Origin of the sequence: Streptomyces atratus (assembly GCF_040655115.1) — a bacterium.
GTDB lineage: Bacteria > Actinomycetota > Actinomycetes > Streptomycetales > Streptomycetaceae > Streptomyces > Streptomyces atratus_D.
The window spans coordinates 1-55,830 of record NZ_JBFAJH010000033.1 but is presented as its reverse complement, the minus strand read 5'-3'; the positions used below and the strand labels follow the sequence as shown (position 1 = coordinate 55,830).

Here is a 55,830-nt window from a genome sequence, read left to right as displayed (position 1 = left end):
GACCTGACCGGTTCCGCGAAATGCTCGACGGCTTCCATCTCGTCGACGAACACTTCCGCACCGCCCCGGCGGAGGCCAACGCCCCTCTTCTGCTCGGTCTGCTGGGCGTCTGGTACGGAGAGTTCTTCGACGCCCAGTCGCATGCCGTGCTGCCGTACAGCCACTATCTGTCCAAGTTCACCGCCTACTTGCAGCAGCTGGACATGGAGTCCAACGGCAAGTCCGTTGACCGGAACGGCAATCCGGTCGAGTGGCAGACCGGGCCGGTCGTCTGGGGCACGCCCGGTACCAACGGGCAGCACGCCTACTACCAGTTGATCCACCAGGGCACCAAGGTCATCCCGGCCGACTTCATCGGCTTCGCCGAGCCGGTCGCCGACCTGCTGCCCGGGCTCGTCGCCCAGCACGATCTGCTGATGGCCAACTTCTTCGCCCAGACCCAGGCGCTGGCCTTCGGCAGGACGCCGGACGAGGTCCGCGCGGAGGGCGTCGCCGAGGAGCTGGTGCCGCACAAGACGTTCCGGGGCAACCACCCCACGACGACGATCCTCGCGGACAGGCTGACGCCGTCCGTGCTCGGCCAGCTCATCGCACTGTACGAGCACAAGGTCTTCGTCCAGGGCGCCGTCTGGAACATCGACTCCTTCGACCAGTGGGGCGTCGAGCTCGGCAAGGTTCTCGCCAAGAAGATCGAGCCGGTGCTGACCGAGGGCACAGGGGGCGAGCAGCTGGACAGCTCGACCGCCGCCCTCGTCGCCGCGTACCGCACGCGGCGGGGCCGCTGATCCGATGACCACGGCGGAGGGGACGGTGCGGCTCCGGCCGCCGAACAACACGCTGGACCCGAGGGCCGTCGGCTGGTGGCGGGCCCAGTGGCTGCTGCTGACCGCGGCGCCGGTGGCCGTCCTGGCCGTGCTGGGCGCGTTCATCGTGCCCGCCCGGTTCTGGCTGCTGCTGCCCGCCGCGGTCCTCGCGGTCCTCGGTGCGGCCTGCGCCGTCCTCTTCCCCCGCTGGTGGTACCGCACCCACCGCTGGGAGGTCACCGACGAGGCGGTGTACATCAGGACCGGCGTGATCCGGCAGGAGTGGCGGATCGCGCCGATGTCACGGATCCAGACCGTCGACACCGTGCGCGGCCCGCTCGAGCAGCTCTACAGGCTGGCCTCGGTCACCGTGACCACCGCCTCTTCCAAGGGCGCCCTGAAGATCGAGGGTCTCGACCACGAGCTGGCCGCCGAACTGGCCGAGCGGCTGACCCGGATCACCCAGGACACACCCGGGGACGCCACATGAGTGAGGTCGCGGACGGCACGGGCACCGAGCGGCTCGACCCACCGGTCGGCACATCGGACCGGGACGGTACGGATCCCGGGGCGGCCGCCGGAGCCGACTGGCGGCAGCTCGACCGGCGTACGGTCCTTGTCACCGCGCTGGTCTCGGCCGGCGTGGCAGCCGGAGCCGCCGTGCCCACCACGCTCGGTCTGGCCGGACGACTCGGCTTCGCGGCCGCCGTCGCCTGGGTGCTGACAGGCGCGCTCGTAATGATCGGCTGTGGTGCGGGCGGCGACTACGTACGCTGGCGCCGCACCCGCTACCGCATCGGCGCCGAACGCGTCGAGCTCCACACCGGGCTGGTGCTGCTCAAGAAGCGCTCACTGGCCCGCGAGCGCATCCGCAGCGTCGACCTCACCGCCCACCTCTTGCTGCGGATCCTCGGCCTCGTCACCGTCCGGATCGGCACCGGCGAGCACACCGGCAACGAGGCCACCCTGGAGCTCGACCCGGTCCGCAGGAGCGAGGGCGAACGGCTCCGCCACGAACTGCTGACCCGCGCGGCCACCGGCACACCCGGTATCCACCGCGAGGGCGAGCTCGTCGCACTCGACCCGCGCTGGATCCGCTACGCACCGGTCTCGTTCGTCACCCCCGCCCTCGGCGGTGCTGCGGCCGGAGCGGTGTTGCAGGTCAGCGACTGGTTCGGCGAACAGGGCCAGGTGCTCCACTGGATCGGTGACCGGTTCCGGGACACCTCGCCGCTCACGTCGACCGTGATCCTCGCCGTCACCGTGGCGGTCGCCGGGGTCTTCGGCGCGCTCGGCCTCTGGGTCGAGATGTGGTGGAGCTACCGGCTGGAGCGTGAACCCGGCGGCACCTTGCGGATCCGGCGCGGTCTCCTCACCTCCCGGTCCGTCACCATCGAGGAGCGTCGGCTGCGCGGCGTCGACGTCGTCGAGCCGCTCGGCATCCGGCTGTTCGGTGCCGCCCGGGTGGACGCGATCACCACCGGCCTGGCCAAGGACGACGAGGAGCAGCACGGCGACCACAACACCCTCCTGCCCGCCGCGCCCCGCAGCGTCGCCGACGCCGTGGCCGCCGAGGCACTGCGCGAGACCACGGCCCCGACCGGTGCCCCACTGATCCCGCACCCCCTCGCGGCCCGTGGCAGACGGCTGCGCCGGGCGGTCCGGGCCGTCCTGGCGCCCGTGCTGATCCTTGTTGTCCTGGGCGTGCTGCTGACGCCCGGCCTGTTCTGGGCTGCCCTGGGCTGCGCCGTGGTGGGGCTGCCGGGCGGCGTGTTCCTGGCCCATGACGCGTACCGCGGCCTGGGACACGCCCTCAGCGGTGACTATCTGGTGACCCGCTCCGGCACCGTACGACGGTCCACCGCCGCACTGGAGCGGGCCGGTGTGATCGGCTGGACGGTCAGGCAGTCGTACTTCCAGCGGCGGGCGGGGCTGCTGAGCGTGACCGCCACGACGGCGGCCGGAGCGGGCGCCTACACGGTGTACGACGCCGGTGCGAGTGAGGGCCTCGGCTTCGCCTCCGAGGCCGTCCCCGGCCTGCTGGAGCCCTTCCTGGAGCGCGTGCCGCCGAACGCCTGAGCCCGCTTCGGTGTCGGGCGGAGCTGACGTCATGCGCCCGCGGCCCCTTCCGGCCGTGGACGCCCCGGCACTCGACGCTCGCCCTCGGCCAGGGTCCGGTCGTCCCTGGTGATCGCGCCCTCGTCGGAGAACCTCACGCCGCCCTGAGCCACGGTGCTCTCCCGCCGGGATCGAGCGCGGCGGTGCTGCACGGCACACGGACGTCCCTCGTGGCACGCGGTTCCGGCTCGGCGGATCACCCCGTCGGGCGGCGAACAGCAGACAGGCCCGGTCCGCTCCAGAGGAGCGGACCGGGCCTGTTGTCGGCCGCGCCGACGACCACTCAGGAAGAGGCCGGTGGATACAGCGCGCGCGGCAGCTGCGAAGCCGCCGCCGAGTCCAGCAGCCACAGCGTGCGGCTGCGTCCGTACGCGCCCGCAGCCGGGGCCTGGATCTCCCCGGCGCCCGACAGCGCTATGGCCGCGGCCTCCGCCTTGTCCTTGCCGGCCGCGAGCAGCCACACCTCGCGCGCCGCCCGGATCGCGGGCAGTGTCAGCGAGATGCGGGTGGGCGGCGGTTTGGGAGCGCCGTGCACACCGACGACGGTGCGTTCGGTCTCCCGGACCGCGGGCAGCTCCGGGAAGAGCGACGCGACATGTGTGTCCGGGCCCACGCCCAGCATCAGCACATCGAACGTCGGCACCGGGCCGTGGTCCTCCGGACGGGCCGCGGCGGCCAGTTCGGCGGCGTACGTGGCCGCGGCGGCATCGGCGTCGTTGCCGCAGGGACCGTCCGAAGCGGGCATCGCATGGACCCGTGACGGGTCCAGCGGCACCGAGTCCAGCAGGGCCTCACGGGCCTGCGTGACATTGCGCTCCGGATCGCCGTCCGGCAGGAACCGCTCGTCGCCCCACCACAGGTCGATCCGCGGCCAGTCGATCGCGTCCCGGGCGGGCGCGGCGGCGAGCGCGGCCAGCAGGCCGTTGCCGTTGCGCCCACCGGTGAGGACCACCGAGGCGGATCCGCGCGCGGCCTGGGCGTCCACGATCTTCGTGATCAGCCGGGCCGCGGCGGCCTGCGCCATCAGCTCCTTGTCGCGGTGCACGACAAGTTGAGGGGTACTCACTTCGTTGCCGCCTTCTTCGCCGCGGTCTTCTTCGCGGCGGTCGGGGCGGCGGCGGGCTCGGCCGCCTTCGGTTCGGCGGGCTTGGGCTCCGCCGCGCCGGCCAGGTTCTCCACGCCGAACTTCACCGTGGCCTCGTAGGTGTTGTCCGGGTCCAGACGGCGCAGTTCCTCGGCGAGCAGCTCGGCGGTCTCCCGCCGCTTGAGCGCCACCGCACGGTCCGGTTGTCCCTCCATGGAGAGCGTGGCCAGCGAACCGTCCGGGCGGTCCAGGACGATGGCCCCGTCCTTGGTCTCCATCCGTACGGCCGTCAGGCCGGGACCGCCGGACAGCGTGCGCTGCACCGGCACGTCGAGCCGGTCCGCGAGCCACATGGCGAGCAGCTCGCAGCTCGGGTTCTCCGACTCGCCCTCGACCGTCGCCGACAGCACCTCGGCGGGCTTCTGGTCGAGCGCGGCCGCCAGCATCGAGCGCCACGGGGTGATGCGCGTCCAGGACAGATCCGTGTCGCCCGGGGTGTACGACCGGGCGCGCACCGCGAGTTCGGCGCTCGGCGCCTCCGCCGAGTAGGCGTCCGTGATCCGGCGCTGGGCGAGCGCGCCCAGCGGGTCCTTCGCCGGGTCGGACGGCGCGTCCTCGGGCCACCACAGCACGACCGGGGCGTCCGGCAGCAGCAGCGGCAGGACCACCGACTGGGCGTGGTTGGCCAGTTCACCGTGGAGGCGCAGGACGATGGTCTCGCCGGAGCCCGAGTCGGAACCGACCCGTACCTCGGCGTCGAGCCGTGCGTCGCGCCGGCTGCGCGGCGAGCGGCTGACCCGCTTGATCACCGCGATGATCCGCGAGGGGTGCTCGCGGGAGGAGTCGCTCGCCGCCTTGAGGGCGTCGTACGCGTTCTCCTCGTCGGTGACGATGACCAGGGTCAGCACCATGCCGATGGCCGGCGTACCGACGGCACGCCGAGCCGACACCAGCGCCTGGTTGATCTTGCTGGAAGTGGTTTCCGTGAGATCGATCTTCATGGCCGACGCCAGCTCCGTCCGTCTCGTGCGAGCATCTCGTCCGCCTCGGCCGGTCCCCAGGTGCCTGCCGGGTACTGCGCGGGCTTGCCGTGCTTGTCCCAGTACTGCTCGATCGGGTCGAGGATGTTCCAGGAGAGCTCGACCTCCTGGTGGCGGGGGAAGAGGTTGGCGTCGCCCAGCAGCACATCGAGGATGAGCCGCTCGTACGCCTCCGGGCTGGACTCGGTGAAGGACTCGCCGTAGGCGAAGTCCATCGTGACGTCCCGGACCTCCATGGAGGTGCCGGGCACCTTGGAGCCGAACCGCACGGTCACGCCCTCGTCCGGCTGGACCCGGATGACCAGCGCGTTGCCGCCCAGTTCCTCCGTGGCCCCCGACTCGAACGGCAGGTACGGGGCGCGCTTGAAGACGACCGCGATCTCCGTGACCCGGCGGCCGAGCCGCTTTCCGGTACGGAGGTAGAACGGCACGCCCGCCCAGCGGCGGTTGTTGATCGTCAGCTTGATCGCGGCGAAGGTGTCGGTCTTCGACTTGGGGTCGATGCCGTCCTCCTCCAGATAGCCGAGGACCTCTTCGCCGCCCTGCCAGGCGTGGGCGTACTGGCCGCGCACGGTGTGCTTGCCCAGGTCGTCCGGGAGTTCGACCGCCGTGAGCACCTTGAGCTTCTCGGCGACCAGGGCCTTCGGGTGGAAGGAGCCGGGCTCCTCCATCGCGGTCAGCGCCAGCAGCTGCAGCAGGTGGTTCTGGATGACGTCACGGGCAGCGCCGATGCCGTCGTAGTAACCGGCCCGGCCGCCGATGCCGATGTCCTCGGCCATCGTGATCTGGACATGGTCGACGTAGCTCCGGTTCCAGATCGGCTCGAACATCGTGTTGGCGAACCGCAGCGCCAGGATGTTCTGGACCGTCTCCTTGCCCAGGTAGTGGTCGATCCGGAAGACCTCGTTGGGCGGGAACACGTCGTGCACGAGCTGGTTGAGCTCCTGCGCACTGGTGAGGTCGTGACCGAACGGCTTCTCGATGACGGCGCGCCGCCAGGAACCTTCCTTCTGGTCCGCCAGCCCGTGCTTCTTCAGCTGCTGGACGACCTTCGGGAAGAACTTCGGCGGCACGGACAGGTAGAAGGCGAAGTTGCCGCCCGTTCCCTGTTCCTTGTCGAGCTCCTGGATGGTGGCCTTCAGGGTTTCGAAGGCCTCGTCGTCGTCGAAGGTGCCCTGGACGAACCGCATCCCCTGGATGAGTTGGTGCCAGACCTCCTCACGGAACGGCGTACGGGCGTGCTGCTTGACGGCGTCGTGGACCTCTTGGGCGAAGTCCTCGTCCTGCCACTCGCGGCGCGCGAAGCCGATGAGCGAGAAGCCCGGTGGCAGCAAGCCGCGGTTGGCCAGGTCGTAGACAGCGGGCATCAGCTTTTTACGGGACAAATCGCCCGTGACGCCGAAGATGACCAGGCCCGACGGCCCCGCGATACGCGGGAGCCGGCGGTCCTGGGCGTCACGGAGCGGATTGGCTCCGGGAACACCAGACAAAGTAGTCAGCCCTCCGAAGGGGCGAGGCGCTTGAGTTCCGCCTCGGTGGAGTTGAGCAGGTCGATCCAGGACGCCTCGAACTTCTCGACGCCCTCGTCCTCGAGGAGCTGCACGACGTCGTCGTAGGAGATCCCGAGCTTCGCGACGGCGTCGAGCTCGGCCTTCGCCTGCTCGTAGGTGCCGGCGATGGTGTTGCCGGTGACCTGCCCGTGGTCGGCCGTGGCCTCCAGGGTCGCCTCGGGCATGGTGTTCACCGTGCCGGGGGCCACCAGGTCGACGACGTACAGCGTGTCCTTGTACGCGGGGTCCTTGACACCGGTGGAGGCCCACAGCGGACGCTGCTTGTTGGCCTGCGCCTTGTCCAGAGCCGCCCAGCGGTCGGAGGAGAAGACCGCCTCGTACGCCTCGTACGCCAGCCGGGCGTTGGCGAGCGCCGCCTTGCCCTTCAGCGCCTTGGCCTCGTCGGTGCCGATCGCGTCGAGTCGCTTGTCGATCTCCGAGTCCACACGGGACACGAAGAACGAAGCCACCGAGTGGATCCTGGAGAGGTCCAGGCCCGCGGCCTTTGCCTTCTCCAGGCCCGCCAGGTAGGCGTCCATGACCTCGCGGTAGCGCTCCAGCGAGAAGATCAGCGTGACATTGACGCTGATGCCCTTGCCGATGACCTCGGTGATCGCCGGCAGACCGGCCTTCGTCGCCGGGATCTTGATGAGCGTGTTCGGCCGGTCGACCAGCCAGGCCAGTTGCTTGGCCTCGGCGATCGTGGCGTGCGTGCGGTGGGCCAGACGCGGGTCGACCTCGATGGAGACCCGGCCGTCCCGGCCGTCCGTGGCGTCGAAGACCGGGCGCAGGATGTCGGCGGCGTCGCGGACGTCCGCCGTCGTGATCATGCGGATGGCCTCGTCGACCGTGACCTTGCGGGTCGCCAGGTCGGTGAGCTGCTGCTCGTAACCGTCTCCGTGCGAGATCGCCTTCTGGAAGATGGACGGGTTGGTGGTGACGCCCACGACGTGCTGCTGGTCGATCAGCTCGGCGAGGTTGCCGGACGTGATCCGCTTGCGCGACAGGTCATCGAGCCAGATCGCCACGCCTTCGTCGGAAAGGCGCTTGAGTGCGTCTGTCATGAGAATTGCATCTCCTACTGGTCGTATAACGGCGTCAGCGCGCGGAGGCGGCGAGAGATTCCCGCGCTGCGGCGGCAACGTGCTCACCGGTGAAACCGAACTCGCGGAAGAGGACCTTGGCGTCGGCCGAGGCACCGAAGTGCTCCAGCGAGACGATCCGGCCGGCGTCTCCGACGTACCGGTGCCAGGTCAGGCCGATGCCCGCCTCGACGGCGACACGGGCCTTCACGGACGGCGGCAGCACGCCGTCCTTGTACGCCTGGTCCTGCTCCTCGAACCACTCGACCGACGGCATCGAGACCACCCGGGTCGGGACGCCGGCCGCCTGCAGCTCCTCGCGCGCCTCGACGGCGAGGTGGACCTCGGAACCCGTGCCGATCAGGAGGACCTGCGGCGCCGTGTTCTGCCCGTCGGGCCCTTCGGCCTCGAACAGCACGTAACCGCCCTTGGCCGCGTCCTCGTTGACCTCGTACGTCGGCACGCCCTGACGGGTCAGCGCCAGGCCGTGCGGGGCGCCCTTGCCGAACACCTTGGTGTGGCGGCGCAGGATCTCGCGCCAGGCGATGGAGGTCTCGTTGGCATCGGCCGGGCGGACGATGTTCAGGCCCGGGATGGCGCGCAGCGAGGCCAGGTGCTCCACCGGCTGGTGGGTCGGGCCGTCCTCGCCGAGACCGATCGAGTCGTGCGTCCACACGTACGTCACCGGCAGGTGCATCAGCGCGGACAGTCGCACGGCGTTGCGCATGTAGTCGGAGAACACCAGGAAGGTGCCGCCGTAGATGCGGGTGTTGCCGTGCAGTGCGATGCCGTTCATGGCCGCGGCCATGGCGTGCTCGCGGATACCGAAGTGGATCGTGCGGCCGTACGGGTCCGCGCCCGGCAGCGGGTTGCCCGCCGGGAGGAACGACGACGTCTTGTCGATCGTGGTGTTGTTCGAGCCCGCGAGGTCGGCGGAGCCGCCCCACAGCTCGGGGACGATCTCGCCGAGCGCCTGGAGCACCTTGCCGGAGGCGGCGCGGGTGGCGACGCCCTTGCCCGGCTCGAAGACCGGAAGGTTGTCCTCCCAGCCCTCGGGCAGCTCGCCCGCGGAGATCCGGTCGAACTCGGCGGCGCGCTCCGGGTTGGCGGTGCGCCACGCGGCGAACGCCTTCTCCCACTCGCCCTTGGCCTCGCGGCCGCGGTCCAGCGCCTCGCGGGTGTGCGCGATGACCTCGTCCGAGACCTCGAAGGTCTTCTCCGGGTCGAAGCCCAGGACCTTCTTGGTCGCCGCGACCTCGTCGTCACCGAGCGCCGAGCCGTGCGAGGCCTCGGTGTTCTGGGCGTGCGGGGCCGGCCAGGCGATGATCGAGCGGGCCGCGATGAACGAGGGGCGCTCGGTCTCGGCCTTGGCCGCCCGCAGTGCCTTGTACAGACCCGCGGGGTCCAGGTCGCCGTTCGGCAGCTGCTCGACACGCTGGACGTGCCAGCCGTACGCCTCGTACCGCTTCAGGGTGTCCTCGGAGACCGCGGTCTCCGTGTCGCCCTCGATGGAGATGTGGTTGTCGTCCCACAGCAGGACCAGGTTGCCGAGCTTCTGGTGCCCGGCCAGCGAGGAGGCCTCCGCGGAGATGCCCTCCTGGAGGCAGCCGTCACCGGCGATGACCCAGACCATGTGGTCGAACGGGGAGGTGCCGGGGGCCGCCTCCGGGTCGAACAGGCCGCGCTCGTAGCGGGCGGCCATGGCCATGCCCACGGCGTTGGCGACACCCTGGCCCAGCGGGCCCGTCGTCGTCTCGACACCGGTGGTGTGGCCGTACTCCGGGTGACCCGGGGTCTTCGAGCCCCAGGTGCGGAACGCCTTGAGGTCATCGAGCTCCAGGCCGTACCCGGCCAGGTAGAGCTGGATGTACAGGGTCAGGCTCGTGTGACCCGCCGAGAGCACGAACCGGTCGCGACCGGTCCAGTCCGCGTCGGCGGGGTCGTGCCGCATCACCTTCTGGAAGAGCGTGTACGCGGCGGGAGCGAGGCTCATCGCCGTACCCGGGTGGCCGTTTCCGACCTTCTGTACGGCGTCAGCGGCAAGGACGCGGACAGTGTCCACGGCCCGCTGGTCCAATTCGGTCCACTGGAGGTCTGTGGTGGTCGGCTTGGTGCTCACCCTGAGTCAGGGCTCCTCTCCACTGTTGTAAACCGGTGGCTGGTGACCGCACCGGGCGTTGTCGAGCCTACCCCCGACGCAACACGCATTTTCCGGGTGCTTTCCAGGGTGCAGGCGACCCGCGGAGTTCGCCTCCCGTATGAGCGCAGCGGCTCACTTCCGAGCTACTCCGATGAGCACCACTCCTTACTTATGCGCTGTTCGGACAGGGTGCTTCGGCGCCACTCCAACACGACGCCACCCCCGCGAAGAACGGCCTGTCCCCAACGTCTACAGTGGTCTGGTTCGCGCAAGTCTTTACTGGGCCTTCATGTCCGGAGCTTGCTGGGATTTCTCTGTCAGGGGTGTGCGTGACGGCCGTCGAGTCCCGACCCGCAGGGGTCGCCTTGACTCCGAGCCCAGGGGGCCATCGCCCGTTCGGGGCCCGTATCAAGGCATTCGTGGCACTGACCAAGCCGCGGATCATCGAGCTGTTGCTGATCACCACTGTTCCGGTGATGTTCCTGGCCGCTCAGGGTGTGCCCGACCTGTGGCTCGTACTCACTACCACCATCGGCGGATATCTCTCCGCGGGTGGCGCCAACGCGCTCAACATGTACATCGACCGTGACATCGACGCGTTGATGGACCGTACGTCGCAGCGTCCGCTGGTCACCGGCATGGTGAGCCCGCGCGAGTGCCTCGCCTTCGGTATCGCCCTCGCGGTGATCTCGACGGTCTGGTTCGGGCTGCTGGTCAACTGGCTGTCGGCGGCGCTGTCGCTCGGCGCGCTGCTCTTCTATGTCGTCGTCTACACGATGCTGCTGAAGCGGCGTACCTCGCAGAACATCGTCTGGGGCGGCATCGCGGGCTGCATGCCGGTCCTCATCGGCTGGTCCGCCGTGACCGACTCGATGTCCTGGGCCGCGGTCATCCTCTTCGCCGTCATCTTCTTCTGGACGCCGCCGCACTACTGGCCGCTGTCGATGAAGGTCAAGGACGACTACGCCCGTGTCGGCGTACCGATGCTCCCGGTCATCGCGTCCAACCGCGTGGTGGCCCGCCAGATCGTCGTCTACAGCTGGGTGATGGTGGCGGTGTCGCTGCTGCTGACCCCGCTCGGCTACACCGGCTGGTTCTACACGGCCGTGGCGCTGCTGACCGGCGGGTTCTGGCTCTGGGAGGCGCACGGCCTGCAGAACCGGGCGAAGGCCGGGGTGTCCGGCGCCAAGCTCAAGGAAATGCGACTGTTCCACTGGTCCATCACCTATGTGTCGCTGCTGTTCGTCGCCGTCGCGGTCGACCCGTTCCTGCGCTGACACCGTTTCGCTCCTGCCGACGGGCGGGGTACGTGGCCCATGCCACGTACCCCGCCCGTCGCCAGTTGATCTACTCATCGGTAGCATCCGTTGCATGGCAGACACGGCAGAAACCCAGCAGGTTGACGACAGCAGGCAGGCCGCCCGCGCGGAGCGCAGGGCAGCCAGGCTCGCCAAGCAGATCGGCGCCTTCGCCAAGGCGCACGGCGGCGCCGAGGGACAGCTCGCCTACATCGGACAGATGGGCACCCGCATCGTGCTGGTCGGCGAGGACGGTGGCTGGGGCGACCTGGTCGCACCCTCGTACGCGGTCGCCGAGAGTGCCACCGCGAAGGCCGGGATCACGATGCACGAGTCCTTCGACGGCGAGTTCGCCGCCAAGGTCCGCACCGGCCCGTACGAGTGGACGCGGATGGCTGGGATCCAGGTCGGCGGCCCTTCCAACAGAGGCTGAGCCGCCCGGGACGTCTCCGGGCGCATCCCGGACGCATCCCGCGGGCGCAGGAGCGACACCTGACACCGGGTTCACCCGTTGGGACGGATACACCCATGTCGTCCCAGGAGGCTCCGGATGTCCGGCACACTGCTCGTGGCGGACCTGGTCGACCAGCACTGCCACGGGGGTGCTCCGCACCGAACTGGGCCTCGGCACCTTCGAGGCACAGCTGGCCACGGTGGCGGGGCGGCCCGCGCCCGGCGCCACCTTCTTCGACACCTGGACCGGCTTCGCCGTGCGCCGCTGGTGTCCTCCGCTGCTGGGTCTCGACCCCCACTGCCCACCGGCCGGCTATCCGGCCCGCCGCCGGGAACCGGGCGTCGCGGAGACCGGTCGGCGGCTGCTGCGCACCACTGGCGTCTCTGTCTCGTCGACACCGCCGGGAGCTTCCTCACCAACCTCGCAGCGGCCGTGCACACCGCGGCCGCCTCCGCCTCCGCCGTCGCCTTCACTTCCGTCGCCGCCGCACGCCATGGCCTGGAATCCGATCCGGGACCGCCAGGACCGGGCGAGGTGCGCGGCGCTGCCGGACGGTGGCCGGGCGGGAGGCGGGACGCCGAGCGGCGCGCACCGGCGCGGGCGGCCCTCGTACACCGTGTGCGGCCCCCGACGACCCGGTGCTGCTGCGGCATCTGCTGTGGACCGCGATCGCCTGCGGGCGGCCGCTGCAACTGCAGCTGCGCTCCACCGACCCCCGGCGGATGGCCGGATTCGCCGCCGCGACGGCCCGGCTCGGCAGCGATCTCGTACTGCTGCACAGTTATCCGTACCACCGGCACGCCACACAGCTGGCGAGCGTCCATCCGCATGTGTACGCCGACGCGGGCGCCATGTGTACGCCGACGTGGGCGCCGCCCTCGCCCGTACCGGCGCCCGTACCGGCGCGCGTGCCGAGACCGTCCGATCAGAGGCCACCCGACAGGCTCTCAGCCGGCGGCTGCGGGCTCCGGGGTCTCCGCGGCGGGGCTGGGCACCGGGGCGGTCGCCACCGGGCGCTCGCGCAGCGAGAGCACCACCCGCACGACGGCGATCCACACCAGGCACGAACCGAGCATGTGCAGCCCGACCAGGATCTCCGGGGTGTCTGTGAAGTACTGCACGTACCCGATCACACCCTGCGACATCACCACCAGGAAGAGATCACGGGTGCGGTGCAGCGGACCGACCGGCGCGTCGACGGCCTTCAGTACGAACCAGAGCGCGACCGTCAGTGCCACCACGACCCAGGCCAGGTCGGCGTGGAGCTGCGCGATCATCTTCCAGTCGAGCGGGATGCGGTGGACGTCGCTGGAGTCGCCCGCATGCCGTCCGGCACCCGTCACGACCGTGCCGACGGCGATCAGCAGGCCGGCCGCGGCCGCCAGCAGCCAGGTCAGCTGCGAGACCGCCTTGCCGACCAGCGGACGCGGCTCCGCGTCGCCCTCCCGAACCCGCTGCCAGGTCACGACGGCGACCGTGAGCAGCGCGGTGGAGAGCAGGAAGTGCGCCGCGACGGTGTACGGGTTGAGGCCGACCAGGACGACGATGCCGCCGAGCACGGCGTTGCCCATGACCACCCAGAACTGCGCCCAGCCGAGCCGGGTGAGGCTGCGCCGCCACGGCTTCGCGGAGCGGGCCGCGATGATCGCCCAGCCGACCGCCGCGCACAGCACGTACGTGAGCATCCGGTTGCCGAACTCGATGGCGCCGTGGAAGCCCATCGCGCTCGTCGCCGTCAGGGACTCTTCGGTGCACTTGGGCCAGGTCGGGCAGCCGAGACCGGAGCCGGTCAGCCGAACCGCACCGCCGGTGACCACGATGATCACGGCCATCACGACGGCCGACATCGCCGCACGACGGACCGTCCGGGGGGACGGAGTCCAGCGTTCGGCGATGAAGGGAAGCGGGTTCCGCGCGGCTTGAGCGACTTCGGCTCGGGTCAGCTTGGGCACCGCACCATCGTAAGCGGCAGCTTGTGCAAGCTTTCACGAGGGGGGACGAGTTACCCCGAACCGTCCCGCCGCAAGCCTGTGCCGCCGGTCATTCCCAGCGGAAGAACTTCGCCGCCGCGCCCAGCCCGAGCACCGCCCAGACCGCGAGGATCCCGAGATCGCCCCACGGCATCGAGGCACCGTGCTGGAGCACGTCCCGCAGCCCGTCGGACAGGGCCGCGATCGGCAGCAGACCCAGCACGGACTGCGCCGCGTCCGGGAACTTGTCCAACGGCACGATGACCCCGCCGCCGACCAGAAGCAGCAGGAAGACCAGGTTGGCGGCGGCGAGCGTCGCCTCCGCCTTCAGCGTCCCGGACATCAGCAGGCCGAGCCCGGAGAACGCGGCGGTGCCGAGCACGAGCAGCAGCAGGACGGCGAGCGGGTTGCCGTGCGGCGACCAGCCCAGTGCGAACGCGATCACCGTCAGCAGTACGACCTGCAGCACCTCGGTGACCAGTACCGCGAGGGTCTTCGCGGTCATCAGCCCCCAGCGGGGCAGCGGTGAGGCACCGAGGCGCTTGAGCACGCCGTACCGCCGCTCGAAGCCGGTCGCGATGGCCTGGCCGGTGAAGGCGGTGGACATCACGGCGAGCGCGAGAATGCCCGGCGCCAGGAAGTCGACGGACCTGCCCGCGCCGGTGTCCACGATGTCGACGGCGCTGAACAGCACCAGCAGCAGCGTCGGAATGATCACCGTCAGGAGCAGCTGCTCGCCGTTGCGCAGCAGCATCCGCGTCTCCAGCGCGGTCTGCGCACCGATCATGCGGGGCAGCGGGGCGGCACCGGGCCGCGGGGCGTACGTACCGGCGCTCATGCGCGCAGCTCCTTGCCGGTCAGTTCCAGGAAGACGTCCTCCAGGGTGTGACGCTCGACGGAGATGCCGTCGGGCATCACGCCGTGCTGCGCGCACCAGGAGGTGACGGTGGCCAGCAGCTGTGGGTCGACCTCGCCGGTGATGCGGTACGTGCCGGCGGTGGGCTCGGCCGCCTGCGTGCCGTCGGGCAGCGCCTTCAGCAGCGAGCCGAGGTCGAGACCGGGGCGGCCGGTGAAGCGCAGGGTGTTCTCGGCGCCGCCGCGGCACAGCAGCTCCGGGCTGCCCTGGGCGATGACCCGGCCCGCGTCGATGATGGCGACATCGTCGGCGAGCGCCTCGGCCTCGTCCATGAAGTGGGTGGTGAGGACGACCGACACGCCGTCGGCGCGCAGCTCCCGTACGAGATCCCAGGTGGAGCGGCGGGCCTGCGGGTCGAGACCCGCGGTCGGCTCGTCCAGGAACACCAGCTCGGGGCGGCCGACCACGGCCATCGCCAGGGCCAGGCGCTGCTGCTGGCCGCCGGAGAGCCGGCGGTACGTCGTACGGCCGCAGCTGCCGAGGCCGAGACGCTCGATCAGCGCATCGACGTCGAGCGGATGGGTGTGCAGTTTCGCCATGTGTCGGAGCATCTCGTCGGCGCGCGCTCCGGAGTAGACGCCACCCGACTGCAGCATCACGCCGATCCGGGGGCGGAGCTCCGCGGCGTCGGCGATCGGGTCGAGGCCGAGGACGCGTACGGTCCCGGCGTCGGGGCGGCGGTAGCCCTCGCAGGTCTCGATCGTGGTGGTCTTGCCGGCGCCGTTCGGGCCGAGGACAGCGGTGACCGCACCGGTGCGTACGTCCAGGTCGAGGCCGTTTACCGCGGTCTTGGTGCCGTACCGCTTCACCAGGCCACGGATCTGCACGACCGGCTCGTTCTTCATGGCGGGTAAGTCTAGGCAGGGGCCTGGGCGTCGAGTCCCGGGGGGCCGGATTAGGTAACCCTTAGTGACGAACTCCACCGTTGATCGTTTCGGACCGTGGTTGTCAGGGCCGGAGGAATTACGCAACAATGGCGTTGTGAAATACCAGGGCGAGGCTCCGCAGGAGGAACTCGCGACCGGCGAGCGCTCGACGCGCAACCGGGTCGCGCGCTCCATCCTGGACCACGGCCCGTCCACCGTCGCCGACCTGGCGAAGCGCCTCGGGCTGACCCAGGCCGCTGTCCGCCGCCATCTCGACGCCCTCGTCTCCGACAATGTCGTCGAGGCCCGCGAACAGCGGGTGTACGGGGCGCGGACCCGCGGTCGTCCGGCCAAGGTGTTCGCCCTGACCGACTGTGGCCGGGACGCCTTCGACCAGTCCTACGACAAGCTTGCCGCCGACGCTCTTCGCTGGATCGCCGAGACCGCGGGCGACGAAGCGGTCGCCGCCTTCGCTCGTGCCAGGACCGCCGCCCAGTCGGAGGTCTACCGCGCGGCGATCGAGGCCGTGGACCCCGAGGCGCGCACCGAGGCGCTGGCCAAGGCCTTGTCCGCCGACGGGTACGCTGCTACGGCGCGCAGCGCGCCGGGCCCCCAGCGGGGCGAGCAGCTGTGCCAGCACCACTGCCCGGTCGCTCATGTCGCCGAGCAGTTCCCGCAGCTGTGCGAGGCGGAGACGGAGATCTTCTCCAGCCTGCTCGGGACCCATGTGCAGCGTCTGGCCACCATCGCCCACGGCGACGGGGTGTGCACGACGTTCGTACCGCGCGGCGGACCCCCAACCGCACAGACCACCACATCAGCATCTGCAAGCACGGCCGGGAGGAACCCCGCATGACGCTCCCCACGGAGATTGCCCACCCTGAGCTCGAGGGTCTGGGTACGTACGAATTCGGCTGGGCCGACTCCGACGCGGCCGGCGCGGCGGCCAAGCGCGGCCTCTCCGAGGCCGTCGTACGTGACATCTCGGCGAAGAAGAACGAGCCCGAGTGGATGCTGAAGCTCCGCCTCAAGGGCCTGCGGCTGTTCGACAAGAAGCCCCTGCCCAACTGGGGCTCGGATCTGTCGGGCATCGACTTCGACAACATCAAGTACTTCGTGCGGTCCACCGAGAAGCAGGCGGAGTCCTGGGAGGACCTGCCCGAGGACATCAAGAACACGTACGACAAGCTCGGCATCCCGGAGGCGGAGAAGCAGCGCCTGGTCGCCGGTGTCGCCGCGCAGTACGAGTCCGAGGTCGTCTACCACCAGATCCGTGAGGACCTGGAGGAGCAGGGCGTCATCTTCCTCGACACGGACACCGCGCTGAAGGAGCACCCGGAGCTCTTCAAGGAGTACTTCGGCACCGTCATCCCGGTCGGCGACAACAAGTTCGCCTCGCTGAACTCGGCCGTGTGGTCCGGTGGCTCGTTCATCTACGTGCCGAAGGGTGTCCACGTCGACATCCCGCTGCAGGCCTACTTCCGTATCAACACGGAGAACATGGGCCAGTTCGAGCGGACGCTGATCGTCGTCGACGAGGACGCCTACGTCCACTACGTCGAGGGCTGCACCGCGCCGATCTACTCCTCCGACTCGCTGCACTCCGCGGTCGTCGAGATCATCGTGAAGAAGGGCGGCCGCTGCCGCTACACGACGATCCAGAACTGGTCGAACAACGTCTACAACCTGGTCACCAAGCGCGCCGTGGCGTACGAGGGCGCGACCATGGAGTGGGTCGACGGCAACATCGGCTCCAAGGTCACCATGAAGTACCCGGCTGTCTACCTGATGGGCGAGCACGCCAAGGGCGAGACGCTCTCCATCGCCTTCGCGGGCGAGGGCCAGCACCAGGACGCCGGATCCAAGATGGTCCACATGGCGCCGAACACCTCCTCCAACATCGTCTCCAAGTCGGTGGCGCGAGGCGGCGGCCGTACCTCGTACCGCGGTCTGGTCGAGATCGGCGAGGGTGCCGCGGGCTCCAAGTCCAACGTGCTGTGCGACGCGCTCCTGGTCGACACGATCTCCCGCTCCGACACCTACCCGTACGTGGACGTCCGCGAGGACGATGTGTCCATGGGTCACGAGGCCACCGTCTCCAAGGTCTCCGAGGACCAGCTCTTCTACCTGATGAGCCGCGGTCTGACCGAGTTCGAGGCCATGGCCATGATCGTGCGCGGCTTCGTCGAGCCGATCGCGCGCGAGCTGCCCATGGAGTACGCGCTTGAGCTCAACCGGCTGATCGAGCTGCAGATGGAGGGCTCGGTCGGCTAACACGGCCTAGCGCGGCCTGACGGCCGAATCCCCCGACTTTTGACAGAGAAAGCGAGCACTACGACAGCCATGGCTGAGGCTCAGAACATTCCGGCGGGGTCCACCACCACCGGGTCCATCGCGGTGGCCGCCGAGTCGACCGTCGCCACGCGCATGAGCGCGCCCCCGTCCTTCGACGTCGCGGACTTCCCGGTCCCGCACGGCCGCGAGGAGGAGTGGCGGTTCACGCCGCTGGAGCGGCTGCGCGGACTGCACGACGGCACGGCCGTCGCGACCGGTGGCGCCGTCAAGGTCGAGTTCGACGTCCCCGAGGGCGTCACCGTCGAGACCGTCGGCCGCGACGACGCGCGGCTCGGCACGGCGGGCATCCCGGTGGACCGCGTCGCCGCCCAGGCGTACTCGTCCTTCGAGAAGGCCTCGGTCATCACGGTCGCCAAGGAGGCCGTGCTCACCGAGCCGATCCGGATCGCCGTGCACGGCGAGGGCGGCGTGGCCTACGCCCACCAGGTCATCGAGCTGGGAGCCTTCGCCGAGGCCGTGGTCGTCCTCGACCACACCGGTGACGCGGTCGTCGCGGGCAACGTCGACTACGTCCTCGGTGACGGTGCGAAGCTGACCGTCGTCTCCGTCCAGGACTGGGACGACACCGCCGTCCACGCCGCCCAGCACAACGCGCTGATCGGCAGGGACGCCACCTTCAAGTCGATCGTCGTCACCTTCGGCGGCGACCTGGTCCGCCTCCACCCGCGGGTCGCCTACGCGGGCACCGGTGGCGAGGCGGAGCTCTTCGGTCTGTACTTCACCGACAAGGGACAGCACCAGGAGCACCGCCTCTTCGTCGACCACAACACTCCGCACTGCAAGTCCAACGCCGTCTACAAGGGCGCGCTGCAGGGCCAGGACGCGCACGCGGTGTGGATCGGTGACGTCCTCATCCAGGCCAAGGCCGAGGGCACCGACACGTACGAGATGAACCGCAACCTGGTTCTCACGGATGGTGCGCGGGTCGACTCCGTGCCGAACCTGGAGATCGAGACCGGCGAGATCGTCGGCGCCGGTCACGCCTCGGCCACCGGCCGCTTCGACGACGAGCAGCTCTTCTACCTGATGTCCCGCGGCATCCCGGCCGAGGATGCCCGCCGGCTCGTCGTGCGCGGCTTCTTCGCCGAGCTGGTCCAGCAGATCGGTCTGCCGGACGTCGAAGCCCGTCTGCTCCACAAGATCGAGGCCGAGCTGAAGGCATCCGTCTGATGGCCTTCGTCAAAGTCTGTGCGCTGAGCGAGCTGGAAGAGGACACCCCGAAGCGGGTGGAACTCGACGGAACGCCGGTCTCTCTCGTCCGCGTCGAGGGCGAGGTGTTCGCTATCAACGACATCTGCTCGCACGCGAACGTCTCACTGTCCGAGGGAGAGGTCGAGGACTGCATGATCGAGTGCTGGCTGCACGGCTCCAGCTTCGACCTGCGCACCGGCAAGCCGTCCGGCCTTCCCGCGACGCGCCCCGTCCCCGTATACCCCGTCAAGATCGAAGGGGACGATGTGCTCGTCTCCGTCACCCAGGAGTCCTGAGTCACCCATGGCAACGCTTGAAATCCGCGACCTGCACGTCTCCGTCGAGGCCGACAACGCCACGAAGGAGATCCTCAAGGGCGTCGACCTGATCGTGAAGCAGGGCGAGACCCACGCCATCATGGGCCCCAACGGGTCCGGCAAGTCGACCCTCGCGTACTCCCTCGCGGGTCACCCCAAGTACACGATCACCAGCGGCACGGTGACCCTGGACGGCGAGGACGTCCTGGCGATGACCGTCGACGAGCGTGCCCGCGCCGGCCTCTTCCTGGCCATGCAGTACCCGGTCGAGGTCCCCGGTGTCTCGGTCTCCAACTTCCTGCGCACCTCCGCCACCGCCGTCCGCGGCGAGGCGCCCAAGCTGCGTACCTGGGTGAAGGAGGTCAAGGAGACGATGGCCGACCTCCAGATGGACCCCGCGTTCGCCGAGCGCAACGTCAACGAGGGCTTCTCCGGCGGTGAGAAGAAGCGCCACGAGATCCTTCAGCTGGAGCTCCTCAAGCCGAAGGTCGCGATCCTCGACGAGACCGATTCCGGCCTGGACGTCGACGCCCTGCGCGTCGTCTCCGAGGGCGTCAACCGGGTCCGCGAGACCGGCGAGGTCGGCACGCTGCTGATCACGCACTACACGCGGATCCTCCGTTACATCAAGCCCGACTTCGTGCACGTCTTCGCCAACGGCCGTATTGCAGAGTCCGGCGGCGCCGAGCTCGCCGACAAGCTGGAGAACGAGGGCTACGAGGCATATGTGAAGGGTGGCGCTTCCGCGTGACACAGCTGCCGGGCCTCCTCGACACCGAGGCGATCCGCAAGGACTTCCCTCTGCTGGATCGGACGGTCCACGACGGGAAGAAGATCGTTTACCTGGACAGTGCGGCGACTTCGCAGAAGCCGCGCCAGGTTCTCGACGCGCTCAGCGAGTACTACGAGCGGCACAACGCCAACGTCCACCGCGGGGTGTACACGATCGCGGAGGAGGCCACGGCGCTGTACGAAGGCGCCCGCGACAAGGTCGCCGCCTTCATCAACGCGCCGAGCCGCAACGAGGTGATCTTCACCAAGAACGCCTCGGAGTCGCTCAACCTCGTGGCCAACATGCTCGGCTGGGCCGACGAGCCCTACCGGGTGGACCACGAGACCGAGATCGTCACCACGGAGATGGAGCATCACTCCAACATCGTGCCGTGGCAGCTGCTCGCGCAGCGCACCGGTGCGAAGCTGAAGTGGTTCGGCATCACCGACGACGGCCGCCTCGACCTGTCCGACATAGACGAGATCATCACGGAGAAGACGAAGATCGTCTCCTTCACGCTGGTCTCCAACATCATGGGCACGATCAACCCGGTCGAGAAGATCATCCGCCGAGCCCAGCAGGTCGGTGCGCTGGTCTGTATCGACGCCTCGCAGGCCGCACCGCACATGGTGCTCGACGTGCAGGCGCTGCAGGCCGACTTCGTGGCCTTCACCGGCCACAAGATGGTCGGCCCGACGGGCATCGGCGTGCTCTGGGGACGGCAGGAGCTCCTGGAGGACCTGCCGCCGTTCCTCGGTGGCGGCGAGATGATCGAGACCGTGTCGATGCACTCGTCGACATACGCCCCCGCGCCGCACAAGTTCGAGGCGGGTACGCCCCCGATCGCGCAGGCCGTGGGCCTCGGCGCGGCCGTGGACTACCTCTCGGCGATCGGCATGGAGAAGATCTTCCGCCACGAGCACGCGATCACCGAGTACGCGGTGAAGCGCCTCCTGGAGGTTCCGGACCTGAAGATCATCGGTCCGTCCACCGCGGAGGACCGCGGTGCGACGATCTCCTTCACGCTCGGCGACATCCACCCGCACGACGTGGGCCAGGTCCTCGACGAGCAGGGCATCGCGGTCCGGGTCGGACACCACTGCGCACGGCCGGTCTGCCTGCGGTACGGAATTCCTGCGACGACGCGGGCGTCGTTCTATCTGTACTCCACGCCCGCGGAGGTCGACGCCCTGGTGGACGGTCTGGAGCACGTACGGAACTTCTTCGGCTGAGGGTTGACTGGTGAAGCTTGATTCGATGTACCAGGAAGTGATCCTGGACCACTACAAGCACCCCCACGGGCGCGGCCTGCGGGACGGCGACGCCGAGGTGCACCACGTCAACCCGACGTGCGGAGACGAGATCACGCTCCGGGTGAAGTACGACGGCGAGACCATCGCCGATGTGTCGTACGAGGGTCAGGGCTGCTCCATCAGTCAGGCCAGCGCCTCCGTGCTGAACGAGCTGCTGGTCGGCAAGGAGCTGGGCGAGGCGCAGAAGATCCAGGAGGCCTTCCTGGAGCTGATGCAGTCGAAGGGCCAGCTCGAGCCGGACGACGCGATGGAGGAGGTGCTGGAGGACGCGGTCGCGTTCGCCGGTGTCTCGAAGTACCCGGCCCGGGTCAAGTGCGCGCTGCTGAGTTGGATGGCGTGGAAGGACGCGACGGCGAAGGCGCTGTCCGAAGGGAAGACGGCATGAGCGAGAACGAGACTCTTACCACCAAGCCGGCCTCCGAGGAGGAGGTCCGCGAGGCGCTGTACGACGTCGTCGACCCCGAGCTGGGGATCGACGTCGTCAACCTGGGCCTGATCTACGGCATCCACATCGACGACGCCAACATCGCCACCCTCGACATGACCCTGACGTCCGCGGCCTGCCCGCTGACCGATGTCATCGAGGACCAGGCGAAGTCCGCGACCGACGGCATCGTCAACGAGCTGCGGATCAACTGGGTCTGGATGCCGCCGTGGGGCCCGGACAAGATCACGGACGACGGGCGCGAGCAGCTGCGCGCGCTCGGCTTCAACGTCTGATCCTCTGCGCTTCCGAACGGCCCCCGGCGCAAGCCGGGGGCCGTTCGGCGTTGTTCGTCCGCCGGGCTGGAGCAGTATCGGTCATACGTGGCCGCCTTGCGTCGCCTGATCATAGAGATCGGTGTGCTGGGTGATCAGGACCGCGTTTCATCCGTTCGAACGTCCCTGATGAGTTGCCTTGCAAGCTTTCAGTTCGCAGTTGTTGACGCGTTGAGGGCATGTTCGAATCTGGGCCGCTGCCAGGTGGCCCCGGTAGAGCTTCCGGCTTGTTTGACAGCATCGCTGACGGCATCGCAGCCGGACACCGATGGCTCCACGAGTCATCTCGTGGGGCCATCGGCGTTTGGACTGGTTCTCCGTCAGCAGCGCACGCACGAGCGCGGCTTAGCGATTCGGTGTGGCGAACGACCATGACCGCCGGGCGGACTGGCGGTCATGGCTGTTTCCTTTTACTCCATCGTCGTCGACGCCCACGATCTGCCGTCGCAGGCCCGGTTCTGGTGCCGAGTGCTCGACTGGACGGTGCTCTTCGAGTCCGACGACGAAATCGTCATCGGCGCCGACAAGGACGCCGTGCCCGGCATCACCTTCGTTCCCGTACCGCAGGAGAAGACGGTCAAGAACCGGCTGCACATCGATCTCGCCCCCGACGACCAGGCCGTGGAGGTCGCGCGGATCATCGGCCTCGGGGCCACCCGGCTGGACGTCGGTCAGCCCGCCGATGTGGGCTGGGTGGTGCTGGCGGACCCCGAGGGGAACGAGTTCTGCGTGCTGAGCCCGAAGAACTCGCTCATCGACTGAGCGGCGCCTGTCCCCGAACCCGGGTCGGGCCCGTGTGCACGGGCCCGACCCGCGCTCACGGGCCGAACTGCGAGGGCACGGCAGCGGCTTCGGCGAGCACCGGCCCCAGGTTCTCGTTGCGCATCCGCCGGTCCACGTACAGCAGCCCGGTCACCAGCTGCGGGAACGTCGCCGAGACGAGCTGGCCGACCAGCTGGCCCAGCAGCATCGCCACCATGTAGCCGCTCATGGCGACAATGACCGCCGTCGGACTCGGGTCGGGGCCCAGACTCTCCATACCGATCATGCCGGGGAACATGCCCAGGATCGAGAACGGCATCTGGATGATGTAGCTCGCCACGGCCGCCATGACCGAGGCCAGCAGCGAGATGCCGAAGATCCGCCACCAGTCACCGTGCACCAGCTGCGACGAGCGGCGCAGCGCGGCGATCGGGCGCTGCCCCTCGAAGACCGCGGCCGCGGGGGCCAGCGAGAACTTCACCCAGATCCAGATCGCCAACGGCGCGGTGGCCAGAGCCCCCAGGAAGCCCACCGCGATCGCGACCCCGCTGCCGGAACCGCTGTCCAGGGTGATGGCGGCGATCATTATGGCGATGAAGCCGACCATCATGAGCACCATCGGGATCACCGCGACCAGGGAGGCCAGCAGAACCGTGCCGAGCACGGCCGGGACCCGCGCCCAGGCCCGGCGCCAGATGACGCCGAAGGTGGTCGGCCGGCCCAGAACCGCGTCCTGCAGAACCGCCGGAACCGTCGCGTACATCATCGCCGTGCCGATGACCAGCGCCAGGACGGCCACCAGCCAGACGGCACCGAAGGCGACCACCAGCGGCACGATGTCCTCCGTGCGCGGGCTCTCCCCCGACGAGAGCTCGATGACCCGGTGCAGAGGGTCACTGACCGCGGAGTACGCGATCGCGACCGCCACCCCGACCACGACCAACGCCCCGCCGTACACGGCCACGCCCACACCGAACAGCTGCTTCCAGTGGCGGCCCATCGTGGAGAAGGCTCCGCCGAGTATGTCCCCGAGGCTGAGGGGCCGGAGCGGTATCACTCCGGGTTTCGGCGGCGGCATCCAGCCACCGCCCCATCCCGGTGGCCCGGGAGGCCCTCCGTACGGCGCTCCACCGTACGGTGTGCCGCCCCCGGGCACACCGCCGCCCCACCCTGCGTCCTGCGCCACTGCTGCTCCGTTGTCTGGTGTTGTGTCTGTGTGCTGGTCAGGACACCGTAGCGGTCCGGACCCCGGAGCGGATCCCGGCCGGAGGCAGCAACTGCCGCGGTCCGAGGGGCCCCGGGTCCGGCGATCGTTGTGTACGGATGTACGCAACCATGCGTACACTCGCACGCATGGGATACGGACTGCTGGCCGCGGCCATAGCGGCAGAGGTGGCCGGGACGACCGCCATGAAGTACAGCGAGGGCTTCACCCGGCTCTGGCCCTCGCTCATCACCGTCCTCGGCTATCTGCTCGCCTTCTCGCTGCTCGCGCAGACCCTGAAGACGCTGTCCATGGGCACCGCCTACGCCATCTGGGCCGGGATCGGCACGGCGGCGGTCGCCGTCATAGGGGTCCTCTTCATGGGCGAGTCCGGAAGCCTGGTCAAGGCGGCGGGCATCGCGCTGATCATCGCCGGTGTGGTCGTGCTCAACCTGGGCGGAGCGCACTGATGGCCCGGCGGTACGACCCCGAGCGGCGCGACCGCATCATCGATGCGGCGATCCGGGTGGTCGGTACCAAGGGCATCGCGGGGCTCAGTCACCGTTCCGTCGCCGCCGAGGCGGATGTGCCCCTCGGCTCGACGACGTATCACTTCGCCTCACTCGACGAGCTGCTGGTCGCCGCGCTGCGCCGCTCGAACGAGAATTTCGCCCGGAGCATGCGGGAGAGCGAGGGTCTCCTCGCCCCGGACGTCGACCTCGCCGACGCGCTGGCCCGGCTGCTGGGGGAGTGGTTCTCCGGCGGACGAGGGCGCCTGGAGCTGGAGTACGAGCTCTACCTCGCGGCGCTGCGCCGACCGGTGCTGCAGCCCGTCGCCGCCGAATGGACGGACGTCACCGCCGGGCTGCTGGCCGGGCGCACCGACCCGGTCACCGCGCGGGCACTGATCGCGCTGATCGACGGGATCTGTCTGCAGGTGCTGCTGACGGGCGGGAGCTACGACGCGGCGTACGCGCGGGAGATGCTGGCGCGGATCATCGGCCGACCGCGTCGGCCGCCCTGAGAGATTGTCGGGTGACGTCTGATCGGGCGGCCACGCCCTGGCACGCACGCTTTCGGCGTTGCCGAAACGCCCTGGTGGCTCCTTCCCCGAGCTCTCGGCTTCGTTCGAGCAGGGGAGACCCCGTCCGAGGCCATCCCGGCGCCTTGGAATCGCACGCACCATGCCGCGTCCGCTCTCCGATCGAAGGTCGCCCGACAGGCTCCGAGGCGTCGGCGGCTTCGGCGACGGGCGGCCCCGGCCGGTCGCCGGGGATGTCAGCGACGGACCACCGCCAGCGCCGCCTGCACGCTCGCCTCGATGTCCGTGATCGGATACAGCGCCTCGCGGACCGTCCGGTCCCGGTCGACCACCAGGGTCAGCCGCTTCAGCCGGCTGACCCCCGCCGCCCGGAACGTCGGCAGCCGCAGCGCAGCCGCCAGCTCCAGTTCCGCGTCGGACAGCAGCGGGAAGCGCAGCCCCTCCGCGTCCGCGAACGCCCGCTGTTCGTCCGGACGTTGGGTGGACACTCCGTGCACTGTCGCCCCTGCCGCGGTGAACTCCGCCAACTGGTCGCGGTACGTGCAGGATTCGAGGGTGCAGCCGCTCGCGCCCGGGATTTCGGCCCAGCCCGGCGGGTAGGCGTCCCGGCGGGCGTACGCGCCGGGGAAGCAGTACAGGACGGTGTACGGGGTCTCGGCGACCGGGTCGCGCAACGCGCCGTCGTAATCGAGGAGTTGCAGCTCCGGCAGCCGGGTTCCCACCAGGGCGTGCACCCGCGCCGCCTCCTTGGACGTCTCCGTGGCCGTCGCCATCGTCTCCCCGTCTCCCATCACCCAGGTGTCGCCCCAGTCCTGGAGCGCGATCAGTACCGGCAGCAGTGCGCGGCCGCGCGGGGTGAGCCGGTACTCGTACCGGACCGGGCGCTCCTGGTACGGATCCCGGGACAGCACGCCCGCGTCGACCAGCAGCCGCAGCCGCTCGGTGAGCACCTTGCGGGACATGCCCAACTCGTGCTGGAGCGCGTCGAAGCGGTGCACCCCGCGCGCGGTGTCGCGCACGATCAGCAGGGTCCACCAGTCGCCGACGACATCGAGGGCCTGGGCGATCGCGCAGTCGGCGTCGGACAGGCTGGTGCGCTGCGGCATGACTTCGTCTTCTTCCGTTCTTGCTCGTGCCGAGGCCGCCCCTTACCGGATTGACCTGCGCAAAGCATGCTGCCATAGTCCGTTCCCAAAAGGAACTCGCTGGGGAGGGTGCTGCGGATGAGGATCTTCGGGATGGTGCGGGACGTACCACGGACCGTACGGCTGCTGGCCTTGGGAGCCTTCCTCAACGGAGTCGTCAGCTTCACCTTCGTCTATCTCTTCGTCTATCTGACCGGACCGCGGGGACTCACCGTGCCGCAGGCCGGAGTGATCGCGGGCATCGGCGGCATCGGCCTGGTCGCCGGCAACTTCACCGGCGGCTGGTTCGGTGACCACTACGGTCACCGCCGGATGCTGCTGACGGGCGCGCTGGTGAGCGGCGCGGCGCTCGTCACCCTGTCGGTCCTGCCGGTCGCGGCGATGTACGGGGTGCTGCCGCTCGCACAGTACGCGGCAGGCGTCGTGCGCGCGGCGAACGCGGCCCTCGTCGCCGTCTCCGTCCCCGAGGGCGGCCGGCGCCAGAGCTTCGCCCTCATGCGCGCCGGGAGCAACGCCGCCTTCGCCGTCGGCCCACCGCTCGGCGCACTGATCGCCGCCCACTTCTCGTACGGCCCGCTGTTCGTCGCCGACGGCCTCGGGACGCTGCTCTTCGCCGCCTACGCATCGAAGGTGCTCCCGGCGCGCGGCACCGTGCACACCCGGCCGGCGCACGATCCCGACGCGCCCGGGCTCTGGCGGGAACTGTCGGTCAGACCCGCGGTGCTGGTGCTGCTCGCCGCGATCCTCTGCGTCGACTTCGTCTACCGGCAGCAGTACTCCACCCTGCCCGTGTTCCTCGCCGATCACGGCCGCGGCGCCCAGTTCTACGGGTGGCTGCTCGCCATCAACGGCGGCGTCATCCTCTGCCTCGAACTCCCGATGGCGCACGCGCTGCGCCGACGGGCGCCGCTGAGCATCGTGGGCGCAGGGCTGCTGCTGGTGGGGCTGGGATTCGCGGCACTGATCCCAGGGGCCGGGGTGCTGTTCGCCGTCACCATGATGGTGTCGCTGACCGCGGGCGAGGTCCTGTACAAGTCCACTGCCACGGCATACGTCGCCGATCAGGCGCCCGGCCATGTGCAGGGCCGCTTCCAGAGCCTGTACGCGGGAGCGTCCATCAGCGGCCAGGTGCTGGCCCCGCCGCTCGGCGGCGCGCTCTACGCGGCCGCGCCCGAGCTGCTCTGGCCGGTGTGTGCGGCGCTGGCGGGCGGTGCGGGGGTGGCGGTGCTGGCGGCGCGGCGGCTGCGGGGGCCGGTGTGCGTGGGGGCCCCGGCGGGGACTCCGGTGCCTGAGCGGCAGGCGCAGCCCAGCTGACCGGGTGGTTCGGGCGGGTGGGCCCCGCCGCGACCATCCGGCGAGACCGGTTGGCTCCGGCGGGGCCTCGCCGGTTAGGTTTCGTGTCATGACCGACACGACTTCCCGCACCACCGGCGCCGTCGCCGCCGGCCTCGCCACCATCGCCGGCGACGGTTCCGTTCTCGACACCTGGTTCCCCGCCCCCGAGCTCTCCGCCGAGCCCGGCCCGGCCGGAACCGAACGGCTCACCCCCGACCAGGCCGTGAACCTCCTCGGCGAGGGCGCGGTCAAGGCCATCGGCGTGGACGCCCGCCGCGGTGTCGAGGTCGCCGCCGTGCGCACGGTCATCGCCTCGCTCGACGACAAGCCGCTCGACGCGCACGACGCGTACCTGCGCCTGCACCTCCTCTCGCACCGTCTGGTCCGGCCGCACGGCCAGAACCTGGACGGCCTCTTCGGCCTCCTGTCCAACGTCGCCTGGACGTCGCTCGGTCCGGTCGCCGTCGACGACCTGGAGAAGGTGCGGCTGAACGCCCGCGCCGACGGTCTGCACCTCCAGGTCACCTCGGTCGACAAGTTCCCCCGGATGACGGACTACGTCGCGCCGAAGGGCGTCCGGATCGCCGACGCCGACCGGGTCAGGCTCGGCGCGCACCTCGCCGCCGGTACGACGGTCATGCACGAGGGCTTCGTCAACTTCAACGCCGGCACGCTCGGCACCTCGATGATCGAGGGCCGCATCTCCGCGGGCGTCGTCGTCGGCGACGGCTCCGACATCGGCGGCGGCGCCTCCACGATGGGCACCCTCTCCGGTGGTGGCAAGGAGCGCATCGTCATCGGTGAGCGCTGCCTGATCGGCGCCGAAGCGGGCGTCGGGATCGCGCTCGGCGACGAGTGCGTCGTCGAAGCGGGTCTGTATGTCACCGCGGGTACGCGCATCACCCTGCCGGACGGCCAGATCGTCAAGGCGCGGGAACTCTCCGGCGCCTCGAACATCCTCTTCCGCCGCAACTCGGTCACCGGTGCCGTCGAGGCCCGTCCGAACAACGCGGTGTGGGGCGGCCTCAACGACGTCCTGCACAGCCACAACTAGCGTGTAGCGGCGAGGAGTTCCTCGTACGCCTTCCGCAGCCCGTCGGCCGCCTCGCGCCCGGCGGGCTGCAGCGGTTCCCGGACCGGTCCGGCGTCGAGCAGCGCCTTCGCCGTCACGGTGCCGGGCAGCCCGGACGACATCATCAACTCGGCCAGCGGAACGGTCAGCCGGTTGAGCCGGGCCGCCTCGGCGGTGTCCCCGGCGTCGAACGCGTCCAGGACCGCCCGCAGCTGCCGGGGCGCCACATTGGCGACCGTACTCACATAGCCCGCCGCGCCCACCGCGTACAGCGGCAGGTTGAGCTCCTCGCAGCCCGAGTAGTACGAGAGCGAGCCGGCTCCGATCACCTTCGTCGAGCCGAGCAGGTCGTACGCACAGTCCTTCACCGCCACGACGCGCGGATGGTCCGCGAGCCGCAGCAGGGTCTCCGGCTCGATGCGGGTACCGGTACGGCCGGGGATGTCGTACAGCATCAGCGGAACACCGGTCGCGTCGGCGACTCGCCGGAAGTGTGCCTCAACGGCGGGCTGCGGCGGTCTGCTGTAGTAGGGCGTCACGACCAACAGGCCGTCCGCGCCTGCCCGTTCGGCCTGCCGGGCCAGCTCAACGGTGTGCCGGGTGTCCGCACTGCCGACCCCGGCGACCAGCGGCACGGCGTCGCCGACCGCCTCCCGGACCGCGCGAAGCAGCGCGGTCTTCTCGGCGTCGGTGGTGGTCGGGGACTCGCCGGTGGTGCCGCTGAGCACCAGGCCGTCGCAGCCGTCGGCGACGAGGCCGGCGGCGTGGATTCCGGCGGCGTCCAGGTCCAGCTCGCCGTCGGCGGTGAACGGCGTGATCATGGCGCAGAGGGCACGGCCGAAGGGGGCTGCGCGGGGTGCGGAGGCTTCGGGGACTGTCATGTCCGAAGTGTCCGATGCCCCGACCGTAAAGGTCTACTTAGTTCTGCTTGCGATGAAGATGAAGAAATGCTCAACCATGGGCGTGGGGCCGGTTCCCCCTGGCATGATCGAACGCCTATCCGGCAGGCCGATACGGGGGCGGGTGCACAAGCATGCGGGGACCGGCGGGTACGAGTACGGGTACAGGTACCGGAGCGCGGAGAGCGGTGGCGGCCGCCTGCCTGGCCGGGGCGCTGGCCCTGACGCTGTCGGGATGCGCCGGATTCCTCGTACCGGCGGGCGAGGGAGAGCCGGAACAGACGCCGAGCACGTCGTACACGCCGGGCGTGCACGCGGACAAGCTGGATCCGTCCCACCTGGCCGTCGCCCCGCCCGCCGACCGGCCGCCCACAGGGGGCGGGCCCGGCCCCACGCCCACCCCGAGTGCCGTCGCCACCGGAGAATGCCCGTCCTCCGGCGTCGTCGTGGACATGGGCGAGGTGCAATCGGCGCTGGGTCACCGGGCCGTGTCGCTCACCCTCACCAACTGCGGCAGCAAGCCGTTCCGGGTGGTCGGCTACCCGTCCGTACGGGCCCTGGACGACGAAGGCGATCCGCTGCCGGTTCCGGTGAACCCGGGCTCCTCGTACATGGGGACCGACCGGGGGCCGAAGGAGGTCATGCTGAAGCCGGGGAAGACGCTGAACTCACTGCTCGCCTGGGTGTCCACCCCGACCGGCGGCGACCTCATCGAGGGCGACGCGCTGGAGATCGCACCGGCGCCGGGGCTGGAGGCGCGCACGTTTCCGCTGGAGGGGAGTGACGTACGGCTGCTCGACGAGCTGAACATGACCGCCTGGCGCGCCGTCTCGGCCTAGGACTTGTCCGGCCGATCACGTGACTGATCCGTTTTCGGTTCGTTGATGCGGACATGGGGCGGGGTGATCCGAGTGATGCCGAGTGGGAACGGCTTCGGCCGTTCCTGCCGGTGAGTAACGGGCGTCGTGGCAGGTGGCGGGATCACCGGCAGGTCATCGACGGGATTCTGCACCGGGTACGGACCGGAGTGCAGTGGCGTGACCTGCCCGAACGGTTCGGGCCGTGGAAGACGGTTTACGAACGGCGCCGGCTGTGGGCGGCCGACGGGATGTGGGAGCGTCTGCTGCGGCAGGTCCAGGCCGCGGCCGATGAGCTGGTGAGAGCGATTGGGACATATCAGTGGACTCCACCATCGTGCGCGCGCATCAGCACGCGTCGGCGCCCGCACTGATCCGCCGCCCGCTCCCGCCTCAAAAGGGGCCGAAGCCTCAGAACACCAGGGCGAAACCGCGTGGCAGAGCCTTCACGCCCCCTGGTGAAGGTGGTGCGGGAGGTGAGGGCCTGGGCCGCTCGCGGGGCGGGTTCACCCCCGGACGCCGGCGGGCGAACGCCCATCCGCCTCTGAAGGGCCACGCTGCGGTCATTCGCCGGGCTGGCGGACGAGCGGGTTGGCACCGATGGAGTTGTGGATGCGGAAGGTGACCGTTCCCGGCCGGTAGCGGTCGTCGGACCACTCCACGGGGCGGCCGGCGTGGGTGGTGGTCACCCGGCGGACCCGCAGCAGCGGGGTGCCGCGGCGTACGCCGAGCAGTTCCGCGTCGCGGGTGCCCGCCGCAAGTGTGTCGATGACGTGCTCGCCGTGCGCGAAGACCACGCCCACCTCGTCGAGCAGTCGCTGGGTGACCGACTCGCAGTCGGGCTCGATGCGCTCGACCGCGTCCGCGATCCAGCCGGCGTAGACGGTGCGCTCCAGCAGGGCCGGCTGTCCGTCCAGACCACGCACCCGCAGGACGTACAACACCTCTGCTCCCGTGGGGAGTTGGAGGCGCAGTGCGTCCTCGGTGGAGGCCGGGCGCCGGGCGGTCTCGACGACGCTGCCGGTGGCCTTGTGTCCGGCTGCCCGCGCCCACTGGGCGAAGCTGCGCAGTTCGGTGAAGCTCTGGCTGCGGCGGGCGCCGAGCACCACCCGTCGGGTGCCCTGTCGTGAGCCGAGCAGTCCCTCGGCCACCAGAGCCGCGAGCGCTTGGCGGACGGTGCCGCGGGATACCTGGTACCGCTCGGAGAGTTCGCCCTCGGTCGGGAGCCGGCCCCCCACCGGGTAGTCGCCGCGGTCGATCGCAACCCTCAGCTCGCCGGCGATCTGCTCGTACCGTGCCGCCACACCCAGCCCTCTCATCCGCGATACCGGCTCCGCTCTGCGCGCCACCGGCTTGTGCACACAGGGTAGGCGATCCCGCCGCACTGGGCACGCTTGTTCTGCACACAGTGGAGACCGCACCCCTACGCGGCCCGCATCGCCTTAAGGAGCCTTCAAACCGAGAGCGGGCATCTGTTCTCCGTTCACCGAAAGGTCATCGCGCTCCGCCGTACTTGGGGCATCTTGTTTGGACAAGTTGCCTGGGGTTGGGCAGTACCCGATCACTGTTCTCCGGGCAGCCCATGCACCCTCAGGAGACCTTGTGAACCTGTTCTCTGCGCGAACGGCCGGCCTTGCCGGCGTGCTGACCGCAGCCACGCTCGCGCTCAGCGCCTGCGGCTCGGCACCCGACTCCGCCGCGTCCGGCAGCACGGGCGGCCCGCACGCCGCCACCGCCACCTCGGCGCAGGACCTCGGTGGTATGGACGCACTGGTCGCGGCGGCCAAGAAGGAAGGAATGCTCAACGCGATCGCCCTGCCCCGCGACTGGGCCAACTACGGCGCTGTGATCGACGGATTCACCAAGAAGTACGGCATCAAGGTCAACGACGAGAACCCGGACGGCGCCAGCCAGGACGAGATCAACGCCATCACCTCGCGCAAGGGCCAAGACCGCGCCCCGGACGTGGTGGACCTGGGCCAGTCGTTCGCGCTCAGCGCAGCTCAGCAGGGGCTGCTCGCCCCGTACCGGGTCGCGGCCTTCGACGACATCCCGGCCATGCAGCGCGACACCCAGGCCCGCTGGTACAACGACTACGGCGGCTATGTCTCGATCGGCTGCGACGCCAAACGCGTCACGGAGTGCCCCCAGTCCTTCGCCGACCTGCTGAAGCCGCAGTACAAGGGCCAGGTCGCCATGAATGGCAATCCCACCAAGTCCGGCTCCGCCTTCGGCGGCGTCTTCGCCGCAGCCCTGGCGAACAAGGGCTCCTTCGACGACATCCAGCCCGGCCTGGACTTCTTCGCGAAGCTCAAGAAGGCCGGCAACTACAACCCGGTGGAGTCCACCCCGGCCACGGTCGAGAAGGGCGAGACCCCGATCAGCATCGACTGGGACTACCTCAACGCCGGTTACGCCGACGAGTTCCACAGCAAGGGCGTGGACTGGAAGGTGGCCATCCCCAGCGACGGCCAGTACGCCCAGTACTACTCGCAGGCCGTCAACAAGGACGCCCCGCACCCGGCGGCCGCCCGGCTGTGGGAGGAGTACCTCTACAGCGCCGAGGGTCAGAACCTCTTCCTGAAGGGCTCCGCCCGCCCGGCGCTCATGCCCTCGATGACTCGGAGTGGCACGGTCGACAGCGCGGCCGCCGCCAATCTGCCCCAGGTCGACGGCACCCCCTCCTTCCCGACCGACGCCCAGCTGGACAAGGCCAAGCAGGTCGTGGCCCAGGGCTGGGGCAAGGCCGTGGCCGGGTGACCCAGCCCATGGCCGATTCCTCCGTCACCGTTTCACCCGCCGCCGTGCCCGTCGGCGGGGGGCCGAACGCCGCGGTACGGGGCCCGGAACCGGCTCTGCCCGGGCCCCGTACCGAAACCCGGCTGTCCCGCCCGGCCCCGCAACCGCGCCGTCGCTCGGCGGCCGCACTCGCGGCCGTACCACTGCTTGTCTTCACTGCGCTGTGCTTCGGCATCCCTGCGCTGGCCATGCTGAACGGCGCGTTCACCGCGCAGGACCCGACGACAGGCGCCTCGCACTACACCACCGCCAACCTCAGCGCCTCGCTGCACGGCGCGTACCTGACCGCGCTGGCCGGCAGCGTCAAACTTTCCGCCGTCTCCGCAGGTGCAGGCGCGGTGCTCGGGCTGCTGCTCGCGCAGGCCGTGGTCACAGCCCGGTTCCGGGCGCTGCGCGAGGCGGTGCTCACCGCTTCCGGGGTGCTGGCCAACTTCGGCGGGGTGCCGCTCGCCTTCGCCTTCGTCGCCACCCTGGGCAACGCCGGCGTGATCACACAGCACCTGCACCTGACCGAACACGGCTGGAGCCTGTACAGCTTCTGGGGCCTGGTGATCACATACCTGTACTTCCTGATCCCGCTGATGGTGCTCACCGTCGTGCCCGCGCTCGACGGCCTGCGCGTCCAGTGGCGGGAGGCAGCGCAGAACAACGGCGCCACTGCCTGGCAGTACTGGCGGTACGTCGCGCTGCCCGTGCTGGCCCCGTCGCTGCTCGGCGGCCTGGTGCTGCTCTTCGGCACCGCCTTCGCCGCATACGCGACCGCCGCAGCCATGGTCGGCAGCTCGGTGCCCCTGGTCACCCTGCAGATCGCCGACGCCCTCTCCGGCAACGTGCTGGTCGGCCAGGCCAATACGGCGCTCGCGCTCAGCCTGGACATGGTCCTGGTGGCCGGCCTGGTAATGGCGGTGTACCGACCCCTGCAGCGACGGAGCGCCCGATGGCTCGACTGACCCGCCTGCGCGTCTGGCGGGGCCTGGTCCTCGCCGGCGCGGCGCTGTACTTCCTGGGGCCGCTGGCCGCCTCCGTGGTCTTCACCGTGGACGTCCCCGGCCAGGGCCTCACCCTGGGCGCGTACACCCGCATCGTCGGCGCCGACGGCTTCGGCGACGGCCTGCTGCTCTCCCTCGAACTGGCCGCTGCCACCATCGCCCTGGTGCTGCTCCTGGTGGTGCCCGCACTGCTCGCGGTACGGCTGGGAGTGCCCCGGCTGCGCCCGGTGGTCGAGGTGGTGTGCTCACTGCCGCTGGTGGTGCCCGCGGTCGCACTGACAGCCGGGATCAGCACCGTCCTCAAGTGGGCGCCCGACCACCTGGCACGCACCCCGTTCTTCGCGACCGTCGTTGCCATCCAGAACCCGGCCTTCCCCGTGGTGCTGGTGCTCGCGTACACGGTGATGGCGCTGCCGTTCGTGCACCGGGCGCTCGATGCCGGGCTGAGCACGGTCGACGTACGCACCCTGGTGGAGGCTGCCCGGAACTGCGGCGCCGGATGGCCGCAGGCAGTGCTGCAGGTGGTGCTGCCCAACCTGCGGGCGCCGCTGTTGGCCGCGTCCTTCCTCACGTTCGCCCTGGTGCTCGGCGAGTTCACCGTCGCGCAGCTGCTCGGCTTCCAGCCATTCGCGGTGTGGATCGCCGGGATCGCAGGCGCCGACGCCCAGCTGTCGGTGGCCGTGTCGGTGCTCAGCCTGCTGCTCACCTGGCTGCTCCTGCTGCTGCTCGCGCCGGCCGGAGAGCGCCGCCGCACCGCTCGTACTCCCCGGAAGGGGGTCGTCTCCGCATGACCGATCCGCATACGACCGACCTCGGCTCGACCGACCGGACCCCGACAGAGGCCCGGGAGACCGGCGCCGCCCTCGAGTTCGTCGAGCTGCGCCGGTCCTTCGGCACCACCATGGCTCTCGACGGGCTGAGCCTCTCGGTAGGGCCTGGTGAACTGCTCGCCCTGCTGGGCCCGTCCGGCTGCGGCAAAACCACCGCGCTGCGGATGCTCGCGGGCTTCGAGCAGCCCGAATCCGGCCAGGTGCTGGTGGACGGCCGTGACGTCACCCGGGTGCCGGCGCACCGCCGCGACGCAGGCATGGTCTTCCAGTCGTACAGTCTCTTCCCGCACCTCAATGCCCGCGACAACGTCGCCTTCGGGCTGCGGATCCGCAAGGCGGGCGCGGCCGAGCGGCGGGCCCGCGCTGCGGAGCTGCTGGAGCTGGTCGGCCTGCCTGACCATGGCAACCGCTACCCGCACCAATTGTCGGGCGGCCAGCAGCAGCGCGTCGCGCTGGCCCGTGCGCTGGCGCTGAGGCCGCGGGTGCTGCTCCTGGACGAGCCGCTGTCGGCACTGGACGCCAAGGTACGGCTGACGCTGCGCGAGGAGATCCGCCGGCTCCAGCAGGACCTCGGCATCACCACCCTCTTCGTCACTCATGACCAGGAGGAGGCATTGTCGATGGCCGATCGGGTGGCGGTGATGCGCGGCGGGCGGCTGGAGCAGTGCGCCCCACCCGTGGAGCTGTACGCGCACCCGGCGACCGCGTTCGTCGCCGAGTTCGTCGGCACCATGAACCGGCTGCCCGGCCGCGCGGCCGGCGAGGGCGAGGTCGAGGTGCTGGGCCGCCGGCTTCCGGTGGCGGGCGGGGCGGCGGCGGGCGCCGAGCTGGACGTGCTGGTGCGGCCCGAGGCCGTTGCCGTGCGGTCCGACGCCGACGGCGGGGCGAGGGTGGTGGCGGCGACCTTCCTGGGCGCGATGACCCGGCTGACCGTACGGCTCGCCGACGGCACCGAGATCAAGGCCGACCTGTCCACACCCGACGCAGCCGCGCTCGGCGCGGGTGCGTCGGTCTCCGTGGCCCTCCCCGACCGGCCGGTGCTGGTGGATTCCCGCCGCACCTCGCAGAACATTCACTGACGCTACGTCACTTTTGATCGGAAGAGCAGACCTTGCCTCCACACACCGCCGAGTCGGTCCGGCTGCAGGCCGTCCTCTTCGACATGGACGGCACCCTGGTGGACACCGAGTGGGTCTGGTGGGACGCAGTAGAGTCGGTCGCCTGCGGCCTCGGACACGCCCTCGGGGAGGCCGACACACCTCACGTACTCGGCCGATCCGTGGAGCACACCGCGGGCCACCTGCACCGCGCCACCAGCGGGCGGGCACCCGCGGCGCACCTCGCCGACGAGCTCCTGAGGGAGTTCGCGGACCGGGTCGCGGCGCAGGTGGTGCCGCGACCCGGCGCCTTGGAGCTGCTGGACGCGCTGCGCGAGGCGGGCATCGCCACCGCGCTGGTGTCCGCGTCCCCGCGCGCCGTGGTGGACACCGTGCTGACGACCATCGGGCGACACCGGTTCGGCGTCACGGTCGCCGTCGAGGACACCCCGCGCACCAAGCCCGCCCCCGACCCCTACCTCGCCGCCGCCGCGGCGCTGGGGGTGCCGCCGCGCGCCTGTGTCGCTGTCGAGGACACCGCGGTCGGCGCCGCCTCCGCGGAGGCGGCCGGTTGCCCGATCCTGGTGGTGCCGTCGCTGATTCCCGTACCGGCAGGGCCCGGGCGGCGTATCATCGCCGGCCTCGACCACGCCGACCTGGCGCTGCTGCAGGACCTGGCGGCCCGGGCCGACGGACCGCCACCCCGGACCGCCTGACACATCACCCCACGACTGACCCGGGTCCTGGCCGCCGACGGCGGCCAGGACGCGATCCTTATTGCTGCGCACCGACCGCCGGGAATCGACTCGGCGCCGCGTCGCGAAGGGATCTGCGCTCCCCTGCGGGCCTGCTCCCAGCGTCGCCTCACCTCCCCTCGGCCATCGCCCGCGGGTGGCGCCGACGCCGGTGCGGACCGCTGTCTCCGGGCTCGGCGAACTGCGGGCCGCCCGCGCAGCGTCCGCCGCCGCACTCTTCCGGGTGCCGGTCGGGCTGCCTCCTGCCGAGACGGGCTGCGGGCCGCGGAAGCAAACAGCCGACTGCGGCCCCGGCGGTGTGCCGGGGCCGCAGTCGGCTCGGATTCGGTGCGACGGGAGCGTCAGCCGCGAGCGGTGAAGGCGTAGAGGTTGCCGTCCCAGGCGCCGATCAGCAGCGTGTTACCGGTGACGGTCGGGGTCGACAGGATGGGAGCGCCGAGGTCCAGGTCCTGGAGCTTGGCGCCGGTGGTCTTGTCCAGGCCGTACAGGTGGCCGTCGGTGCCGCCGATCCACAGCGTATTGCCGCTGATGGCCGGCGAGCCGACGAAGGCCCTGCCGCTCTGGAAGTCCCAGAGCTTGGTGCCGGTGGTGGCGTCGAAGGCGCTTACGCGGCCGTTGGTGAAGCTGGCGTAGACGGTGTGGCCGTCGACCGCAGCAGAGGCACCGGGCTGGCCGACGTCATCCCTGGAGACTCCGGTGCTCCGGTAGTGCCACAGCTCCTTGCCGGTGGCCGCGTCGCGGGCCAGGAGGGTGTCGTTGCCGGCGTCTCCGATGAAGTCGGTGGTGAACACCCGTCCGTCGGCCACCACGGGAGTGGAGTGGTGGACGCCCCCGACGCCTCCGGCGGAGACGAGCCGCTTACCGGTGCCGGCGTCGTAGATACGCAGGCCACCGTGGTTGTCGTGGATGTAGACCTTGCCGTCGACCACGGTGGGGGTGTTGTTGTTCCACCAGCCGCTGTCCACCGGGGAGTTCCACAACTGCTCACCGGTGGCAGTGTCCAGGGCGACGAGGTGGCTGCCTGTGGTGGTGTAGCCGAAGTAGTAGACGGTGGAGCCGGAGACGGTCGCGCCGCCGTAGGCGTAGCCGTCGTAGCGGCCGGTCTCCGAGGATCCGGGGAGGGCGTGGCTCCACTTCTTCGCGCCGGTCGCCGCGTCCAGCGCGGTCAGGGTGCCACGCATCTCGGTGACGTAGACGGTCCCGTCCGGGATCGACAAGGACGATGAGTCGCGACGTGCGCAGGCCGGTGCCGACGAAGTCGTCCTCGCGCACGCTGTTGCGCTCGTGCCACGTGGGGCAGCGCTGCCTGTCGGGACCTCACGCGTCCTCGCATGAATTCCCCGGAACCGTTCGATGAAGATCGCCCTCTCTGGGACTTGAAACTTGTCCAGTCAAGCTAGCCTCCTTGCCCATGAGATTCCTACGCAGAGCAGCAGGGCTTGGCCTTGCGCTGCTCTCTTCCATCCTGGGCTTCTGTGTGCAGCCCGCCGAGGCGCATGTGTCGCCGCAGCACGGCGAAATCGTCATCTCCACCAAGAACGACGTCACCAGCGGGCGGCTGATCGTCCACCATGACGTGGTGTCACCGCAGAACGCGGGCGCCTGGGCCTCGCGCCTGCTGAGCACGTCGAGCTGCCCCGCCACCGGCTCCGGCGTCGCCGGAGATTCCGGCGGCGTCCCTGGCGGCGTCGTGGTCGAGCTTGCGTGGAACTGCCACGTCGACAAGCTCGACCTGAGCGCGATGCTGCAGCAGGGCGGGCTGACCCAGGTCGTCGCCGAGTTCGACGGCACCACGTCCAACGCCAACGCTCAGACCCCCGTCGTCGACGCATCGGGCGCCCACGCGCTCCCCACCTTCCCGTGGGCAGTGGTGGCGCTCGGCATCGTGCTGGCCGCCGCGCTGCTGCTCGTGGTGTGGCAGATCCGCACCGGGCGGCTCCAGCTCGCCCAGCTGGCCGCCAAGGTCGGCGCCAACCGCAAGCGGGTCAAGCTGGCCACCGTCGGCGCGGTGGCGCTGTCCTGCCTGGTTCCCCAGGTGGCCGCGGCGGCGCCGCTCCTCGAGGAGGCAGCGGCGACCGCCAACACGGTCACCGTCACGGGCACGGTCTTCGAGGACACCGACGGCAACGGCAAGCGCGACGCCGGCGAGGCTCCGATACCCGGCGCCGACGTCACCGACGGCTCCGTCTGGACGACGACCGGCCCCGACGGCTCGTACAGCCTGGAGATGGACCCGACCCGCCGGGAGACCGACCTCATCAACATCATCTCCCCGAACGGCTACACCCCCGCACTGCGCGAGGACTACATCCCGCAGTTCTTCCACAAGGTCCCGGAGGAGGGCGGCTCCGGCATCGACTTCGCCCTCGTCAAGGACAAGAACGCCGCCAACCCCACCGAAAAGTGGGTGATGAACTCCGACATCGAGGTCAGCAACACCACGGACGGCGCCGCCGAGAGCGCGTCGAAGTGGTGGCCCAAGCAGGTCGAGGCGATGGCCGAGGTCGACGGCGCCACCATGACGATCACGACCGGTGACAACACCGTGACCGACTACGCGGCGGAGCCGCGGCGTCAGCGCGGCTACGACATCCTGCGCAAGGGCCTGACCGAGGGCAAGCTCGGCATGCCCTTCTACCCCGTGGTCGGCAACCACGACGTCGGCGGCACCGCCACCTCCAAGGGCTATGGCGGCAGCCTGGAGTACTACCGCCGCAACCTCGGCCCGGAGTGGTACAGCTTCGACCGCAACGGCCGTCACATCGTCGTCCTTGAGGACAACTACGACTCCAGCGGCCTGAAGCCGCAGCTGGACTGGCTGCGCGAGGACCTCAAGCGCCACGCGGCCGGCAAGCAGGTGTTCGTCTTCGCACACCGCTCGCTGTTCACCCAGTGGGGTCCGGGCGCCGGTATGCAGCCGACCGTCGACGAGCTGTCGAAGTACGACGTGCGGCTCTTCGCCGCCGGTCACAACCAGCAGGCCGAGTACCGCCGTGGTGCCTTCAACCGCTCGGTTGAGATCAACAACCAGGGCGAGTACGGCATCGACGGTGCCCGCGCGGACTTCAAGATCCTCGACTTCAAGGGCATCTACGATGACCCGAGCACGAAGCGCAACGAGGACACCGGCTATGTGATGGGCACCCACCGCCAGTTCGACGTCCGCAACGCGGTCGGGCTGGTCAGCCCCGCCCAGGGCAGTGTGCACGGCGACAGCGCCGGAACCCCGATCGAGCTGTACACCGAGGACGCCGGTCGCACCCCGGCCACGGCCTCGCTGACCATCCGTGACTTGCGCGGCCACATCGCCTGGCACAAGGAGCGGATGAAGTTCGGCACCAAGGTCCGCAAGACCGGTATCGAGAACTGCTACACGGCCCCCGGCGGCACCCCGGAGCCCTGCCCGGCCGCCCGGACCTCCTGGACCCGGATCAGCAGCAGCCTCCCCGGCATGCGGCCTGACACCTACACGGCCGAGATGACCGCGGTCGACACTCGTGGCAAGGCGTGGCCCACCGTCACCAACACCTTCACGGTGGTGCCCGAAGGTAAGATCGCCGAGCCGAAGGCCGGCCAGGACTGGCTGCGTCAGGGTCGCGACGAGGCGGGTCGCGCCGCCAGCGCCGACGACCCGGGCACCGAGCTCGACCTGCAGTGGGCGGCCAACACCGGCGAGCAGTTCAACCTCAACGGGTCGGTCGTGGCGGACGGCAAGGTGATCGTCTCCTCCCGGGCGTTCGACTCGCCCCACCACATGATGCTGGCCTACGACATCAAGTCCGGCCGCGAGATCTGGCGCACCTACCTGGACGGTGACGCCGAGTCGGTGCCGACCTACCACGACGGCAAGGTCTACCTGACCACCGCTGTCGGCCGGATCTACGCTCTGGACGCCGAGGACGGCCACGTCGTTTGGCAGAAGATCGAGGACGAGAAGCAGTACGGCGACACCGTCCGCCGGTACGGCCGGGCCGGTGGTCCGGTTACCGTCTTCGACCTGAACGCCGAGCAGCGCACCGTCGCTGTCTACCAGAACTGGAGCAAGGTCGAGTGCCGTGACGCCAAGACCGGCGACCTGCTGGGCGGCTTCAACGGCGCGACGAGCTGGGGCCAGTTCCACAGCACGGCGGTCCGCCAGCCCGGCTCCGACATCGCCTACCTGCACACCGGTTCCAGCAACACGGTGGTCGCCATGGACCTCGGTAGCTGCCGCCAGCTGTGGGCGAAGGACACCAACGGCGACATCGCCAGCCACTCCTCCCCGGCCCTGACCGACCCGGCCAACGGGGACCCGCAGCTGGTGACGATGACGAACAGCGGCGTCCGCGGGCACGACCTCAGCACCGGTGCGGTGCTGTGGCAGTCCCCGCTGGGCGGCGGCAGCGGCTGCGGCGAGAGCGGCCCCGCCCCGCTGACCAGCCCCGCGATCTGGGGCACCACCGCCTACATCGCCGGCCGCGACGGCGTCATCCGCGCCTACGACACCAGCGCGGCCGACCCGTCCAAGCCGATCTGGGAGACCAAGGTCGGCTACCGGCCCGGCAGGACCCCCGTGGGGTGCAGCGGGGACCTCAACTCGCCCGCGATGCACGCCTTGGTCACCAAGGACCTGGTGTACGCGGGCACCCGTGACGGCCGCCTGGTCGTCCTGGACCGCGCCACCGGCAAGCTGCTGTCCGAGTACAACCTCGGCGCCGCCGTGACCTCGGCGCTCTCCGTCAGCGGTGACTACGTCTTCGCCCTCACCGACGACGGCACGCTCCACGCACTGGCCGCCCGCCACCTGCGCGAGCACTGATCAACCGTCCGCGAGTTGCCTCCCTCGCCAGGGGAGGCAACTCGCGGCGCTCCACTCCCGACGGGACCACCACTGTGCATATCCTCCGCACCCTCCGCACCCACGCCGCCCGTCTCTTCCTGATCGGCCTGGCCGCCGCACTGGCGCTGCTCGGCGCCGCAGGCGCCGCCGAGGCGCACCCCTTCGGCACACCGCCGGTCGCCCAGGTCAGGGCCGAAGGCCGCACCGTCGACATCACCTGGTCGGCCCAGCAGAACGACCTGGGCGTCCTGCACCAGGCAGCCAAGGGAGACGAGGCGACCTACCTCGGCTCGCACATCACCGTGCAGCAGGACGGGCGCGAGTGCCGGCTCGGGGCGGTGGACACGGCGCGGCTCGCGAGCAAGGGCGCCCTGGTCCACTACACCTGCCCCGAACCCGTGGACAGGGTCGCCCTGACCATCACCGCACTGACCGACGTCAACCCGGCCTATCGCACGATCTCCGTGACAAAGAAGGGCGGCGGCGGCCTGCACACAGCAAGCGACCCCACCCTTACCCTCGCCCTCGGCGGAGCCGACAGCTCCGCCGCCACCGCATCCACGGCGCCGACGTCGGTGTGGACCACAGACCTTGCGGCACTGCTGGACCACGGCGTCGTACTGCCACTGGCCCTTCTCGTCTCGGCAGCCGTGGGCGCCTTCCACGCCTGCGCCCCCGGCCACGGGAAGTCGCTCGCGGCCGGTTACCTCGTAGGCGGCCAGGGCAAGGCGCGGGACGCGGTGTGGCTCGGCGCCATCGTGGCCCTCATGCACACCGCATCGGTCGCCGTACTCGCCGTGGCCTTCTGGCTCGCCGCCCAGCACGCACCGGACGTCGCCGCGGTCACGAACTGGCTGCAGCTGATCGCGGCCCTGGTCGTGGTCGCCGTGGGCATCGGCCTGCTCCGACGCCACCTGACCAACCGCAAGCACGGTCACAGCCATGGTCACCACCACGGGCATGACCACGAACACGGGCATGGCCACGATCACCACCACGGCCACAGTCACAGTCACGACGTCCCGACGTCCAAGTCTCTGCTCACCTGGCGCGGCATCCTGCTGCTCGGCACGTCCGGCGGCCTGCTCCCCTCCCCGTCGGCGTTCCTCGTCCTCCTCAGCGGGCTGCTGACCGGCCGGGTCGGCGCGGCGTTCGCGATGGTGGCGGCCTTCGGTGCCGGCATGGCGCTGACCCTGACCGGCGTCGGCCTTGTGGTACTGCGCGGTCGCGACGCGTTCCTCGCCCGAGCCTCGACCTCGCCCGTGCTGCACACCTGGAGCACCCGCATCCCGGTCGTCGCCGCCTGGGCCGTCGTCATCGGCGGCACCGTGGCGTCAGCCGTCGCCGCCGGCCGCGTCCTCGCATCGTGATCCAGGACAAGGGTCGCGACGCCCGCCGACCTGCCCGCCATTACCTCCTGCCCGGCCCCGCAACGGGCTCCCGGCCTCCGGAGCCGGGTATGAGTGACCGTGGTGCGAGGCCGGGGCCGCTCTCCCAGACGGATCTCGATCGCGGCCCGTGGCTCAGAGCCGAGCCTCCGTGTGTGCATGCCGCCGGCGCACAACCTGCACACCCTGATGAGCGCATGGCAGGGCAGGGCGGACTGAGTCAGTCAAAGAGGGCAACTAGCCAGTAGTGCCCCGGGCGGGGATCAGAGGGCGAACTTGAAGCCTTCGTGGCTGCGGGCGAAGCCCAGCGACTCGTAGAACCGGTGCGCGTCCGTGCGCCGCTTGCTGCTGGTCAGCTGCACCAGCCCGCACCCCCGCAGCCGGGCCCGGTCGACGGCCTGCTTCATCAGCTCCCGACCCAGCCCGCCGCCCCGCCGGTCCGCCCTGATCCGTACCGCCTCGATCAGCGCCCGCTCCTCGCCGTGCCTGCCGAGCCCCGGTATGTACGTCACCTGCAGGCAGCCCAGCACGGTGTCGCCGTCCACCAGCACCAGCATCTCGTTGCGCGGGTCGCTCTCGATGGCGGCGAAGGCCTTCTCGTACGCCTCGTCGACCACGACCGAGGCCGGGTCGACGACCCGCTCCTCGTCGGCGAGGAGCGCGAGGACGGCGGGCAGGTCGGGGCGGGTGGCGACGCGCAGGATCATGCCCCGGAGTCTGGCACGGGCGCCGGAGAGGTCAGCAGCCGGATATTGGTGCTGCCGCGTGACCGAGCGGCACGGTGTGCGCGACCCCGGACATGCTGCTCAACAGGCGCAGCAGGAACGGCGTGGGCTCGCGGAGACGACGACGGTCGGCCCGGGGTACTCGACGGCGTGGTGCGTCTCCCTGCCGCCGCCGGAAGGCGGGTCCCGCCGAACGTCGGCGCCAGGGTGAACCGGGGCCCGTGAAGCCGACGGGTTGACCTCAAGCGGACTTGACGTATCAGGGTGGCCGTCAGCGGTGCGCCGCAGGGGTGCGCCGGTGAGGAGAATCGCCGTGAGCGAGAGCGTACAGTTCGTGTCCCGTCCCGACATCGCCCGCAACGACGTGGGCCTCGTCGAGGCCAGCATCTGGGACGTCGGCACCCCCGGGCGGCAGCGGGAGACCGTCGACGCCATCCGCAGGGCGTGGGGCAGCCGGGACTGGCCGCATCCGGGGCTGCTCGCGTACACCGTGCACGTGGGGGACGACGGGAGGACGCTGTTCCACTACGCGCAGTGGAGCGGCGAAGACGCCTGGCAGGAGTTCGTCCGCAGCGGCCGGGACGCGCGCAACGCCGACATCGACGCAGCCGTGCCCGCGATCCGGCGGCTCGGGCCGCACACGTACGAGCTCTACCGCTCCGGGGTGCGGAAGGAGGGCGACCGTCGCGAGCCGGGGTGCATCGTGATCGTCGACGTCGAGTTCGACGGGCCGGACGCAGCGCGTCAACGGGACTGGGTGGACGGTGTTTTCGAGGCGCTCGGCACGGACCCGGCGCCGGCCCCCGGCGGTATCTCCGGGTACTTCCACGTGAGCGTCGACGGGGCCCGCGTACTCAACTACGCGGAATGGGTCAGTGCGCAGGCGCACATCGACGCGCTCGGCGCTCCCGGGGACGGCGTCGGGTCGAGGACGCCGCAGTGGGAGCGGGTGCAGTCCTATCCGGGGGTATCAGGCGGCGGCGTGCTCCGCTACGCACCCGCGCTCAGCCTGCGGGCCGGCGGGTAGCGGGCCAGGCGGATATTGCCCCGGCTCGCCGCCGTCCTTCTTGTCCTCGGGGGCGATGGAACGCCACTGGTACGCCGGGTGGCCCGCCGGCGTTTGACGGGACGGCGCCGAGCGGTCCGGGGCGGTGACCGGCACGGGTACCGGGGAGAGCTCCATGCGCGTCAATCTCTTTGTTGTGTAAGGGAGTTGTCAGGGATCCCCGGGCGGCCGTTCGCCGTCTGTTGCATGAACCAGGCGGCATCGGGCGAAAGCGTCTACGCTTGGGCGGCGTGAGTCCGACCGGCACATGAGGGTGGGAGAAGGTGCGTGCCCGAGCCCCTGATGCCGCCCCCCATTGCAGGCCGGACTGAAACCCGTCGCCCGAGGAGAACCACCTGATGTCCGCAGAGCGTCCCACCCTGCCGCCCGTACGGCTGCACACCGAGGCGGAGCTGGCACGGGACGCGCTCGTCGCGCCGCTGCTCGCCCGCGCAGTCCGGCTCGCCCGCTGGGCGGGACCGGAGACCCGGGTCGGCGCCGGCGGCGAGCTCGTCGAAGCACAGCTCTCCGCGGCGGCTGAGCACCTCGGGCTGGCGGCGGACGAGGACGGCGCGGCGGAGGCCAGTGAGGCGTGGCGGCTCGCGGTCGACACCGGACTCCTCGACGTCCACGACCCGGAGGGCGAAGCGGAGGAGGAGGACGACGCGCAGGGGACCGTGTCCGCGGGTGAGAACCTGGGGCTGCTGACCGGCGGCTCCCCGCAGGACGCCCTTGCGATCTGGCTCGACGGCCTGGAGGCCGTGCACGCCGATGCCACCGCGCCCGTCTTCGACGACTTCACCGACCTCGTCGGCGAGGACGGCTCGATCGACTTCGACGCCCTGGACTGGGACCCGGAGGCGGAAGCCGAATTCCTCGACGGCGTGCTCGGCAACCTGTACCTGTTCACGGTCGGCGACGGCAGCGGCAGCGAGGCAGCCGTCCCGCTGCCCGCGCTCGCGGCGTCGATGATCGTGCCCGACGACATGGTCGAGCCCACCGACGACATCCTGGAGCAGGTGTCGGAGGCGATGATGCGCCTCGACGACCAGTTCCGGCTCCTCGAACCGATCGGGCTCGTCGCCTACCGGCCGGTGGACGAGGCGCTGCTCGTCGAGGAGGGCGACCGGGCGCAGCCGCCCGCCGACGACGAGGACGTCAGCCGGTACGGCATGGTGAAGCTGACCCCCCTCGGCCTGTACGGCATCCGGGCCCGGATGCTGGAGGCCGGTGTCGACGCCCCCGCGATCGGCGATCTCGCCGACAAGGGTGCCGACGCACTCCTCGGCGGCGTCGCGTACTACCCGGAGGCGGCGGCCCGCAGCGAGGTCGAACAGTGGCTCGCCCGCCGCGGGGCGGACGGCGCCGCGGTCGAACTGCTGGACGCGGCACGCGGCGCGGACCAGCAGGCCCCGCTCCGCCGGCTGCACTGTCAGCAGGCGCTCGCCCTGGTCGGCGCGGAGGCGGAGCCCGCGGTCCGCGCCGTGCTCGACGACCCGGAGCTGGGTGGCCTCGCCCGGGTCTGGCTCGCGGAGCGCGGTGCGGCGGACGTGCCCCCGCCGCCGGAGTCGATGATCTTCTGGCTCGCCATCGACACGATTGCCGCGCAGCTGGAGGCGGACGGCGATCTGGGCGAGCTCCAGGGCCTGGTCGAAGGGCTGTCCGGCCAGCACAGCGGCTTCTTCGACGAGGCGTGGCGGGTGGAGCACCCGGCAACGGCGGACGTCCTGGAGGCGATGGGGCGGCTGCACAGCGACAAGAGGAAGGCGAAGGACGCCCGCAAGGCGGCGTTCAAGGCGCGGTCGCGGTCGGGCGGCTGAGCGGGGCGCGGCGGCCGGGCGGGTGGCGGCGGCCGGGGCGGGCAGCCGAGGGAGTGACCGCGGTATGAAATCTGTGAAGATCCACAGGAATCGTGCCGTTGGAAGTCGCCCTCGGTTCAACTCCCGTTGGCGCAGAGGCGGGAGCGTGAGTCCGCAACCAACCTGCCCCAGCTGCTCCAGGAGTTCGCGATGCCCTTCACACGCAGTGAATTCACCAAGCAGTCCGCCCTCACCGGCGCCGGCATCGCCCTGACGGGTACCGTCGCCGCCCTGGCCACCGCCAGGAAAGCCCCGTCCAGCACGACGGTCAGGTCTGGTTCTACGACCCGAAGCGCCGCACGCTGACGCTGAAGGTGCTCCTCGGGGTGAACGCCGACCCGTCGAAGGACGGCGCGTTCGACGGCCTCGACAACATCACCGTCTCGCCGTACGGCGGTCTGGTCATCGCCGAGGACGGCGAGGGCATCCAGCACCTCTTCGGGGCGACCGAGAGCGGCCGTACCTACCCGATCGCGCGCAACGAGCTGAACGTGGGCACGGCGGAGAATCCGGAGTACAGCGAGTTCACCGGAGTCACCTTCTCGCCGGACGGGAAGACGCTGTTCGCCAACATCCAGACGCCCGGCATCATGCTCGCCATCACGGGCCCGTGGAAGCGCCAGCCGCGGCAGGAGCGATAACTCGTACGGGTGAGCTGATCCGATTCCCGAAGCGACACGAGGCGGTGGACTTATCGTTCACCCTGCGCCACCCCAAAGCCGGGCGAGCCTATCCGCCGCGCGATCAGGGGAACGGCATAATTGTCCCCACCACGCCGGTTCGGTGGATCGACAACGGCAAACACCCCGTATTCGCCGTGCTGTTTGCTTCCGGGCGTGTAGTCGAAGCGACGGCCAACCATCGATGGGCTGTGCGGAACCGAGAAGGCTCGCGGCGTCCAGTGTGGTGCGCAATCGAGGATTTGCGGCCTGGGTCTGCCGTACCAGCGCCACTCGCCGCTGACTTCCTCGGGACTCTCGGGGACGAATGGGACGGTTGGTTCGTCGGCTCGACACTTGGCGATGGCAGCATGACCGGCCGTACTCCGACGTGGGTCGGCCATGACGATGGGAACCTTCAGCAACTTCGTGACTACGCAACCAAGCACGGCTGCCAGGTCAATGTGGACGATCGCGGTACCTGGCTGCGGGTTCGCCCCACCGAGGACGAGCAGGCGTCGTTCAGGTACGACGGGGATGCCACCGAGGCCGTCCCGGCGAGTGTGCCCGTCTACACCTGGAATCTGGCCGGGTACCGAGTCGGTCACGCCCCGTCGGGACGTGCGAACCGCCACACCTTCGGGGGTCTTTCGGACGCGGCATTCCGCATGGTGCCCCTGCTGGAAGCGGGTAGGGACGCCGACCGGCCCTGGAATCGCTGATTACGAATCCGGCATCAGTGCGCCTCCAGGAGCGGTCGGGCATGGCGTCGGGCGTCCCCAGGGCGCATACTCAAGGTAATGAAACAGTCAGCCGGATCCCGGCGTTACCTGCCTTCCAGTCCCTTCAACCGCCCGGCCCAGGCGGCCCCACCGGTCGAATTGTTCGATGTGGGCGACAGGGTGTCGCATGACCAGTTCGGACTCGGTCGAGTCCTCGCTGTCGAGGGCGACAACGACGCAGTGCTCATCGACTTCTCGGGGCGACAGGGGAGGATCCTGAGCCCGTACTCCAAGCTGACCAAGCTCTGAGAGGGGCGGCGAGCACGCGCAGTGTCCGCGTCCCCGTCACGCTCTCCGGCTTCAGGGGCACCTGCACCCGCAGGTGCCCCTGAAGCCGTGTCGGAGACTTTTCGCAGCTCTACAGCGCCTGCGCGGCGGGCTTGACCATGCCTCGGACGGTGCGCGACTTAACGAAGTCGCCCATCGCCGTCATTTCCCACTCGCCGGAGAACTGCCTGATCAGCTTCGCCATCATCACGCCGGTCTGCGGCTCGGCGCCGGTCAGGTCGAAGCGGACCAGTTCCTCACCGGTCGTCGCGTCGATCAGCCGGCAGTACGCCTTGGCGACCTCGGTGAACTTCTGGCCGCTGAACGAATTGACCGTGAAGACCAGCCCCGTCGCCTCCGGGGGGATCCGGCCGAGGTCCACGACGATCACCTCGTCGTCGCCCGCGCCCTCGCCCGTGAGGTTGTCGCCGGAGTGCTTGATCGCGCCGTTCAGGATGGAGAGCTTGCCGAAGTAGCAGCTGTCCAGGTGGTTCCGGTTGGGTCCGTAGGCGATCACCGAGGCGTCGAGGTCGATGTCCTTGCCGCGGAACGCGGGCTCCCAGCCGAGCCCCATCTTGACCTGTGAGAGCAGCGGGCGGCCGCCCTTGACCAGGGACACCGTCTGGTTCTTCTGGAGGCTGACCCGGCCCTTGTCCAGGTTGATCTTGCCGGAGCCGGCGGGCGCCGGCGCCGCAGCGGGCGGGGCGGCCGGGACCGGGGGAGCGGCGATCCGCGGGTCCACGGGGGCGGCGGCGGGCACCGGGGGTGCGACCGGGGCGGGCGCGGCGGCCGGCTCCTCCTCGACCGAGACGCCGAAGTCCGTGGCGATGCCGGAAAGCCCGTTGGCATAGCCCTGGCCGACCGCGCGGGCCTTCCAGGCGCCGTTGCGGAGGTAGACCTCGATGACCACGAGCGCCGTCTCGGCGCCCAGCCGGGGCGGGGTGAAGGTGGCGAGGACGCTGCCGTCGTCCGCGTTGCGCACGGTGGCGGTGGGCTCGATGCCCTGGAAGGTCTGGCCCGCCGCGTCCGGGCTGGCCGTGACGACGATCTTCTCGATGCCGGGCGGCACCGCGGTGGTGTCCACCACGATCGCGTCCGGCGCCGCGCCGCCGCCGGAGCGGTAGGTCACGCCCGGGCCCGTGGGCTGGTTGTAGAAGATGAAGTCGTCGTCGGAACGCACCTTGCCGTCGACGGTGAGCAGCAGGCCCGAGACGTCGAGCCGCACCGGGGCGGCGACGTCCACCGCCACACGGGCGGCGGAGAGAGGAATGTTCGAGCCAGGTGTCATAGCGGTCATGCACGGGGTAACGAACGACCCGGCTTTGCCGTTCCCTTACCTTCGGCCGGGCTGGTTACGGGGGTGGCTGCGGGCCGTCCGCCCGTTGCCGTGCTTGTACGCGCCGGTCCAGAGGGCCATCACCAGCTGGGCGTCCCCGGACGCCACCTCGGCCAGGAACTTCTCCGCCCGGTCGCCGCGCAGGGTGCCCGCGGGGCGGCGGTGGTGGGTGAGGGTGACGCTCGCGTCGGCGTGCTGCTCGTACAGGAATCCGGATGGTTGCGGCATAGATCTGCGTCCTGTCCGGTGCACGGGTGCGGCGTCGCGCGAATATCCTGCCGCGCGTGGGCGAGCGCACCGCGTTCCGCGGACCGCGGCCGCGCAGAACGGACAAGGGGCCGGCCTCCTCCTGTTCTTCAGGGAGCCCGGTCCGTGCCCCGCGGGCGCGGCCGGACCCCTTCGTTCCGCCGGCCGGCCGGGTCAGTACGGCCAGATCGGCGGGTTGGTGACGAAGTGTCCGCCGAGGTGGGCGTGGTCCGGGTTGTCCGGGTCGAGTTCGCCCTGTTCGGCGATGAGCTTCTCCGCGTACTGCTCCGAGTCGTCCTGAGGTTCGTATCCCAGCGACCGGGCCGTCGTCAGGTCCCACCACAGACGGGTGTTGTCGGAGGAGCCGTAGACGACGGTGTGGCCGACATCCTCGGCGGTGAGCGCCGCGTGGAAGAGCCGGGCGCCGTCGCCGGGGCTCATCCAGACCGACAGCATCCGTACCGACGTCGGCTCCATGAAGCATGAGCCGATGCGTACGGACACGGTCTCCATGGCGTGCTTGTCCCAGTAGAGCTGGGCGAGGTCCTCGCCGAAGGACTTGGAGAGGCCGTAGAAGGTGTCGGGGCGGCGCGGTGTGTCGATCGGGATCAGTGGGTCGCCGGGGCGTGGGCGCGGGTGGTAGCCGATGGCGTGGTTGGAGGAGGCGAACACGATGCGCCGGACGCCTTCTTCGCGCGCCGCCTCGTAGAGGTTGTATGTCCCCTCGATGTTGGCCCGCAGAGTCTTGTCGAAGGAGGATTCCAGCGAGATGCCCGCGAGGTGGATGATCGCGTCGACGCCCCGTACGGCCTCCCGCAGCGCTTCCTGGTCGCCGAGGTCGGCCGTGATCGCGTCCGGCGCGCCCTCGATCGGGGCGACATCGAGGAGGCGGAGCCCGTAGCCGTACGCGGGCAGCAGTCCGCGCATCAGGGTGCCGAGGCCGCCGGCGGCGCCGGTGAGCAGGACGGTGCGGGGAGCGGGCATGCGCGGATCTCCTCGGTGCATACGTGCGGCACATCAAAAGCATGGGCATTATTCACATGTGTGGACACGCTAGGAAGTGCGGTCGCGCCGAGCCAAGTGTGGCGCACCTCCCGTGCGGCGGAGGCTATCGGTGCAACTCCGGTTCTGCGGCGCGTGTTCCCGTCTTGACCTGCGCCGCGTGGCTGCCTTAGCGTGGTGCCGTTCATGAATATGGACATCGATCAGAAGTGTGTACGTCTGAACCTGCTCAGGGAGCGCCCGTGACCTCAGCCCCCCTTGCCGCCCGACTCACCCATGCCGCCGGGCCGCTCTTCTTCCCCGTCACCGCCTACGGACCGGATGGCGCCGTGGACCTCGACGCCTTCCGGGTGCATGTGCGCAGCGGGATCGACGCGGGTGCGGCTGCCGTCTTCGCCTGCTGCGGCACGGGCGAGTTCCATGCGCTGACGCCGGAGGAGTTCCGGCTCGTCGTCGCCGCGGCGGTCGAGGAGGCCGCCGGGGAGCTGCCCGTCGTCGCCGGCGCCGGATACGGCACGGCCCTCGCGATCCAGTACGCGAAGCTCGCCGAGGAGGCGGGCGCGGACGGACTCCTCGCCATGCCCCCGTATCTGGTCTTCGCCGACCAGGAGGGGCTGCTCGGTCACTACGCGGCGCTGGCCGCAGCCACCGGTCTGGAGACGATCGTCTACCAGCGCGACAACGCCGTCTTCACCCCGGAGACCGTCGTCGCCCTGGCCCGGACGCCCGGCATCGTCGGCCTCAAGGACGGCTACGGCGACCTCGACCTGATGCAGCGCATCGTCAGCGCCGTCCGTACCGAACTGCCCGGCGAGGACTTCCTGTACTTCAACGGGCTGCCCACCGCCGAGCTCACCGGCCTCGCCTACCGCGGCATCGGCGTCACGCTCTACTCCTCCGCCGTCTTCGCCTTCGCGCCCGACATCGCCCTCGCCTTCTACCGGGCGCTGGAATCCGGCGACGACGAGCTGGCCGACGCGCTGCTCGACCACTTCTACCGGCCGCTCGTCGAGCTGCGCGCCAAGGGCCGCGGCTATGCCGTCTCGCTGGTCAAGGCAGCCGTCCGGCTGGAGGGCCTGGCGGTCGGCGACGTCCGCAGCCCGCTCACCGAGCCGCCCGCCGCCCATGTCGAGGAGCTGGCCGCGATCATCGAGCGCGGCCGCGCCCTGCTGGAGAAGCACGGGCAGGAAGAGACTGCGCCCGAGGAGCACGGGTGAGGGCCTCCACCTTCCTCTCCCCCTGGGACGTCGTCGGGGACCCGGACGCTGCCGCCCGCGTCGCGGACCTCGGCGTCCAGCAGGTGACGCTCGCCGCGGCCTACCACTCCACCCGGGCACTGACCCCGCGTCATCCCGGCCGCCGGATCGTCACCGCCGAGCACGCCGCGGTGCTGTACCCGCCGGACCCCGGGCGATGGGAGGGGCGCGAGCTGCGCCCCTACGCGCAGTTCTGGGTGGCCTCGGACGACGCGTACGCCGAGGCCGCGCAGGCGCTGACGGAGGCCGGTCTGGAGGTGCACAGCTGAGTGGTTCTCGCACACAACTCCCGGCTGGGCGCGGAACATCCGGACATTCCGGTGGTCAACGCGTACGGTGACCGCTACCTCTGGGCGCCCTGCATCGCGCAACCCGCGGTCCGCGCGTACCTCGTGGACCTGGCCGCGCACGCGGCCTCGCTCGGCGCGAACCAACTCCGCCTGTGTCACGCCGGGTTGGCCTCCGGTCCGGACATCGAGACCGTCGCCGAGGCGCTTTCACGCCTCGGTCGATGACGGAAGTGGACCGGTGGGGGTGCCCGTCAGCCGTCCCCGAGCTCTCAACTCCGTTCGAGCAGGGGAGACCCCACTCGCCGGTCCGTGACCAGCAGGACCGCCGTCAGCAGGCCCGCCGCACCGATGAGTGGCAGCAGCACCCGGATGTCCAGCACCGCGACCAGCCCCGCGCCGAGCGCCAGCGCCACCGCGTTCGGCACCATCATCAGTGAGTTGGCGGTCGCGCTCGTACGGCCCAGCACGGCGTCCGGCGTCTCCCGCTGCACCGCCGTCATCGCGGCGATCAGCACACACGGCAGCCCCGCCCCGATCGCGGCGCTCGCGACCAGCGCCACCGCGTCGTACGGCAGCGCCCGCACCCCCACCGCCAGCGCGAACAGGGCGATCCCGGCCGCGGTGAACACCCGCTCGGGCAGGCGCCGCAGCAGCGGACCGGCCAGCAGCCCGATCGCGATCGACCCGCCGCCCTGCACCGCGTACAGCACACCCGCGTACGTGGGGGAGTGCCCGAGCCCGTCGTCGACGACGGCGTAGAGCGCGGCTCCGTTGAGCCCGGCGCACAGCATCGTCACCGCTCCCGCCAGAACCAGCGGCCGCAGCACCGGTGACCCCCACACCTGCCGGATCCCCGCCGCCAGTTCGCCCCGCCGGTCCGTGCGGGCGGGACGGGCCGGCTCCCGCACCCGCAGCAGTGCGTAGACCCCGGCGGCCAGGGCGAACGACGCCGCGTCGAGAAGCGCCACCGCGCCGCCGCCGAACCGCGCGTACAGCCCGGCGCCGGTCAGTGGTGCGAGGAGCTTCATGCCCTCGTTGGCGATCATGCGGAACCCGTTGAAGTCACCGAGCAGCTGGGGATCGACGGTGTGCGCGACGAGCGCCGACTCGGCCGAGTCCATCAGCACACCACTCACCCCGTACAGCACGAGCACCGCGAAGAGGATCCAGATCCGCCCCGCCGAATCGATCGCGAGCAGCGAGGTGAGCAGCCCTGCCATGGCGAGATTCGCCCAGATCAGCAGAGGTTTGCGCGGCACCCGGTCGGCGACCGCGCCGAGTGCGGGACCGGTCAGCACGGGAAGCCACATCGCGAACACGGCGAGCGCCGCCAGCCTGTCCGACCCGGTGAGGGACTTGACCCAGATCCCGCCGGTGAGCCACATCGCGGACGTCCCGAAGCCGGAGACCACCACCGCCGTCAGATACAGCCCGGCGTTGCGATCCCGCAGCACCTTTCCTGCCGCCGACCCTGTCATCGCGCTCCCCGTACCTCATTGACCTGCGGTTCCGTCAGGAACTCAGGCTGGCGACTAAGGACGGGCCATGGCATCGGGCAGATGCCCTACACCGAGGTCGCCGAACGGCGATCCCCGACGCGAGGACCGCCACCGACGGCGAGCTGTACACCTGGTTGCTGGGGCACGGACTCAGCCCGTACGCCGACCAGGGCAAAGGAGCCGAGGGCAGCGGACCGTACTACCGGCAGGCCGCCGCCCTGATCTCCAAGCTGAAGCCCGCGGACCGGGCCGCGGCGGAGGCGACCGTGAAGCGGTGGGCGGGCCAGTGACGGCCCGCCCACCGCGGCCGGTCGGGTGACCCCGATCAGTCGTAGGTGATGTCCGAGGCGGTGTAGCGGCTGTACGCGTCGGGGCCGCTGCCCGTCTCGGTCGGCTCGGCACCCGTGTTGTTGCCCGTGCAGCGGACGCTTCGCGATCGACCCGATCGAGCAGCTGCTCGGCGTGAAGTGGCCGCGGCGGCGGGGCGGTCCGGGCCGGTCAGGTCCCGAACGCGCGCAACGCGGCGCGCGCCGCCCCGCACAGCTCGTCGTCCTCCGGCACCGATTCCCAGCCGCCGTGCCGGACCGGGCGCTCATCGTCGGCCAGAACGGCACGCAGGGCCGGGGCCGCCGCGGCGGCGGGCGGGCCGATCTCGGCGAGGCGCTGGACGGCGGTGATCGTCGCCCGGTAGGCGTACCTGCCCTGCTGCAGCGGGCTCAGCAGCCCGAGAAGAGCGGGTACCGCCTCACTGCTCTCACCGGTGATCCGCCACAGGGCGTAGCCGCACCTCAGCGGAAGCCAGCCCTCCTTGTGCTCGGGAAGGAGGGCCCGTATCCGGTCTGCGTACGGCGCCGCGGACGGGCCCAGTTCGCCGAGGAAGAACACCACTTCCTCGCGGCCCCACTGCGCGTCGAACTTCGGCAGCAGCACATCGAGCGCGGGTTGCGGATCGCCGGTCAGCCGCCAGTACGCCACCCGCAGCCGCGGTACGGCGAAATCCTCCGCCGACGCGTCGATCAACGCCCGCAGACGAGGGCGCGGGACGGCGTCGGCCGCCGCCGGGCCGATCGTGGCGAGGGCGTCGAGCGCCCAGACCGCCGCGTCGGTGTCCAGCAGCGGCAGCAGCTCGGGTACGGCGGGCGCGGCGGCCGGACCCCAGGCCGTCAACACCTGGCACAGGGCCCGCCGTTCGTCCTTGAGCGTCGCCGCCGCGAGCCGCCGCCGCAGCGGATCCAGCAGCTCGTCGGCGCAGCCGGCCAGCGGCGCGAGGGTGTCCAGCAGCGCCAGACGGTACATCCACCAGCCGTCGGCGTGCGACTGATGCAGGGCGAAGCCGAGCCGGCCCCCGGACAGCCGGTCCGCCACGGGACCCAGGCAGCGCTGGTCGCCGAGCCGGGCGAGCGCCCAGACCGCGGTGTCCTGCGCGTCCGCGTACACCTCGTCGCCCGTGCACAGGGATGCCAGACCGTCGGCCCACGGCCGGGCGGCCTCGCCGCACATACCGAGTACCCGCGCGGCGAACTGCCGGTTCTCCGGTTCGGTGTCGGTGAGTAGTCCCGCGACGGCGGGCAGCAGCACGGGCACGGTCGAGCGCCAGGTGCTGATCACCTCGGCGGCGGTCCGCAGCGCCCCTGTGCGGTGCTCCGTCTCCGGGTGGCCGAGGAGCCGAAGGGACAGTTCCGTACGAGCTTCGCGGTCCGGGCCGAATGCCTCGGCCGTCCACGGCACCAGCCCGGTCGCGCTCCTGAACCGTTCCTGGGCAGTGAGTAGGAGTGAGTCCTGGCTCACCGGCACGCCCCGAACGGTCTTGGGCGCACTGGTCCTCCGCTTTCGCGTCCCGGTC

The 55,830-nt window shown here is 70.5% G+C and carries 50 protein-coding genes and 6 pseudogenes (1 of these 56 only partly in view); 37 read left to right on the top strand and 19 right to left on the bottom strand.

Features of this window, described 5'->3' with window-relative positions:
• The 3 genes in view from pgi to AB0I23_RS28210 are tightly spaced (at most 4 nt apart) and all read left to right on the top strand, a layout consistent with a single transcriptional unit that may run on beyond the window.
• On the top strand, nt 1–785 hold the final stretch of the coding sequence (pgi, locus tag AB0I23_RS28220) for a glucose-6-phosphate isomerase (RefSeq protein WP_359113384.1). 868 nt of this gene lie to the left of the window's left edge; only the last 785 of its 1,653 coding nucleotides appear in the window; its start codon lies off the left edge, out of view; the stop codon is at nt 783–785.
• 4 nt (nt 786–789) lie between these two features.
• Nucleotides 790–1,293 carry a PH domain-containing protein gene (locus AB0I23_RS28215; protein WP_359113382.1) on the top strand — a complete coding sequence of 168 codons (504 nt, stop codon included), beginning with the start codon at nt 790–792 and terminating at the stop codon, nt 1,291–1,293.
• Complete coding sequence (locus tag AB0I23_RS28210; RefSeq protein ID WP_359113380.1) at nt 1,290–2,882, top strand: PH domain-containing protein; 1,593 nt, start codon at nt 1,290–1,292, stop codon at nt 2,880–2,882. Before AB0I23_RS28215 ends, AB0I23_RS28210 begins: the two co-directional genes overlap by 4 nt.
• 322 nt (nt 2,883–3,204) lie before the next feature.
• Here the strand turns inward: AB0I23_RS28210 and pgl are convergent, their stop codons facing one another.
• From pgl to tkt, 5 genes are read right to left on the bottom strand one after another with little or no spacing between them, the layout of a single operon-like run.
• Complete coding sequence (gene pgl, locus AB0I23_RS28205; RefSeq protein ID WP_359113378.1) at nt 3,205–3,987, bottom strand: 6-phosphogluconolactonase; 783 nt, start codon at nt 3,985–3,987, stop codon at nt 3,205–3,207.
• Nucleotides 3,984–5,006 (bottom strand): glucose-6-phosphate dehydrogenase assembly protein OpcA, encoded by a 1,023-nt coding sequence (gene opcA / locus AB0I23_RS28200; RefSeq protein WP_359113376.1) that lies wholly within the window; start codon nt 5,004–5,006, stop codon nt 3,984–3,986. The genes pgl and opcA overlap by 4 nt, the downstream gene beginning before the upstream one ends.
• The gene (zwf, locus tag AB0I23_RS28195; protein ID WP_359113374.1) at nt 5,003–6,535 is read right to left on the bottom strand and encodes a glucose-6-phosphate dehydrogenase; all 1,533 of its coding nucleotides are present in this window, start codon (nt 6,533–6,535) and stop codon (nt 5,003–5,005) included. The genes opcA and zwf overlap by 4 nt, the downstream gene beginning before the upstream one ends.
• A gap of 5 nt (nt 6,536–6,540) precedes the next feature.
• Nucleotides 6,541–7,659 carry a transaldolase gene (tal, locus tag AB0I23_RS28190; protein WP_359113372.1) on the bottom strand — a complete coding sequence of 373 codons (1,119 nt, stop codon included), beginning with the start codon at nt 7,657–7,659 and terminating at the stop codon, nt 6,541–6,543.
• Nucleotides 7,660–7,693: 34 nt separating this feature from the next.
• A complete protein-coding gene (tkt, locus tag AB0I23_RS28185; RefSeq protein WP_359113370.1) occupies nt 7,694–9,796 on the bottom strand; it encodes a transketolase in 2,103 nt (700 codons plus the stop codon).
• 344 nt (nt 9,797–10,140) lie between these two features.
• Between tkt and AB0I23_RS28180 the strand changes: the two genes are divergently transcribed.
• The 3 genes and pseudogenes from AB0I23_RS28180 to AB0I23_RS28170 all read left to right on the top strand — a co-directional run.
• Nucleotides 10,141–11,094: a heme o synthase gene (locus AB0I23_RS28180; protein WP_359113368.1), complete on the top strand. Its 954-nt coding sequence runs from the start codon at nt 10,141–10,143 to the stop codon at nt 11,092–11,094.
• A 94-nt stretch (nt 11,095–11,188) separates the two neighbouring features.
• Entirely contained in the window at nt 11,189–11,548 is a 360-nt protein-coding gene (locus AB0I23_RS28175; protein ID WP_359113366.1) for a hypothetical protein, read from the top strand.
• Between the two features lie 117 nt (nt 11,549–11,665).
• Nucleotides 11,666–12,435 (top strand): annotated as a pseudogene (locus tag AB0I23_RS28170) (amidohydrolase); the annotation flags it as partial.
• Between the two features lie 81 nt (nt 12,436–12,516).
• On the opposite strand, the gene AB0I23_RS28165 reads toward AB0I23_RS28170, so the two are convergent.
• From AB0I23_RS28165 to AB0I23_RS28155, 3 genes are all read right to left on the bottom strand, one after another.
• Nucleotides 12,517–13,521 (bottom strand): COX15/CtaA family protein, encoded by a 1,005-nt coding sequence (locus AB0I23_RS28165; RefSeq protein ID WP_359113364.1) that lies wholly within the window; start codon nt 13,519–13,521, stop codon nt 12,517–12,519.
• Nucleotides 13,522–13,609: 88 nt separating this feature from the next.
• The gene (locus AB0I23_RS28160; RefSeq protein WP_359113362.1) at nt 13,610–14,377 is read right to left on the bottom strand and encodes an ABC transporter permease; all 768 of its coding nucleotides are present in this window, start codon (nt 14,375–14,377) and stop codon (nt 13,610–13,612) included.
• The gene (locus tag AB0I23_RS28155) at nt 14,374–15,300 is read right to left on the bottom strand and encodes an ABC transporter ATP-binding protein (RefSeq protein WP_359113361.1); all 927 of its coding nucleotides are present in this window, start codon (nt 15,298–15,300) and stop codon (nt 14,374–14,376) included. Before AB0I23_RS28155 ends, AB0I23_RS28160 begins: the two co-directional genes overlap by 4 nt.
• 136 nt (nt 15,301–15,436) lie before the next feature.
• On the opposite strand from AB0I23_RS28155, the gene AB0I23_RS28150 reads away from it, so the two are divergent.
• The 9 genes from AB0I23_RS28150 (at nt 15,437) to AB0I23_RS28110 (ending at nt 22,790) form a co-directional block, all read left to right on the top strand.
• Nucleotides 15,437–16,177 carry a helix-turn-helix transcriptional regulator gene (locus AB0I23_RS28150; protein WP_359113359.1) on the top strand — a complete coding sequence of 247 codons (741 nt, stop codon included), beginning with the start codon at nt 15,437–15,439 and terminating at the stop codon, nt 16,175–16,177.
• On the top strand, nt 16,174–17,595 hold the full coding sequence (gene sufB / locus AB0I23_RS28145) for a Fe-S cluster assembly protein SufB (RefSeq protein WP_359113358.1): 1,422 nt from the start codon (nt 16,174–16,176) through the stop codon (nt 17,593–17,595). The genes AB0I23_RS28150 and sufB overlap by 4 nt, the downstream gene beginning before the upstream one ends.
• A 69-nt stretch (nt 17,596–17,664) precedes the next feature.
• The gene (sufD, locus tag AB0I23_RS28140) at nt 17,665–18,846 is read left to right on the top strand and encodes a Fe-S cluster assembly protein SufD (RefSeq protein WP_359113357.1); all 1,182 of its coding nucleotides are present in this window, start codon (nt 17,665–17,667) and stop codon (nt 18,844–18,846) included.
• Entirely contained in the window at nt 18,846–19,163 is a 318-nt protein-coding gene (locus tag AB0I23_RS28135) for a bifunctional 3-phenylpropionate/cinnamic acid dioxygenase ferredoxin subunit (protein ID WP_359113356.1), read from the top strand. The genes sufD and AB0I23_RS28135 overlap by 1 nt, the downstream gene beginning before the upstream one ends.
• 7 nt (nt 19,164–19,170) lie before the next feature.
• Nucleotides 19,171–19,935 carry a Fe-S cluster assembly ATPase SufC gene (sufC, locus tag AB0I23_RS28130; protein ID WP_037691717.1) on the top strand — a complete coding sequence of 255 codons (765 nt, stop codon included), beginning with the start codon at nt 19,171–19,173 and terminating at the stop codon, nt 19,933–19,935.
• Nucleotides 19,932–21,188: a cysteine desulfurase gene (locus tag AB0I23_RS28125; protein ID WP_359113355.1), complete on the top strand. Its 1,257-nt coding sequence runs from the start codon at nt 19,932–19,934 to the stop codon at nt 21,186–21,188. Before sufC ends, AB0I23_RS28125 begins: the two co-directional genes overlap by 4 nt.
• 10 nt (nt 21,189–21,198) lie before the next feature.
• Nucleotides 21,199–21,654, top strand: coding sequence for a Fe-S cluster assembly sulfur transfer protein SufU (gene sufU, locus AB0I23_RS28120; RefSeq protein WP_345514759.1), 456 nt, complete (start codon nt 21,199–21,201; stop codon nt 21,652–21,654).
• Complete coding sequence (locus tag AB0I23_RS28115) at nt 21,651–21,989, top strand: metal-sulfur cluster assembly factor (RefSeq protein WP_014156915.1); 339 nt, start codon at nt 21,651–21,653, stop codon at nt 21,987–21,989. Before sufU ends, AB0I23_RS28115 begins: the two co-directional genes overlap by 4 nt.
• A 435-nt stretch (nt 21,990–22,424) precedes the next feature.
• Nucleotides 22,425–22,790, top strand: coding sequence for a VOC family protein (locus AB0I23_RS28110; RefSeq protein ID WP_359113354.1), 366 nt, complete (start codon nt 22,425–22,427; stop codon nt 22,788–22,790).
• A gap of 55 nt (nt 22,791–22,845) precedes the next feature.
• Here AB0I23_RS28110 and AB0I23_RS28105 read toward each other — a convergent pair whose 3' ends face one another.
• Complete coding sequence (locus AB0I23_RS28105; protein ID WP_359113352.1) at nt 22,846–23,868, bottom strand: DUF7847 domain-containing protein; 1,023 nt, start codon at nt 23,866–23,868, stop codon at nt 22,846–22,848.
• Nucleotides 23,869–24,143: 275 nt separating this feature from the next.
• Here AB0I23_RS28105 and AB0I23_RS28100 point away from each other — a divergent pair, with 275 nt between their 5' ends.
• Nucleotides 24,144–24,464 (top strand): DMT family transporter, encoded by a 321-nt coding sequence (locus AB0I23_RS28100; protein WP_359113350.1) that lies wholly within the window; start codon nt 24,144–24,146, stop codon nt 24,462–24,464.
• On the top strand, nt 24,464–25,018 hold the full coding sequence (locus AB0I23_RS28095; RefSeq protein WP_359113348.1) for a TetR/AcrR family transcriptional regulator: 555 nt from the start codon (nt 24,464–24,466) through the stop codon (nt 25,016–25,018). Before AB0I23_RS28100 ends, AB0I23_RS28095 begins: the two co-directional genes overlap by 1 nt.
• Before the next feature lie 254 nt (nt 25,019–25,272).
• Here AB0I23_RS28095 and AB0I23_RS28090 read toward each other — a convergent pair whose 3' ends face one another.
• The gene (locus AB0I23_RS28090; RefSeq protein WP_359113346.1) at nt 25,273–26,142 is read right to left on the bottom strand and encodes a winged helix-turn-helix transcriptional regulator; all 870 of its coding nucleotides are present in this window, start codon (nt 26,140–26,142) and stop codon (nt 25,273–25,275) included.
• Nucleotides 26,143–26,259: 117 nt separating this feature from the next.
• On the opposite strand from AB0I23_RS28090, the gene AB0I23_RS28085 reads away from it, so the two are divergent.
• Together AB0I23_RS28085 and dapD are read left to right on the top strand one after the other, a co-directional pair.
• Nucleotides 26,260–27,495, top strand: a complete 1,236-nt coding sequence (locus AB0I23_RS28085; RefSeq protein ID WP_359113345.1) for an MFS transporter — start codon at nt 26,260–26,262, stop codon at nt 27,493–27,495.
• 88 nt (nt 27,496–27,583) lie between these two features.
• The gene (gene dapD / locus AB0I23_RS28080; protein WP_359113343.1) at nt 27,584–28,570 is read left to right on the top strand and encodes a 2,3,4,5-tetrahydropyridine-2,6-dicarboxylate N-succinyltransferase; all 987 of its coding nucleotides are present in this window, start codon (nt 27,584–27,586) and stop codon (nt 28,568–28,570) included.
• On the opposite strand, the gene dapA is transcribed toward dapD, so the two are convergent.
• A complete protein-coding gene (dapA, locus tag AB0I23_RS28075) occupies nt 28,567–29,469 on the bottom strand; it encodes a 4-hydroxy-tetrahydrodipicolinate synthase (protein ID WP_359113341.1) in 903 nt (300 codons plus the stop codon). The genes dapD and dapA overlap by 4 nt on opposite strands.
• 152 nt (nt 29,470–29,621) lie before the next feature.
• On the opposite strand from dapA, the gene AB0I23_RS28070 reads away from it, so the two are divergent.
• Together AB0I23_RS28070 and AB0I23_RS28065 are read left to right on the top strand one after the other, a co-directional pair.
• A complete protein-coding gene (locus tag AB0I23_RS28070) occupies nt 29,622–30,326 on the top strand; it encodes a DUF4232 domain-containing protein (protein WP_436847010.1) in 705 nt (234 codons plus the stop codon).
• Between the two features lie 53 nt (nt 30,327–30,379).
• Nucleotides 30,380–30,709, top strand: a pseudogene (locus tag AB0I23_RS28065) (IS5 family transposase); the annotation flags it as partial.
• Nucleotides 30,710–30,907: 198 nt separating this feature from the next.
• Here AB0I23_RS28065 and AB0I23_RS28060 read toward each other — a convergent pair.
• Nucleotides 30,908–31,648, bottom strand: coding sequence for a GntR family transcriptional regulator (locus tag AB0I23_RS28060; protein WP_359113435.1), 741 nt, complete (start codon nt 31,646–31,648; stop codon nt 30,908–30,910).
• A 298-nt stretch (nt 31,649–31,946) separates the two neighbouring features.
• Between AB0I23_RS28060 and AB0I23_RS28055 the strand changes: the two genes are divergently transcribed.
• From AB0I23_RS28055 to AB0I23_RS28035, 5 genes are all read left to right on the top strand, one after another.
• Entirely contained in the window at nt 31,947–33,104 is a 1,158-nt protein-coding gene (locus AB0I23_RS28055; RefSeq protein WP_359113337.1) for an ABC transporter substrate-binding protein, read from the top strand.
• An 8-nt stretch (nt 33,105–33,112) separates the two neighbouring features.
• The gene (locus AB0I23_RS28050; protein ID WP_359113335.1) at nt 33,113–34,093 is read left to right on the top strand and encodes an ABC transporter permease; all 981 of its coding nucleotides are present in this window, start codon (nt 33,113–33,115) and stop codon (nt 34,091–34,093) included.
• Nucleotides 34,090–34,923 carry an ABC transporter permease gene (locus AB0I23_RS28045; protein ID WP_359113433.1) on the top strand — a complete coding sequence of 278 codons (834 nt, stop codon included), beginning with the start codon at nt 34,090–34,092 and terminating at the stop codon, nt 34,921–34,923. The genes AB0I23_RS28050 and AB0I23_RS28045 overlap by 4 nt, the downstream gene beginning before the upstream one ends.
• A gap of 110 nt (nt 34,924–35,033) precedes the next feature.
• Nucleotides 35,034–36,041, top strand: coding sequence for an ABC transporter ATP-binding protein (locus tag AB0I23_RS28040; RefSeq protein ID WP_359113431.1), 1,008 nt, complete (start codon nt 35,034–35,036; stop codon nt 36,039–36,041).
• Nucleotides 36,042–36,073: 32 nt separating this feature from the next.
• Complete coding sequence (locus AB0I23_RS28035) at nt 36,074–36,775, top strand: HAD family hydrolase (protein WP_359113333.1); 702 nt, start codon at nt 36,074–36,076, stop codon at nt 36,773–36,775.
• A gap of 380 nt (nt 36,776–37,155) precedes the next feature.
• On the opposite strand, the gene AB0I23_RS28030 is transcribed toward AB0I23_RS28035, so the two are convergent.
• Nucleotides 37,156–38,031: an outer membrane protein assembly factor BamB family protein gene (locus AB0I23_RS28030; RefSeq protein WP_359113331.1), complete on the bottom strand. Its 876-nt coding sequence runs from the start codon at nt 38,029–38,031 to the stop codon at nt 37,156–37,158.
• 194 nt (nt 38,032–38,225) lie between these two features.
• On the opposite strand from AB0I23_RS28030, the gene AB0I23_RS28025 reads away from it, so the two are divergent.
• Nucleotides 38,226–41,612 (top strand): outer membrane protein assembly factor BamB family protein, encoded by a 3,387-nt coding sequence (locus AB0I23_RS28025; RefSeq protein WP_359113329.1) that lies wholly within the window; start codon nt 38,226–38,228, stop codon nt 41,610–41,612.
• A gap of 74 nt (nt 41,613–41,686) precedes the next feature.
• Entirely contained in the window at nt 41,687–43,003 is a 1,317-nt protein-coding gene (locus tag AB0I23_RS28020; RefSeq protein ID WP_359113327.1) for a hypothetical protein, read from the top strand.
• 281 nt (nt 43,004–43,284) lie between these two features.
• Here the strand turns inward: AB0I23_RS28020 and AB0I23_RS28015 are convergent, their stop codons facing one another.
• Nucleotides 43,285–43,728, bottom strand: a complete 444-nt coding sequence (locus AB0I23_RS28015; protein ID WP_359113325.1) for a GNAT family N-acetyltransferase — start codon at nt 43,726–43,728, stop codon at nt 43,285–43,287.
• A gap of 331 nt (nt 43,729–44,059) precedes the next feature.
• Here AB0I23_RS28015 and AB0I23_RS28010 point away from each other — a divergent pair, with 331 nt between their 5' ends.
• From AB0I23_RS28010 to AB0I23_RS27985, 6 genes and pseudogenes are all read left to right on the top strand, one after another.
• Nucleotides 44,060–44,773 (top strand): antibiotic biosynthesis monooxygenase, encoded by a 714-nt coding sequence (locus AB0I23_RS28010; protein WP_359113324.1) that lies wholly within the window; start codon nt 44,060–44,062, stop codon nt 44,771–44,773.
• A gap of 377 nt (nt 44,774–45,150) precedes the next feature.
• Nucleotides 45,151–46,611, top strand: coding sequence for a hypothetical protein (locus AB0I23_RS28005; RefSeq protein ID WP_359113322.1), 1,461 nt, complete (start codon nt 45,151–45,153; stop codon nt 46,609–46,611).
• A 189-nt stretch (nt 46,612–46,800) separates the two neighbouring features.
• Nucleotides 46,801–46,956, top strand: a complete 156-nt coding sequence (locus tag AB0I23_RS28000) for a hypothetical protein (protein ID WP_359113321.1) — start codon at nt 46,801–46,803, stop codon at nt 46,954–46,956.
• A pseudogene (locus AB0I23_RS27995) lies at nt 46,890–47,291 on the top strand (alkaline phosphatase PhoX); the annotation flags it as partial. The gene AB0I23_RS28000 and the pseudogene AB0I23_RS27995, both read left to right, overlap by 67 nt.
• A 506-nt stretch (nt 47,292–47,797) precedes the next feature.
• Nucleotides 47,798–48,031: pseudogene (locus AB0I23_RS27990) on the top strand (TROVE domain-containing protein); the annotation flags it as partial.
• Between the two features lie 78 nt (nt 48,032–48,109).
• The gene (locus tag AB0I23_RS27985) at nt 48,110–48,340 is read left to right on the top strand and encodes a hypothetical protein (RefSeq protein WP_037691698.1); all 231 of its coding nucleotides are present in this window, start codon (nt 48,110–48,112) and stop codon (nt 48,338–48,340) included.
• 109 nt (nt 48,341–48,449) lie between these two features.
• Here the strand turns inward: AB0I23_RS27985 and AB0I23_RS27980 are convergent, their stop codons facing one another.
• The 3 genes from AB0I23_RS27980 to AB0I23_RS27970 all read right to left on the bottom strand — a co-directional run bounded on the left by AB0I23_RS27980 (nt 48,450) and on the right by AB0I23_RS27970 (nt 50,924).
• A complete protein-coding gene (locus tag AB0I23_RS27980) occupies nt 48,450–49,655 on the bottom strand; it encodes a TerD family protein (RefSeq protein WP_359113319.1) in 1,206 nt (401 codons plus the stop codon).
• A gap of 36 nt (nt 49,656–49,691) precedes the next feature.
• Nucleotides 49,692–49,922 (bottom strand): hypothetical protein, encoded by a 231-nt coding sequence (locus tag AB0I23_RS27975; RefSeq protein ID WP_359113317.1) that lies wholly within the window; start codon nt 49,920–49,922, stop codon nt 49,692–49,694.
• A 192-nt stretch (nt 49,923–50,114) separates the two neighbouring features.
• A complete protein-coding gene (locus tag AB0I23_RS27970; protein ID WP_359113315.1) occupies nt 50,115–50,924 on the bottom strand; it encodes an NAD-dependent epimerase/dehydratase family protein in 810 nt (269 codons plus the stop codon).
• Between the two features lie 260 nt (nt 50,925–51,184).
• Here AB0I23_RS27970 and AB0I23_RS27965 point away from each other — a divergent pair, with 260 nt between their 5' ends.
• Complete coding sequence (locus tag AB0I23_RS27965) at nt 51,185–52,159, top strand: 5-dehydro-4-deoxyglucarate dehydratase (RefSeq protein ID WP_359113313.1); 975 nt, start codon at nt 51,185–51,187, stop codon at nt 52,157–52,159.
• Nucleotides 52,156–52,614 (top strand): annotated as a pseudogene (locus AB0I23_RS27960) (hypothetical protein); the annotation flags it as partial. The gene AB0I23_RS27965 and the pseudogene AB0I23_RS27960, both read left to right, overlap by 4 nt.
• Nucleotides 52,615–52,757: 143 nt before the next feature.
• On the opposite strand, the gene AB0I23_RS27955 reads toward AB0I23_RS27960, so the two are convergent.
• Nucleotides 52,758–53,966, bottom strand: a complete 1,209-nt coding sequence (locus AB0I23_RS27955; RefSeq protein WP_359113312.1) for an MFS transporter — start codon at nt 53,964–53,966, stop codon at nt 52,758–52,760.
• Nucleotides 53,967–54,121: 155 nt separating this feature from the next.
• On the opposite strand from AB0I23_RS27955, the gene AB0I23_RS27950 reads away from it, so the two are divergent.
• Nucleotides 54,122–54,277, top strand: a complete 156-nt coding sequence (locus AB0I23_RS27950) for a hypothetical protein (RefSeq protein ID WP_359113310.1) — start codon at nt 54,122–54,124, stop codon at nt 54,275–54,277.
• Nucleotides 54,278–54,485: 208 nt separating this feature from the next.
• On the opposite strand, the pseudogene AB0I23_RS27940 reads toward AB0I23_RS27950, so the two are convergent.
• Nucleotides 54,486–55,830: pseudogene (locus AB0I23_RS27940) on the bottom strand (hypothetical protein); the annotation flags it as partial.

Excerpts from the sequence above, each read along its gene's own strand:
- AB0I23_RS28215 (WP_359113382.1), top strand. The coding sequence starts at position 790 with ATGACCACGGCGGAGGGGACGGTGCGGCTCCGGCCGCCGAACAACACG.
- AB0I23_RS28210 (WP_359113380.1), top strand. The coding sequence starts at position 1,290 with ATGAGTGAGGTCGCGGACGGCACGGGCACCGAGCGGCTCGACCCACCG.
- opcA (WP_359113376.1), bottom strand. The coding sequence starts at position 5,006 with ATGAAGATCGATCTCACGGAAACCACTTCCAGCAAGATCAACCAGGCG.
- tal (WP_359113372.1), bottom strand. The coding sequence starts at position 7,659 with ATGACAGACGCACTCAAGCGCCTTTCCGACGAAGGCGTGGCGATCTGG.
- AB0I23_RS28175 (WP_359113366.1), top strand. The coding sequence starts at position 11,189 with ATGGCAGACACGGCAGAAACCCAGCAGGTTGACGACAGCAGGCAGGCC.
- AB0I23_RS28160 (WP_359113362.1), bottom strand. The coding sequence starts at position 14,377 with ATGAGCGCCGGTACGTACGCCCCGCGGCCCGGTGCCGCCCCGCTGCCC.
- AB0I23_RS28155 (WP_359113361.1), bottom strand. The coding sequence starts at position 15,300 with ATGAAGAACGAGCCGGTCGTGCAGATCCGTGGCCTGGTGAAGCGGTAC.
- sufB (WP_359113358.1), top strand. The coding sequence starts at position 16,174 with ATGACGCTCCCCACGGAGATTGCCCACCCTGAGCTCGAGGGTCTGGGT.
- sufD (WP_359113357.1), top strand. The coding sequence starts at position 17,665 with ATGGCTGAGGCTCAGAACATTCCGGCGGGGTCCACCACCACCGGGTCC.
- AB0I23_RS28135 (WP_359113356.1), top strand. The coding sequence starts at position 18,846 with ATGGCCTTCGTCAAAGTCTGTGCGCTGAGCGAGCTGGAAGAGGACACC.
- sufC (WP_037691717.1), top strand. The coding sequence starts at position 19,171 with ATGGCAACGCTTGAAATCCGCGACCTGCACGTCTCCGTCGAGGCCGAC.
- AB0I23_RS28115 (WP_014156915.1), top strand. The coding sequence starts at position 21,651 with ATGAGCGAGAACGAGACTCTTACCACCAAGCCGGCCTCCGAGGAGGAG.
- AB0I23_RS28110 (WP_359113354.1), top strand. The coding sequence starts at position 22,425 with ATGGCTGTTTCCTTTTACTCCATCGTCGTCGACGCCCACGATCTGCCG.
- AB0I23_RS28105 (WP_359113352.1), bottom strand. The coding sequence starts at position 23,868 with ATGCCGCCGCCGAAACCCGGAGTGATACCGCTCCGGCCCCTCAGCCTC.
- AB0I23_RS28100 (WP_359113350.1), top strand. The coding sequence starts at position 24,144 with ATGGGATACGGACTGCTGGCCGCGGCCATAGCGGCAGAGGTGGCCGGG.
- AB0I23_RS28095 (WP_359113348.1), top strand. The coding sequence starts at position 24,464 with ATGGCCCGGCGGTACGACCCCGAGCGGCGCGACCGCATCATCGATGCG.
- AB0I23_RS28090 (WP_359113346.1), bottom strand. The coding sequence starts at position 26,142 with ATGCCGCAGCGCACCAGCCTGTCCGACGCCGACTGCGCGATCGCCCAG.
- AB0I23_RS28085 (WP_359113345.1), top strand. The coding sequence starts at position 26,260 with ATGAGGATCTTCGGGATGGTGCGGGACGTACCACGGACCGTACGGCTG.
- dapD (WP_359113343.1), top strand. The coding sequence starts at position 27,584 with ATGACCGACACGACTTCCCGCACCACCGGCGCCGTCGCCGCCGGCCTC.
- dapA (WP_359113341.1), bottom strand. The coding sequence starts at position 29,469 with ATGACAGTCCCCGAAGCCTCCGCACCCCGCGCAGCCCCCTTCGGCCGT.
- AB0I23_RS28070 (WP_436847010.1), top strand. The coding sequence starts at position 29,622 with ATGCGGGGACCGGCGGGTACGAGTACGGGTACAGGTACCGGAGCGCGG.
- AB0I23_RS28050 (WP_359113335.1), top strand. The coding sequence starts at position 33,113 with ATGGCCGATTCCTCCGTCACCGTTTCACCCGCCGCCGTGCCCGTCGGC.
- AB0I23_RS28040 (WP_359113431.1), top strand. The coding sequence starts at position 35,034 with ATGGCTCTCGACGGGCTGAGCCTCTCGGTAGGGCCTGGTGAACTGCTC.
- AB0I23_RS28025 (WP_359113329.1), top strand. The coding sequence starts at position 38,226 with ATGAGATTCCTACGCAGAGCAGCAGGGCTTGGCCTTGCGCTGCTCTCT.
- AB0I23_RS28015 (WP_359113325.1), bottom strand. The coding sequence starts at position 43,728 with ATGATCCTGCGCGTCGCCACCCGCCCCGACCTGCCCGCCGTCCTCGCG.
- AB0I23_RS28005 (WP_359113322.1), top strand. The coding sequence starts at position 45,151 with ATGTCCGCAGAGCGTCCCACCCTGCCGCCCGTACGGCTGCACACCGAG.
- AB0I23_RS28000 (WP_359113321.1), top strand. The coding sequence starts at position 46,801 with ATGCCCTTCACACGCAGTGAATTCACCAAGCAGTCCGCCCTCACCGGC.
- AB0I23_RS27985 (WP_037691698.1), top strand. The coding sequence starts at position 48,110 with ATGAAACAGTCAGCCGGATCCCGGCGTTACCTGCCTTCCAGTCCCTTC.
- AB0I23_RS27980 (WP_359113319.1), bottom strand. The coding sequence starts at position 49,655 with ATGACCGCTATGACACCTGGCTCGAACATTCCTCTCTCCGCCGCCCGT.
- AB0I23_RS27975 (WP_359113317.1), bottom strand. The coding sequence starts at position 49,922 with ATGCCGCAACCATCCGGATTCCTGTACGAGCAGCACGCCGACGCGAGC.
- AB0I23_RS27970 (WP_359113315.1), bottom strand. The coding sequence starts at position 50,924 with ATGCCCGCTCCCCGCACCGTCCTGCTCACCGGCGCCGCCGGCGGCCTC.
- AB0I23_RS27955 (WP_359113312.1), bottom strand. The coding sequence starts at position 53,966 with ATGACAGGGTCGGCGGCAGGAAAGGTGCTGCGGGATCGCAACGCCGGG.